Origin of the sequence: Streptomyces sp. NPDC059696, from assembly GCF_042733745.1 — a bacterium.
Lineage (GTDB): Bacteria > Actinomycetota > Actinomycetes > Streptomycetales > Streptomycetaceae > Streptomyces.
Genome location: NZ_JBHWFG010000022.1, coordinates 28,375 through 84,182, shown reverse-complemented (window position 1 = coordinate 84,182; position 55,808 = coordinate 28,375). Strand labels below are relative to the sequence as shown.

The window sequence follows — 55,808 nt, the reverse complement described above, 5'->3', positions numbered from 1 at the left end:
GCCCGGCCGTGACCCGGCTGCACCGCACCGCCGGCAACCGCATCACGGTGACCGACGCGCGCGGCGACATCCGCACCTACCAGGCGGCGATCTTCACCGCCCAGTCCTGGATGCTGCTGTCGAAGATCGCCTGCGACGACTCGCTCTTCCCGATCGACCACTGGACCGCCATCGAGCGCACCCACTACATGGAGTCCTCCAAGCTCTTCGTGCCGGTGGACCGCCCCTTCTGGCTGGACAAGGACGAGGAGACCGGCCGGGACGTCATGTCGATGACGCTCACCGACCGTATGACGCGCGGTACCTACCTGCTCGACGACGGCCCGGACAAGCCCGCCGTCATCTGCCTCTCCTACACCTGGTGCGACGACAGCCTGAAGTGGCTGCCGCTGTCCGCGAACGAGCGGATGAAGGTCATGCTGAAGTCGCTCGGCGAGATCTACCCCAAGGTCGACATCCGGAAGCACATCATCGGCAACCCGGTGACGGTGTCCTGGGAGAACGAGCCCTACTTCATGGGCGCGTTCAAGGCCAACCTGCCCGGCCACTACCGCTACCAGCGGCGCCTGTTCACGCACTTCATGCAGGACCGGCTGCCCGAGGACAAGCGCGGCATCTTCCTCGCCGGCGACGACATCTCCTGGACCGCCGGCTGGGCCGAGGGCGCCATCCAGACCGCCCTCAACGCGGTCTGGGGCGTCATGCACCACCTGGGCGGCACGACCGACCCGACCAACCCGGGCCCCGGCGACGTGTACGACGAGATCGCGCCCGTCGAGCTGCCGGAGGACTAGCGGACCAGCGGACTAGCGGACCAGCGCACTAGCGGAATGCGGGCTCGGTCAGGGGCGTGAGCAGCATGCGCCCCGCGAAGCCCACCGCCGTGTCCAGGCGCTGCGTGAACTCCGCCGCGACATCGGGGAGTTCGCGAAGGACCCACAGTGCCCGGGCCGCCGTCCACGCGGCGTCCCGGGCGCGGTCGAGGCTCCAGGAGCCGAGCAGGTGGGTCAGCGGGTCGGCGATCCGCAACAGGTCCGGCCCCGGCATCAGATCGTCGCGGATGCGCTCCTCCAGCGAGACGAGGAGATCGCCCACCATGTCGAACTCGTCCTCCAGATCGACGGGTGCGCAGCCGAGCGTACGGCAGGTGTCCACGACGGCCAGTGGCAGATCGTGCCCGATGTGCGCGTTGATGCCCGCCAGCGCGAACTGCAGGGGCCGTACGCCGGGATGGCGGCGGAACTGGAACAGCGGGCGCCAGCAGGCGGGCGGACGCCCCTCGTCCGCCGCCGCGCCGACGGCCGTGAGGTACCGCTGCGCGAACCGTACGTCCAGCGTGATCGCGGCGTGGGTGTCCGCGAACCGGCCGGCGTCGACGTGCCGGTCCACCGCCTCCGTCACGGCGAGGTAGACACGGTTGAAGACCGCCACCCCGTCGCGTGGGTGCAGGGCCGCGTCGAGGGCGCGCATCCGGGAGATGACCCCGTCCACCGGAGTGTCCACGGCCGGGGGGAGTTGTTCGCATCGCGGCATGCGGGCAGAGTCGCAGCTCTAGGCTGGCGGGAGTGACGGCAGGCCCGGCGCTTCCCCGAAACGGGGGAACTCCGCCTGCCGCAGGGGGAGGGGGAGTACCACCGTGTCAGGCTCGCGTGCCCGGCGCCTGGCCGCCCGCAGGGCCGATCGCAGGCGCGCCGCCCGGCGCGGCGCGCTGGTCGCGGCGGCCTCGCTCGTCGTGGCGGCCGGAGCGGTCGCGGGCGTCCTCGCCGCCTTCGACGACAGGAGGGCCTCGGACGAGGCCGCGCCTGCCGAGGTCTCGGCGTCGCCCCGCCTGGCGCCCCCGCCGGCCGTGCCGTCGTCGTCCGCGCCGGCCACCGCCGGGTCCGCCTCGCCCTCGCCCTCGCCGTCTCCGACCGCACGCCGGACACACAGCCCCGCGCCGTCGCGGACCGGAGCGAAGCGCACCACCGCCGCACCCGGACGGCTCTACCGCCACCCGGACTCCCAGGTGCTCGCGTGGGTCCGCTCCCACTCCGGCGACCCGCGGCACGCGGTCATCGCGTCCCGTATCGCCGAGCAGCCGGCGGCCGTCTGGTTCGCCGACCACTCCCCGCAGACCATCACCGCCCGGGTCGCCGCCGTGACCTCGGGCGGGGCCGCGCTCGGCCGGGTGCCCGTCGTCGTGCCGTACGCGATCCCCGGCCGGGACTGCGGCGGCCACTCCCAGGGCGGGGCACCCGACCTGGACGCCTACGACGCCTGGATCGACCGGTTCGCCGCGGGGCTCGGCTCGGGCGAGGTCATCGTGGTCCTGGAGCCGGACTCGATCGCCCAGACCGAGTGCCTGTCCGCGGCGGAACGCGCCGACCGCTTCGCCTCGCTGGCCCGGGCCGGCCGCGTGCTGAAGGCCGCCGGCCCGCGGACCCGGGTGTACTTCGACGCGGGCCACTCGGGCTGGAACCCGCCCGCCCGGCAGGCGTCCTGGCTGCGACAGGCCGGTGCCGCCTCGCCCGAGTCGTCCGACGGCATCTTCAGCAACGTCTCCAACTTCCACACCACCGCCGACGAGATCGTCTACGACCGGCACGTCCTCGACGCGCTCGGCGGCCCGGCGGGTCTCGGTGCCGTCATCGACACCAGCCGCAACGGCAACGGGGCCCCGGCCGACGGCGAGTGGTGCGACCCGGCGGGTCGCGGGCTCGGCCGGACCCCGACCCTGAGCACCGGCGAGTCCCGCATCGACGCCTACCTGTGGGTGAAGCTGCCGGGGGAGTCGGACGGCTGCAAGGGCAGGCCGGGGACGTTCACGGCGTCGTACGCCTACGACTTGGCGTCGTCGTAGGAGGAGGTGCCCTCGTCCAGCAGCGGCGCCTGCGTCTTCAGGTGGGCCGGGGCGAAGGCCCGCAGGGCGTGGTAGCCGGTGATGACGACCACCGTGCCCAGCGCGATACCGCTCAGCGAGAACGTGTCCGTGAACTTCAGCGACACGTTGCCGACGCCGATGATGATGCCCGCCGCCGCGGGGACCAGGTTCAGCGGATTGCGCAGATCCACCTCGGCGTTGATCCAGATCTGCGCGCCGAGCAGGCCGATCATGCCGTACAGGATGACGGTGATGCCGCCGAGCACCCCGCCCGGGATCGCCGCCACGACGGCGCCGAACTTCGGGCACAGACCGAACAGCAGGGCGAAGCCGGCGGCGGCCCAGTACGCGGCGGTCGAGTACACGCGGGTCGCGGCCATCACGCCGATGTTCTCGGAGTACGTGGTGTTGGGCGGACCGCCGACCGCGGTGGACAGCATGGAGCCGACGCCGTCGGCCGCGATCGCCGTGCCGAGCTTGTCGTCCAGCGAGTCGCCGGTCATCTCGCCGACCGCCTTCACGTGCCCGGCGTTCTCCGCGACCAGGGCGATGACGACCGGCAGGGCGACCAGGATCGCCGACCACTCGAACGACGGGGCGTGCAGGGTGGGCAGCCCGATCCAGTCGGCCTTGCCCACGCCGGACAGGTCGAGCCGCCAGTGGTCGGTCAGCCTGCCGCTCGCGTCCACCGAGTGGATCTTGCCGAAGACCAGGTCGAAGACCCAGGAGATGCCGTACCCGAAGACCAGCCCCAGGAAGATCGCGATGCGCGACCAGAAGCCCCGCAGGCACACGACCGCCAGCCCGGTGAACAGCATCACCAGCAGGGCCGTCCACTGGTCCTGCGGCCAGTACGTCGAGGCCGTCACGGGCGCCAGGTTGAAGCCGATCAGCATCACCACGGCGCCGGTCACGATCGGCGGCATCGCGGCATGGATGATCCGCGCCCCGAACCGCCGCACGGCGAGCCCCACCAGGAACAGCGCGCCCCCGACGACGAACACCGCACCCGTGACGGTCGCGCTGCTGCCGCCCTGCGCCCGGATGACCGCCGCCACGCCGACGAAGGAGAGCGAGCAGCCCAGGTAGCTGGGCACGCTGCCGCGGGTGGCCAGCAGGAACACGATCGTCGCGACACCCGACATCATGATCGCGAGATTCGGGTCCAGGCCCATCAGGACCGGAGCGACGAACGACGCCCCGAACATCGCCACCACATGCTGGGCGCCGAGCCCGGCCGTGCGGGGCCAGGAGAGCCGCTCATCGGGACGGACCACCGCGCCGGGCGCCGGGGTGCGCCCGTCGCCGTGCAGTTTCCAGCGGACGCCGAGATCCATCGAGTGTCGCTTTCGTCGTGGGGCTGTTTATGTCCGGACCATTGTCAGGGATGGCCGCAGGTGCTCCGCACATGTCGACGCACGGGGTGGCGACGGCATCGCGTTCCGACATCAGATCTGCCCCACTGGGCGCGCCGGCGGTCCCGTGTCAATCGACAGGCCTGGAAAGCCAGTTGTTGAATCCGCAGCCGTATCCATGAGGTGCGTCAGCGGTCCGGCGGTGCAATGGTGGAAAGGTGGGACGTCGCAGAGGGAACGGTTCATGACATCGCGACGTCCGGTCGTCCGGCGCGCTGATCGCCTGCGCCACCGTCGCCAACAACGACATGCTGGAAAGGGCGTGACACCGTGACTGAGGACTTCAAGCTGACTGACGATCAGGGACAGGCTCGCGACAAGCTGCTCGCGGAGCTGGACGACGCTGAGGACCGACTCCGAGAAGTCCACCGAAAGGGTCGTCAGCTGTGGGGAGACGAGGATGGGGGAACTCGTTGCCTGAGATGCTTCGACCCTCCCTGCCCTTCGTACGAGGAACCGCACTCCGGGCTCCTTTGCACCCGCTCCACCTGCGGTCATCATTTCGCTTCCCACGATTTCTTCTGAGGATTGCCAACGGCGCAGTCTCACCGGGAACACAAAGCGGCGCAGAACGGAGCCTGTCATGCCGGAGGAAGCCGAGATTCGCGGCACCGTCAGCAAAGTGGGAGAGGAAACAGTCGAGGTCTACGAGATCTCCCTCGACCTCGATGACGCATCACGGGAGAAGTTGAAGACGGACCCCAGCGGGGTCATGAAACGCTTCCTGGAGTCTCAGGGATATACGGTCAACGCCCTGCACATGCCGGATCTGCGAGCCGACGACGATGGGTGGCCCTCGGGGTGGAGCCACATTCCCAGCGGACCGATGAAGTCCCACTGGTTTCCCATACTGCTATAGGTGCCGGTCGGGAACCACCGCGTCCGTCCGGCCGATCCTCGTGCGCTCGCCGGGGCGCAGGACGCCCGCGAACGCCACCAGGCCGCACGACAGGGCCGTCACCAGGCAGAACGACACCATCAGGCTGGTGGCCTGTGCCAGCATGCCGATCGCGCTCGGCGCGACCAGCCCCGAGGTGTAGGTGATGGTCGCGACGCCCGCGATGGCCAGGCTCGGGTTGGAGCCGCTGCGGCCCGCCGCGGCGAAGCACAGCGGTACGACGACGGCGATGCCGAGACCCATCAGCGCGAACCCGCTCATGGCCACCGCGGGATGGTCCGCGACAACGATCAGCAGCCCGCCGAGGACGGCGAACACCCCGCTCGCCCGCACCGTCCGCACGGCACCGAAGCGGTCCACGACCCGGTCACCGGCGAGCCGGGCGACGGCCATGGTGAGCGTGAAGCCCGTGGTGCACGCCGCCGCCAGACCGGCCGAGGTCTCCAGCTGCTCGCGCAGGTACACCGCCGACCAGTCCAGGCTCGCGCCCTCCGCGAACACGGCGCAGAATCCGATCGCGCCGATCAGCAGCGCCGAGCGCGGCGGCAGCGCGAAGCGCGGCGGCGGCTCCTCGTCCTCGGCGGGCTGCAGGTCGAGCACCCACTGGCAGGACGCCACACCGACCACCGTCAGCACCGCGGCGGCCAGGACGTGGTGCAGCCGGGCGTCCGAGCCGAGGTGTGCGGCGAGGGTGCCGGCCGCCGAACCGACCAGGGCGCCGGCACTCCACATGCCGTGCAGGCCGGACATGATCGACCGCCCGAGGCGGTTCTCGACCTCGACACCGAGCGCGTTCATCGCCACGTCGGCCATGCCGGCCGTCGCCCCGTACGTGAACAGGGCCAGACAGAGCGTCAGCAGATCGGGGGAGAGGGAGGGCAGGACCAGCGACATCGTCCACAGGGCGATCAGACCGCGCAGTGCGTTGCGGGCGCCGAAGCGGTGGGTGATGCTGCCGGCGAGGGGCATCGCCACGGACGCCCCGAGCGCGGGAAAGGCGAGCGCGATCCCCAACTGGCCGGCGCTCACCCCCGCGTGATCCTGGAGCCACGGCACACGGGTCGCGAACGAGCCGGTGACGGCGCCATGCACCGCGAAGACCGCGGCGACGGCGTACCGGGACCGCTTCACCTCGCGCTGTTCGTCGACCACGTTCCCCATTCTGCGGTCCCCCTCCTGGTGTCCGCGGCGTTCCTGAGTGGTGCGGGCGTAAACTATCAGGAACCCTGCCTGATAATAAGAGGGCTTTCCGTCGGTCACGTCGACGGCTCCGCCGATCTGGGAGGATCCGCGCATGCCCGCATCACCGAGCACCGCCCGGGCCATCAACGACCGGCTCGCCCTGCGGCTGCTCCAGCAGGAAGGCCCGTTGACGGCGGGGCAGTTGAAGCAGCTGACCGGCCTGTCCCGGCCGACCGTCGCCGACCTCGTCGAACGCCTCACCACCGCCGGACTGATCGCGGTGGTCGGTGAGGCGGGCGAGCAGCGGCGCGGCCCCAACGCGAAGGTGTACGGCATCGTCGCCGACCGGGCCCACCTGGCCGCCCTCGACGTGCGCACCGAGGGCGTCGCCGTGGTCGTCGCGGATCTGGTCGGGCGGGTGCTGGCCGAGGCGTCGGTGCCGATCGGGGGCGACACGGGCACGGGTCCCGCCGTGGAGCAGGCGGTCACGCTGGTCGAGCGGGTGGCGAAGGAGGCCGGTGCCGACCGCCTGCACACCGTCGGGATCGGGGCGCCGGGCCTGATCGACCCGGCCAGCGGCGAACTGCGCCACTCCACGGGGCTCCCGGAGTGGCACCGCCGGCTCGTCGCCACCCTCCAGGAGCGGCTGCCCGAGGCGCGGGTCAGCGTCGAGAACGAGACCAACCTCGCGGCGCTGGCCGAGCAGCGCGACGGGGCGGCCCGGGACCGGGACACGTTCGTCCTGCTGTGGCTGGGCCACGGCACGGGAGCGGCCGTGGTCCTCGACGGCACCCTGCGCCGAGGCGCCTCCGGCGGCACCGGCGAGATCGGCTTCCTGCCGGTCCCGGGCACCACCGCACTGCCGACGTCGACCGACTGCGAGGGCGGCTTCCATTCCCTGGCGGCCGCGGCGGCGGTCGTGTCCCTCGCGGCCGAGTGCGGAGTTCCGGCGACTGCGGGGGGAGAGACGTCCGCGGTTGCGGTGGTACGAACAGCCGTCGCCGTGGTGCGGGCGACGGCGGGCGGGGGGCCGGGGCAGGAGCCGACCGCGATGGACGGGGAGGGAGCGGGGCGGGCGAGCGGAACCGGGAATTCCATGCTGACGCCAGGAGGGGACGCGCCTGAGCGCCGTGCCGAGTCCCGCATCCTCGGAGCCGAGACACCCCTACCCCCCGCCTCCCGCTTTCTGGACGCCCTCGCCGATCGTCTCGCCGTCGGGGTCGCCTCCGTCGTGGCGATCCTGGACCCCGGGTGCGTGGTGCTCGGCGGTGAGGTCGGTCAGGCCGGTGGCGAGGAGCTCGCATCACGGGTGCGGGACCGCATCGCCCGGATGACGCCCCTGCCCACGGAGGTACGGGCGACGACCCTGGGCGGCGGCGCGGTCCTGCGCGGCGCACTGCTGACGGCCCGGGACCGCGCCCAGGAGGAACTGTTCACGCCCGGAGAGCCCCCACCCCGGCCCTCCCCGGGCTGGTAGGCCGTCAGGCCGAAAACCGTCCCCTTCCGTCCTCCTCCCTCAGACCCCGGACCGCCCGCTCCCCGCCTGGACCCGGCCGCCCCCGAACCGCCTCTCCAGGTGCTCTTCGAACGACCCCTTGCCCACCGCCCGTCGCGGCGTCAGATGGCCCCCGCTCCGGAAGCCCCGGTACGCCGCCCCCCACAGCGGTACGTTCACCACCGCTCGCCGACGGCCCGACGCCTTCAGATACGCACGGGCGAACGACTCCAGCGGCCGTGCCTGCGGCCCGCCCATGTCCTCGACCCGCCCCGCCGGCCCGGCCGTCGCCAGCTCGGCCAACCGGTCCGCCACCTCGGCCGCCTCCACCGGCTGGTCCCGCACGCCCGCCGGGAGGAACATCACCGGCAGCTTCGACAGCCCCTGGAACATCATGATCAGCAGATCGTGGAACTGCGTCGCCCGCAGCACGGTCCAGCCGATCCCCGACTCCTCGACCAGCCTCTCCACCGCGAGCTTGCTCCGGTAGTAGGGGAACGGCACCTCGTCGACACCGACGATCGAGACGTAGACCAGATGACGCACGCCCGCACCGCGCGCCGCCCTGATCAGGTTCTGAGCCGCCTGCTCGTCCCCCTTCTGTGCCGTCGCGCAGTGCACGATCGTGTCCGCACCGGCGACGGCCGCGTCCAGCGCGGCTCCGCCCGCCCGCAGATCCACCGCGTACGGCTCACTGTGCCGGCTGAGCACCCGCACCTCGTGCCCGCCTGCGCGCAACCGCTCGACGACGAGCCGCCCCAGCGTTCCGGTGCCGCCGGTCACCAAGATCGTGGTCATGCTGTTCAGCCCCTTCGGACGCCGGGCGCTCCCTGGTGGAGCGCCCCTCACCCACTGAGACCGAACAGCCCCGCCGAATGTGACAGGCGCGATCTGCGGTCCTACGGCCGGGTGAGCTGACGCCGTGCGAACGCCAGCTTCTCCGGGTTGACCACGGCCCGCACACCCGTGACCAGCCCGTCGCGTATCTCGACCACCGACAGTCCGACGAGCGTGTCGCCCGCCCAGCTGGCCAGCCCCGGTGCCCCGTTGACCTCGGTCGGCACGAAGTCCAGGCCTCGCGCGAACTTCGGCCCGCCGCCCGCCAGGAAGCGGGCGATCTGAAGCCCGCCCTCGATGGGCCACCGCGCCGCGGTGACCTTGCCGCCACCGTCGCTCCACCAGGTCGCATCGGCCGCGAGCAGCTTCTCCAGCCCGGCCAGGTCCCCGTCACGGGCCGCCGTGATGAACGATGTGACCAGCTCTTCCTGCCGCTCGGAGGCGGGCTCGAACCGGGCCTGCGGCTCGCCCACCCGCCGCACGGCACGCCGGTACAGCTGACGGCAGTTGGCCTCGCTCAGGTCCAGCACCCCGGCGATCTCCCGGTGCCCGTAGCCGAACGCCTCCCGCAGCACGTAAACGGCCCTCCCCCACTGCCTTGAGGGCGTGGGAGGTGCCCCCAGGTCGGCGTCAGCCGCTCCAGCAGCACCAGCATCGCCATCGACACGGCGTCCCGCTGCTCCGCGGACTCCAGCGGGCCGAGTGTGCCGTCCGAGGTGACCACGGGCTCGGGCAGCCAGGTCCCGACGTACCGCTCGCGCCGGGCCCGCGCGGAGGTGAGCCGGTTCAGGCAGAGGTTGGTGACGACCTTGGCCAGCCAGGCCGCCGGGTGCTCGATCCCCGCCCGGTCGGCGCCGATGTAGCGCAGACAGGCGTCCTGGACCGCGTCCTCGGCCTCCTCTGCGGAGCCCAGCAGCCGGTAGGCGAGCGAGAACAGCCTGGGCCGGTGGACTTCGAACTCCTCGGCGGGGGTCGTGGTCATACGACTCACCCTGCCAGAGGGCGGACCGCCCGGTGTCGGGAGCCCCGGCAGATGGCCCGGAGTGGGAAGGCCCGACGGCGGGCAAGGGCCGTCGTCACCGCCGCCGGGCCGGTCCGTGGGGTGAAGCCGACCCTGACCATGACCCTAGAAAGGACTAGACCACATCGTCAATAGGTGTGTACCAATGCCGGGGCCGTAAGAGGGCGGGCTCCCGCGGCAGTTGGGGCGCCGGTCGCGCTCGGGAAGGGCGGTGACACGTTCTGTGAGGCAGCCCACACACTTCGCCTCTTTGAACGTCGATCAGGCGTGGCACACTGGCCCTGTACCAGTAGCAGCGCACTCCGGGGTCGGTGAAAGTCCGAACCGGCGGTTACAGTCCGCGACCCGGTCGCCTCCAGCGGCCGGTTGACCAGGTGAAATTCCTGGACCGACGGTTAAAGTCCGGATGGGAGGCAGTGCGCGGCGAGCGGGCATTCGTGCGCGCCGCCCAGAAGTCCGTCCTCAGGGCGGGCTCCGTCCGGCGTCGTCCCCGGTGTCCCCGCTCGTACCATCTGTCGTCATCGACAGCCCCGGAGTCCGTGCCCGAAGAGGCAGGAGGACCCGGGAAGTGTTCACCGGAATCGTCGAAGAGCTGGGCGAGGTCACCGCCGTCGAGACCCTCGACGACGCCTGTCGCTTCCGCCTGCGAGGCCCGGTCGTCACCCAAGGCGCCAAGCACGGCGACTCGATCGCCGTGAACGGAGTGTGCCTCACGGTCGTCGACCACGAGGGCGACGAGTTCACGGCCGACGTCATGGCCGAGACCCTGAACCGCTCCAGCCTCGGCGCCCTGAAGGCCGGCTCCCGCGTCAACCTCGAACGCCCCATGGCCGTCGGCGACCGCCTCGGCGGGCACATCGTGCAGGGCCATGTGGACGGCACCGGCGAGATCCTGGAGCGCAAGCCCTCCGAGCACTGGGAGATCGTCAAGATCTCCCTCCCCGCGGACCTCACCCGGTACGTGGTCGAGAAGGGCTCCATCACCGTCGACGGCATCAGCCTCACCGTCGTCGACGCCGGCCCCGACCACTTCACCGTCAGCCTCATCCCCACCACCCTCGACCTGACCACGCTCGGCCACAAGCAGCCCGGCGACCCGGTCAACCTCGAAGTGGACGTCATCGCCAAGTACGTCGAGCGGATGCTGGGCGACCGCGTGCAGGGGGCCGGCCGGTGAACACGTTGAACTCCGAGGCCTTCACCCTCTTCGGCCAGCACATCCTCTGGTCCGACATGGTCGGCAACCTCTTCGGCCTGGCCGCCCTCGCCCTCGGCTGGCGGCGCTCCATCTGGACCTGGCCCGTGCAGTTCCTGGCCGGCCTCATCCTCTTCGGCGCCTTCTTCGGCCACCTCACCGGCAGCGCGGGCAAGCAGGCGGTCGTCATGATCGTCGCCCTCTACGGCTGGTGGCAGTGGCAGCGCGGCAAGGGCCAGGGCGAGGACGGCCACATCGCCGTCCGGTTCGCCACCTGGCGCGAGCGCGCGGCCATGGCCGCGGCGGCCGCCGTCGGCACGATCGCGGTGGCCCTGCTGTTCACGGCGTACCCGACCCTGTCCTGGGACCCCTGGCCGGACGCGTACATCTTCGTCGGGACGATCGTCGCCATGTACGCCCAGGCCCGCGGCATGGTCGAGTTCTGGTTCGCCTGGCTCCTCGTCGACCTCGTCGGCGTCCCCCTCAACTTCGCCAACGGCTACGCCTTCTCCGGCTTCGTCTACGTCATCTACGGCGCGCTCGTCCTGTGGGGCATGCGCGACTGGTGGCTGCGCTCGCGGCAGGCCGCGCGGCCCACCCTGGAAGGAGCGCCGGCATGAGCGCCGCAACCACCCTGTACAGCAGCGACGACGTCGAGAACGTCACGCTCGACCCCGTGGCACAGGCCATCGCCGACATCGCGGCCGGCCGCCCCGTCGTGGTCGTCGACGACGAGGACCGGGAGAACGAGGGCGACCTCGTCATCGCCGCCGAGAAGGCCACCCCCGAGATCGTCGCCTTCATGATGAGCGAGTGCCGCGGCCTGATCTGCGCCCCCATGGAGGGCGACGAACTGGACCGGCTGAAACTGCCGCAGATGGTCGACGACAACACCGAGTCCATGAAGACCGCGTTCACGGTCTCCGTCGACGCCTCCGCCGCGCACGGCGTGAGCACCGGCATCTCCGCCTCCGACCGCGCCACCACCCTCCGGCTGCTCGCCGACGGAGTCTCCGAGCCCCACGACTTCGTCCGCCCCGGCCACATCTTCCCGCTGCGCGCCCGGCCCGGCGGCGTCCTCACCCGCAACGGGCACACCGAGGCCGCCGTCGACCTCGCCCGCCTCGCGGGCCTGCGCCCGGCCGGCGCCATCGTGGAGATCGCCGGCGAGGACGGCACCATGCTGCGCCTGCCCGAGCTGATCCCCTTCGCCCGCAAGCACGGCCTGACGATCATCTCCATCGAGGACCTGATCGCCTACCGCCGCAGCAGCGAACCCACCGTCCGCCGTGAGGCAAAGACCCAACTGCCCACCGCCCACGGCACCTTCACGGCCCACGGCTACCGCTCCATCGTCGACGGCGTCGAGCACGTCGCCCTGGTGCACGGCGAGATCGGCGACGGCCAGGACGTCCTCGTCCGCGTCCACTCCGAATGCCTCACCGGCGACGTCTTCGGCTCGGCCCGCTGCGACTGCGGCCCCCAGCTCGACGCCTCCCTCGCCCGCATCCAGGAGGAGGGCCGGGGCGTCGTGGTCTACCTGCGCGGACACGAGGGACGCGGCATCGGCCTCATGTCCAAACTGCGCGCCTACGAACTCCAGGAACGCGGCCGCGACACCCTCGACGCCAACCTCGAACTCGGCCTGCCCGCCGACGCCCGCGACTACGCGGCCGGCGCGCAGATCCTCGCCGACCTCGGCGTGCGCGGCGTCCGTCTGCTGACCAACAACCCCGACAAGACCGACGCGCTCGTCCGCCACGGCATCACGGTCAAGGCCCGTGTGCCGATGCCCGTGAACGCCGGCGAGCACAACCTCCGCTACCTGCGCACCAAGCGGGACCGGATGGGCCACGACCTGCCCTGGCTGGACACGACCACCGTGCCCGCCTGCGGCAACCAGTAAGAGAGCACAGAGGGAGCAACGTGAGCGGCAAGGGTGCACCGGAGCTGTCCGTACGCAATGTGGGTGACCTCCGGGTCGCCGTCATCGCGGCACAGTGGCACGAGAAGGTGATGAACGGCCTGGTCGACGGCGCCCTGCGCGCCCTGCACGACCTGGGCATCGACGAGCCGACCCTGCTCAGGGTCCCCGGCAGCTGGGAGCTCCCGGTCGTCGCCAAGGTCCTCGCCGGCCGCGGCTACGACGCGATCGTCGCCCTCGGCGTCGTCATCCGCGGCGGAACCCCCCACTTCGAGTACGTGTGCCAGGGCGTGACCCAGGGCCTCACCCAGGTCTCCGTCGACACCGGCGTCCCCGTCGGCTTCGGCGTGCTGACCTGCGACACCGAGGAGCAGGCCCTGGACCGCGCCGGAATCGAAGGCTCCAACGAGGACAAGGGACACGAGGCGGTGACGGCGGCGGTGGCGACCGCGGCCACCCTCCGCTCAGTATCCGAACCCTGGCACTGACGGAAGCCGGGTGTGGCATAGGCTGAGCGTCACCATGTCCAAGAAGACGTTCGAGGAGCTCTTCACCGAGCTCCAGCACAAGGCCGCCCAGGGCGACCCCGCCACTTCCCGCACCGCAGAACTGGTCGGGAAGGGCGTCCACGCCATCGGCAAGAAGGTCGTCGAAGAGGCCGCCGAGGTGTGGATGGCCGCCGAGTACGAGGGCAAGGAAGCCGCCGCCGAGGAGATCTCGCAGCTGCTGTACCACGTCCAGGTGATGATGGTCGCCCGCGGCATCTCCCTCGACGACGTCTACGCCCATCTGTAAGCCACGCCCTGTTCCCCCCAGCACAGACACCACGCGAAGGAAGCCGACCTCATGCTGCGCATCGCCGTCCCCAACAAGGGTTCCCTGTCCGGCCCTGCGGCGGAGATGCTGCATGAGGCCGGCTACCAGCAGCGCCGCGAGTCCAAGGAACTGCGGATCGTCGACCCGGTGAACGAGGTCGAGTTCTTCTATCTCCGCCCCCGCGACATCGCGATCTACGTCGCCTCCGGGCAGCTCGACATCGGCCTCACCGGCCGGGACCTGCTCATCGACTCCGGCGCCGAGGCCGAGGAGATCCTCGCCCTCGGCTTCGCCCGCTCCACCTTCCGCTACGCCACCAAGCCCGGCACGATCAGCGGCCTCGCGGACCTGACCGGCAAGACGATCGCCACCTCCTACGAGGGCATCGTCGCGGCCCACCTCGCCGAGCACGGCATCGACGCCTCCGTCGTCCACCTCGACGGCGCCGTCGAGACCGCCATCCAGCTCGGCGTCGCCCAGGTCATCGCCGACGTCGTCGAGACCGGCACCTCGCTGCGCAACGCGGGCCTGGAGGTCGCCGGCGAGCCGATCATGCAGTCCGAGGCCGTGGTGATCCGCCGCACCGGCGCCGACGCCGACGACCCCAAGGTGCAGCAGTTCCTGCGCCGCCTCCAGGGCGTCCTGGTCGCCCGGACGTACGTGATGATGGACTACGACTGCCGCGTCGAGCAGCTGGAGAAGGCCGTCGCCCTCACGCCCGGTCTGGAGTCGCCGACCGTCTCCCCGCTGCACAACGAGGGCTGGGTCGCCGTCCGCGCGATGGTCCCGGCGAAGGAAGCCCAGCGGATCATGGACGACCTGTACGACATCGGTGCCCGGGCGATCCTGACCACGGCCATCCACGCCTGCCGTCTCTGAGGGGCGTACCCGAGATGTCCGATCTGCCCACCCTGCCCGTCACGTTCCGGCCGGGCAGCACCCGTGTGGTGCTGCTCAGCGCGGCCGTCGCGATCTTCGTCGTGATCACCGCCGTCGCGATGCTGCTGAAGCAGCTCAGCCCCGGCGAGCGGGTCAGTTTCATCGCCACGGCGCTGCTGCTGGACGCCGTGCTGCTGCTCCTGGCGCGGCCCAAGGTCGTCGTCGACGAGGACGGCGTGACTGTCGTCAATCTCACGAACAAGCGCCGGCTGGAGTGGGCGGAGATCCTCCAGGTGACCCTCCGGCCCGGCGACCCCTGGGTGTTCCTCAACCTCAGCGACGGCACCAGCCTGCCTGCTCTGGGTATCCAGCCGGGCCTGGCCAAGCAGCGCGCGATCGCCGACGCGCGGGCCCTGCGGGCCCTCGTCGAGGCCCGTTCCCCGGCGGACCCCGAGGGGCACCGGGGCTGACTCGGGGCATCCTCCGGGTGGCCGCCACTGCCGCACCGGGCCCTGTCTTGATTAATCTGTTGGGCGGAGGCGTGACGGATGCGCCTCCGCCTCTGTCACCCCGACCGGTGGGCAGAGGCCCCTGCTCACCGAGGAGTGACCCCCTCCGGCGATGGACGGATCGTCCTGCAGTACCTGCGCCGCCCCCTGCCGACATAGCGCGTACCTCGGAGCCGAGGTACGCGACCGTGTGGAGGCGGCGGCATCATGACCACCCCCCTGCTGCTCCTCGCAGCCGCGTTCCTGCTGATCCTCGCCAACGGATTCTTCGTGGCGGCCGAATTCGGACTCGTGACGGTCGAACGGCCCGAGGCCGAGAAGGCCGCAGCCGAAGGCGACCGGCGCGCCCACCGTGTCGTGGAATCGCTCAAGGAACTGTCCTTCCAGCTCTCCGGCACCCAGCTCGGCATCACCATCACCTCCCTCGTCGTCGGCATGCTCGCCGAACCGGCGCTCGCCGAGCTGCTGCACGGCCCGTTCACCGCGATCGGCATCCCCGAGGGAGCCGTCTCCGGTGTCACGGTCGTCGTCGGCATGCTGCTGGCCTCCGCCGTGCAGATGGTGATCGGCGAGCTCCTGCCCAAGAACTGGGCGGTGTCCCGGCCGCTGCAGGTCGCCCGCTTCGTCGCGGGCCCGCAGCACGTCTTCGCCCGGCTGTTCCGCCCGGTCATCGCCGGCCTCAACGCCGTGGCGAACCGGCTCGTGCGTGCCCTGGGCATCGAGCCCGCCGAGGAGCTGGCCTCCGCCCGCACCCCCGGCGAACTGGTCTCCCTGGCCCGCCACTCCGCCCTGGCCGGCGCCCTGGAGCAGGACACGGCCGACCTGTTCGTGCGGACCCTGTCGCTGGGCGAGCTCACCGCGCAGCACGTGATGACGCCGCGTGTGAAGGTCAGCGCCCTGCAGTCCTCCGCCACCGCCGAGGACGTCGTCAACCTGACCCGCGCCACCGGCCTGTCCCGCTTCCCCGTCTACCGGGAGAAGATCGACGAGGTCGTCGGCATGGCCCACCTCAAGGACGCGCTCGCGGTGCCCGTCGGGGACCGGCTGCGCACCCCCGTCGGCCACATCGCCCGCCCCGCGCTGCTCGTCCCCGAGACGCTGCCGGTGCGGCCGCTCCTCGCCCGGCTGCGCAGCGAGCAGCCCATCGCGGTCGTCGTCGACGAGTACGGCGGCACCGCCGGTGTCGTCACACTGGAGGACATCGTCGAGGAGATCGTCGGCGAGGTCCGTGACGAGCACGACGGCCACGACCTGCCCGAACTGGCCGCCGTGCCGCCGGAGGACGGCAAGCCCGCCTGGGACGTCGACGGCAGCTGCCGCGTCGACGTCCTGCAGCGCATAGGCCTCGACGTGCCCGAGGGCCCCTACGAGACCGTCGCCGGCCTGATCGCCGACCTGCTCGGCCGCATCCCGGCCGTCGGCGACAAGGCGGAGCTGCCCGGCTGGCGGCTGTCGGTGCGCCAGATCGGCCACTACCGCGCGGAGCGGGTCCGGCTGGTCCGGACCGCCCCGGTGGTCTCCATGGCGGAGGCCGTCCGATGAGCGTGCTCCAGCTTCTCTTCGCCGCGCTGCTCGTGCTCGCCAACGGCTTCTTCGTCGGCGCCGAGTTCGCGCTCGTCTCCGTACGCCGCAGCCAGATCGAACCGCTCGGCACCGCCCGCTCCCGGCAGGTCCTCCACGGGCTGGAGCGGCTCCCGCAGATGATGGCGGCGGCCCAGTTCGGCATCACCATCTGCTCGCTGACCCTGGGCGCGGTCGCCGAACCGACGGTCGCGCACCTGCTGGAGCCGGTCTTCGAGTGGATCCACCTGCCGCACGGCATGATCCACCCGCTGACCTACGTCATCGCCCTCGCCGCCGTGGTCTTCTTCCACCTCGTCATCGGCGAGATGGTCCCGAAGAACCTGGCGATGGCGGCCCCCGAGAAGGTCGCGCTGTGGCTCAGCCCCGGCCTGGTCTGGTTCGCCCGCTTCTGCAAGCCGATCACCGCCGCCCTCGGCGCGGTCTCGCAGGGCATCCTGCGGCTCTTCCGCGTCGAACCCAAGGACGAGGTCGAGGCCGTCTTCACCAGCGAGCAGCTCAACCGGCTGGTGGAGGACGCCGGCCAGGCCGGTCTGCTTGACCCGGAGGAGGCCGAACGCCTGGAGGACGCCCTGGAACTGGGCTCCCGCCCGGTGACGGACGTCCTGCTGAAGCGGGAGTCGCTGGTGACGGTCAGCCCGTCGGTCACCCCCGGGCGGATCGTCGAGCTCACGGCCCGCACCGGCTACTCCCGGTTCCCGGTCGCCGCGGACAACGGCGCGTTCATGGGCTACCTGCACGTCAAGGACGTCCTCGACCTGGAGGACTCGGACCGGGCCGTGCCGCAGCACCTGTGGCGCCCCATGACGACCCTGCGGTCCGAGCTGCCGTTGGACGACGCGCTGACGGTGATGCGGCGCGCGGCGACGCACCTGGCGCAGGTCGCCGACGGGTCGGGGAAGGTGCTGGGTCTCGTCGCCCTGGAGGACGTGCTGGAACTGCTCGTGGGGGAGGTGCGGGATCCCGCGCACCGGCAGGTGCCGGAGGTCCGGGTCACCGAGCCTCGGGGCAGCGAGGAGGCGTTGGCTTCGTAGGGGTCCGGCTACGGGCGCGCGGGGGCGTTGGCTTCGTAGGGGTCCGGCCACGGGCGCGCGGGGGCTGCTCGCGCAGTTCCCCGCGCCCCCGGGTGGGTGTCCTGCCCGGTCGCGCGGGGGACCTGCGCGACCGGACCCCGTCGGCCCTCGGCCGACGGACTCACATCGCCGACGGGTCCTGCGGTCCCCGCCCCGACAGGACCTCTCCGTACGCCTGCATCAGGTCCGGCAACCGCAGGGTCGCCAGATCGTCCCGGCCCAGCGCCCCGGGGTACACGGACAGCCGCAGATCCCGGTACGCGCAGCTCTTCTCGTACAGCGTCCGCAGGAACCGCCCGTTGCCCAGCTCGTCGATCCACCCCTGGTCCACCACGTGCCCGGCGATGGAGCGCAGCTCGTCCAAGGCCTCCTCGTCCCACAGGTCGCCGTTCTCCGCCGCCAGCACCTTGCCGATCTCGGTGAGTTCGAGCGGACGGTAGGAGGGGAAGTCGACGCGGGTCGTGAAACGGGACGACAGCCCGGGGTTCGCCGCGAGGAGGCGGTCCATGCCCTCCGGGTAGCCGGCCAGGATCACCACCAGGTGGTCCCGGTTGTCCTCCGCGCGCTTCAGCAGCACCTGCAGGGCCTCGTCGCCGTACGCGTCCCCCTTGCCGTAGCCCGAGTTGGACAGGGAGTAGGCCTCGTCGACGAAGAGGACGCCCCCGAGAGCCGAGTCGATCAGCTCGTTCGCCTTCACGGCCGTCTGCCCGAGGTACTCCCCGACCAGGTCGGCCCTCTGCGCCTCCACGAGGTGGTCGCCACCGAGCAGTCCGAGGGCGTAGAAGACCCGGCCCAGGATGCGGGCGACGGTGGTCTTGCCGGTGCCGGAGGGCCCGGAGAAGACGAAGTGGCGTTTCGGCGGCTGGACCGGCAGGCCTTGCCCGGCGCGCAGCCGGGCCATGTTCAGCTGCGCCGACAACGCCTTGACCTGGCGCTTCACCGGTTCCAGCCCCACCATGCGCTCCAGCTCGGCGAGCGCCTCCTCCAGTAACGCCGGGTCGGTGGGCCCGGCGGGCAGGGTAGGAGCGGGGCCGCTCCTCTCGCGGAACGGGGGGCCGACGACCGGAGGCAGGGGGACGATCGGCGGCTCGGGATCGGGCAGTCGCAGATCGCGCCCTTCCGGACCGAAGAGCGGGTCGAACGCGTCCGGGCCGTCCACGACGTCCTGACCCGCGCCGGTGAGCGTGATCGCGGCCAGGTCGGTGGCGTCGTCGTACCCGTCGCCCTCGGCGATCGCGGCGAGCCGGGCGGAGGTGTCCATGAACGCGGGGTCGACGCGGTGCACCGCCCGGTACAGGGGCAGGGCGGCGGCACTGCGGCCGGTGCCCTCGTGCGCCCGGGCCAGCCAGTAGCGCAGCTCCTTGCGCTGCGGCTGCTCGCTGCGGCAGCGCATCAGCGCGGCGGACAGCAGGGGTTCGGCCTGGCCGTACATCTCCAGGCGGACCCGGGCCATGCCGCCGAACAAGCCCGCCTCGATGCCGAGCACGGGGTCGTCGAGCAGGGGATCGGTGTGGCGGACCAGTTGCTCCCAGTCCTTGACCAGATAGGCGCGGCAGGAGTGCAGGAAGCGGACCTGCTGGTCGGTGTCCACGGGCGGCAGCCCGGCGAGGGCCCGGTCCAGCTCGGGGACGTGACGGCCGTCCAGCCAGTGGGAGGCGTGCGCGAGCAGCAGATCGCGCGGGCTCTCCAGCACCGGCTGCACCCACCAGCCCAGCCAGTACCAGGAGTTGAGGGCCCGGCGGTAGCGGGTGCGCTGCTCACCGAAACGGTCCCGGTGGCGGAACATCCGCAGCAGCGCGGTCGTGGTGTCGACGCGCAGCGCGTGCAGCCCCAGCCAGCCGTCGGCCATCCCGGAGTCCATCCGCACGGCGGCCCGGAACTCCTCCTCCGCCTGCGGATACGCGCCCATGGTGTAGGCGTCCACGCCTCGCAGCCAGGCGAGGTCGGCCGGGGCCTGTGGGCCCTGCGTGCCGAAGTCCATCACGTCCCCCACGAACCGTGCCCCCGTCGGTATGCCAACGAGCCGTCCCCCGGTCGGCTGCCCTGCTCGAACCGCTGTGCCACGGACCGGAGTTGCACCGTGCCGAAGCAACCGTCCGCAGGCCGCAACGAGGGCATCGTACCCGCGGGGACGCCGCCTCCGTAGGGTGCCTCACGGGGCGTTCGGCGAGGTGGGAGCGGATGCGGCGGACGCGTGCGCGATGACACTGGGTGAGCGCTCGGCGCCCGGCGGCGGCCGGAAAACCGAAAGAGGACAGAACGAAGCCCCCGATCACGGGGGAACAACCGGGGGCTTCGCGTCTGTGGGCGGCTCCGATGCCGCTCATTGAGAACGTAAGACCTGTACGGCCCAGCGGTCAAGCCGAGTTGAAGCACTCCGGCAAGTTGCCCCGCAAGGCCTTTCACAAGTTCAGCACACAGCGGGCGGACCGTCACCGTCCGTGAGGGGCTGGTCCGGTCCAACCATCCCAGCAGGCCCCTTGAGCACCTCGTATCCCTGTTCCCGCTGCCGTACCAGGAGGTCGGCGAACGGACGCGAGGGGTCGCCGGCGAAATGCCGGCGTTCCGCCGGGACCCACCCGTCCCAGAACTCCCGCTGCTCCTCCCCGTCGCGTGAGCGGCCCCGCGCCCAGGCCTCCTCGGGTGGCAGGTCCATCCAGAGCAGCAGGGCCAGGTACGGGCGCAGCGCGCGGCGTCCCGCGCCGACGCCCTCGACGAGGACCACCGGCGCGGGCGGCAGCGCGCGCGGGGGGCCGAAGCGGCGGGCCGTCCAGTCGTAAGGGGCGTAGTGCGCGGTGCGGCCCCGGGTGAACGGCTCGACGACCTGGTCGAGCAGGCGGCCGGTCCAGTCGAACAGCGCGTCGTGACTGGCGACGTCGTCGAGGCGCAGCACCGGCACACCGCCCAGCGCCGCGGCCAGCTCTCCGGCGAACGTGCTCTTCCCGGATCCGGCGTGCCCGTCGACCCCGACGAGCCGGACCGGGCCGCAGGAGGGCGCCAGGCGGCGGATCCGGGCGGCCAGATCGCGGACGGCGGGGCCCGGCGCGGGGCGGAAGGACGGATTCATCTCGCTGCGCACTCTAACGAGGGCGTGCGCGCCGAGGATGCCGCAGGCCGGCGGGTCCGCCCCGGACGCCACTGGTCGACGCCAATATTGGTGGGCGCGGCACGCGTCGAAGTGCTGGCAGGACAGGGCGGGCTGTGCTCATATGTGGCGCACGCACGGATGCGACCGCCGTGCACGGACCTGCCCCGCACCTGCCCGACTCCGACATCCGGGGGCCCCGCCATGCGCAGAGCCGAACAGCCGTCCCGCAGAACCGTCCTGGCCGCCGCGGTGGCCGCCGCCGTCGCCGCGGGCGCGGGTCCGGCGGCAGCCGACCCCGAGGTTCCGATGACGACCGACACCGTGGACCCCGCCCGTGCCGTCCCCGCCCGCACCGTCGACAACCGGTTCTGGTTCTCCTACGGCGACTGGTCCGGCGGCACGGCGAAGGGCACCCGGGCCGTGGCGGGCGCCCGCCCGGGCGTGGTGATCGCGAAGGCCGCCGGGACGTTCCGGTACACGGACCCGCACACCGGCACCACCGCCGCCTGGGAGTACGGCACCTGGACGTCCCCCGCCCACCGGCTCGCCGTCCCCGCGACCGAGGCGATCGTCTCCTGGAACGCGCACACACCGGCCGGCACCTGGATCCAGGCCGAGATCAAGGGCACCTACACCGACGGTTCCGGCACACCGTGGTACGTCATGGGCCGCTGGGCGGCCGGCGACCGGGACATCCGGCGCACCTCGGTCGACGGCCAGAGCGACGGCAGGAGCAGCGTCTGGACCGACACGCTGGCGATCGACGAGCCGTCGACCGGCCTGCGTCTCGTCTCCTACCGGCTGCGCCTGACCCTCTACCGCAAGCCCGGCACCACGCTCACCCCCACCGTGTGGCGGCTCGGCGCGATGGGCTCCGACGTACCCGACCGGTTCACCGTCCCGGCCTCCAGGCCCGGCGTGGCGAAGGAATTGGCCGTCCCGCGGTACTCGCAGGAGATCCACAAGGGCCAGTACCCCGAGTACGACAACGGCGGCGAGGCCTGGTGCAGCCCGACGTCCTCCCAGATGATCATCGAGTACTGGGGCGGCCGCCTCACCGACGGGCAGCTGGACTGGGTCGATCCCGCGTACGCCGACCCGCAGGTGTGCCACGCGGCCCGTTTCACCTACGACTACCAGTACGCGGGCTGCGGCAACTGGCCGTTCAACGCCGCCTACGCGGCCACGTTCAAGGACCTGCAGGGCGTCGTCACCCGGCTCGGTTCCCTCACCGACCTGGAGACGCTGATCGCCGCGGGCGTCCCGGCCATCACCTCCCAGTCGTTCCTGAAGGAGGAGCTGACCGGTGCCGGGTACGGCACCGCGGGACACCTGATGACCGTCGTCGGCTTCACCGCCGAGGGCGACGTGATCGCCAACGACCCGTTCTCGGCGACCAACGAGGCCGTGCGGCGCGTCTACCGGCGGCGCGAATGGGAGAACATCTGGCTCAGGACCAAGAGGTACAACGCCTCCGGCAAGGTGGTCTCGGGCACCGGCGGGGTCTGCTATCTGTACTTCCCGGCGCGCCCGAGCGCGGCCCAGCGCAGGGCACTGGCGGCGGTGGGCGTCCGCGTGTGACCGGCCTTACGGCCGCGGGCCCGGCTCGGCTGGCAAGGTGGACGGACCCCGGGGGGAGTCCGTCCGCACCAGCGACCCAGTGAGAAGCCATGACCGCACTGTCAGCCACCGTCCTCCGCGCCCGCACCGGCGGCCCCCGTGACGACGGCCCGAAGATCGTCGAACACGTCCTGGGCTGGACCCTCGTCGTGGTCGTCGCGATGCTCGTGACCCGGCTCGGGCTGCTGTGACCTGACCCACGGCCCGGGAGTGAGGCCTGCCATACTGCGGAGGTCCCACCCCGCCCGTTGAGACCAGGGTCGAAATTGAATATCAGCCCCCAGCCTGCCGCGCGCCCCAGAGCCCGCGGCACCGAGCGCTCGATGGCGCGCCGTGCCGAACTCATCGCCATCGGGCGGAGGTTGTTCGCCGACACGTCCTACGACGCCCTGTCGATGGACGACATCGCCCGGCAGGCGCACGTCGCCAAGGGACTGATCTACTACTACTTCCAGTCCAAGCGCGGCTACTACCTGGCCATCGTCCAGGACTCGGTCGCCGAGCTGCTGACCCTCGCGGCGAGCGGTCTGCAACTGCCCCCGGTCGACCGGGTCCAGCGCACCATCGACAGCTATCTGCGCTACGCCGAGCACAACCATGCCGCCTACCGGACGATCGTGAGCGGCGGCGTCGGCTTCGACACCGAGGTGCACGCCATCCGTGACGGCGTGCGCGAGGCCGTCGTGGCCACGATCGCCGAGGGCGCGTACGGCCGTGCCGACATCACCCCGCTGGCGCGGATGGGCCTGCTGTCCTGGGTGTGCGGCGTCGAGGGCGCCACGCTCGAATGGATCGACCGTCCCGAGCTGGCCCGGGACACCATGTGCGAACTGCTGGTGAAGACCCTCGGCGGTGCCCTGCGCGCGATCGAGGAGCTCGACCCCGCCCACCCGGCGCCGCAGCCCGCGCGCCGGGGCCTGTGAGCGAGGGGCGGAGGGCCGCCGCGGCCGCTCCGCCCCGGTCGTCGTGCCCTACCTGATCGCCTTGATCAGCTCACCGTTCGCGGTGTCGCCGCTCAGCTCCCAGAAGAAGGTGCCGCCCAGGCCCTGGCGGTTCTTGTAGTCCATCTTGGTGCCGATGGTCGCCGGGGTGTCGTAACTCCACCAGTTGGCACCGCACTTGGCGTACGCCGTACCGGCGACCGTCCCCGTCGCCGGGCACGTGGTCCTGAGCACCTTGTAGTCCTCGATGCCCTGCTCGTACGTGCCCGCCGCCGGGCCGGTCGCGGTGCCGCCCGGTGCCGCCTGCGTGACACCGGTCCAGCCACGGCCGTAGAAGCCGATGCCGAGCAGCAGCTTCGAGGCGGGGATGCCGAGGCCCTTGAGCTTGGCGATGGTCGCCGAGCTGTGGTTGTCCGCCTTGGGGATGCCGGGGTACGAGGTCAGCGGAGAGTGCGGGGCCGTGGGGCCGGCGGCGTCCCAGGCGCCGAAGAAGTCGTAGGTCATCGGGTTGTACCAGTCGACGTACTGGGCGGCGCCCGCGTAGTCCGCCGCGTCGATCTTGCCGCCCGGGGTGGCGTCGGCGGTGATCGCCGCGGTGACGAGGTTTCGCGAGCCGAACTTCGCCCGCAGCGCCTGCACCAGGTTCCGGAAGGCCGCCTTGCCGCTGGTGTCGCAGGTGGCGCCGCAGGCGTTCGGGTACTCCCAGTCGATGTCGATGCCGTCGAAGACGTCGGCCCACTTGGAGTTCTCGACGAGGTCGTAGCAGGACTGGGCGAAGGCGGCCGGGTTCTTCGCGGCCTCGCCGAAGCCGCCCGACCAGGTCCAGCCGCCGAAGGACCACAGCACCTTGAGGTTCGGGTGCTTCTGCTTGAGCTTGCGCAGCTGGTTGAAATTGCCGCGCAACGGCTGGTCCCAGGTATCGGCCTTGCCGTCGACGGACTCGGCGGCGGTGTAGGTCCGGTCGGTGGCGGCGTAGCCGTCGCCCATGGCGCACTTGCCGCCCGTGACGTTGCCGAAGGCGTAGTTGATGTGGCTGAGCCTGCTGCCGGAGCCGGACGTCTCGATGTTCTTGACGTAGTACTTGCGGTCGTAGGTGCCCCATTCGGTGAAGTACCCGATGACCTTGGATCCGGCGGCCTCGGCCCGGGGAGCGGCCTGCTGTGCTGCGGCGGCCTCCTGAGCCGAGGTCGCCGCGGTGGCGGAGGTGCCCGCGCCGGCCAGCAGACCGGCGCCGAGGGCGGCGCAACAGGCCGCGGACAGGATGGTCCGGAAGCGGGAACGGTGGGGGGTGTGCATCCGGTGTCTCCTCGTGGGGAGAGGGGAACGCGCGCCGATTGGCATGAACGCGGTGAATCGGTGGAGCGAAACAGTAGGAGGACTAGACCAGTTGGGTCAATGGTGCGGACCAATTTCACCGCCCCGGACGCATGTGGCCCTTTCTTGAAGTAAGCGGTCGTTAACTGGTGACGGGATGCCTCCGATCGGGCATACTCACAGCGCACAGCCGCTGGTCAGCAGCTTCCGAGACCCGGGACTGCAAGCATCGGCCAGGCACCAGAACGACCCGGCGGCGTCGCCCCCACCCATGGGCCCGTCCGCCAGTGCCCGACAGGGAGGAGAGCGTCGCCATGCCCGACCGCGCCCCGCAGCCGGTGGACCGACAACTGCCCACGGAGGAGGCCCGGGACCTGATCTCACTCGTGCGCGACATCGCACAGCAGGAGATCACCCCGAAGGCGGCCGAGGAGGAGGACGCCGGCCGCTTCCCGCGCGAGCTGTTCACCCTCCTCTCCCGCTCCGGACTGCTCGGTCTGCCCTACGACTCCGAGTACGGGGGCGGCGACCAGCCCTACGAGGTCTACCTCCAGGTCCTGGAGGAGCTCGCCGCGGCCCGTCTCACCGTCGGGCTCGGTGTCAGCGTGCACTCCCTGGCCTCGTACGCCCTCGCCGCCCACGGCACCAAGGAGCAGCAGGTCGAGCACCTGCCCGCGATGCTCGGAGGCGGCCTGCTCGGCGCGTACTGCCTCTCCGAGCCGCACTCCGGATCCGACGCGGCGGCCCTGCGCACCAAGGCCGTGCGCGACGGCGACGACTGGGTGATCACCGGCACCAAGGCCTGGATCACCCACGGCGGGATCGCCGACTTCTACACGGTCATGGCCCGCACCGGCGAGGAGGGGCCGCGCGGGATCACGGCCTTCCTGGTGCCGGGCGACGCGGAGGGCGTGAGCGCCGCGGTGCCCGAGAAGAAGATGGGCATGAAGGGCTCACCCACCGCGCAGGTCCACTTCGACGGCGTCCGCGTCGGCGACGACCGCCGCATCGGTGAGGAGGGGCAGGGCTTCGCGATCGCCCTGTCCTCGCTGGACTCGGGGCGGCTCGGCATCTCGGCGTGCGCGATCGGCGTGGCGCAGGCCGCGCTCGACGAGGCGGTGACCTACGCGGCCGAGCGCCGCCAGTTCGGCAAGCCGATCGCCGACTTCCAGGGGCTGCGCTTCATGCTCGCCGACATGGCCACCCAGATCGAGGCGGGCCGTGCGCTCTACCTCGCGGCGGCGCGGCTGAAGGACGCCGGCCGGCCGTTCGCGAAGCAGGCCGCCATGGCCAAGCTGCACTGCACCGACACGGCGATGCGGGTCACCACCGACGCCGTGCAGGTCCTCGGCGGCTACGGCTACACCGCCGACTTCCCGGCCGAGCGCTACATGCGCGAGGCCAAGGTGCTGCAGATCGTGGAGGGCACCAACCAGATCCAGCGGATGGTCATCGCCCGCCATCTCGTGGGTCCAGAGGGACGCTGAACTGGTCGAGGCCCCGCCAGGGGGCCGCGAGCCGCATCCACTCCGGGTCGTGCCGGCCCGGGAGGGTGCGGCCGCCTTCGGCCCAGGCGCGCATCAGGTCGCGGTAGATCGGCGGGTCCTGGTAGCGGGGCGGAGCCGGCCGAACCGATTCTGCGGGCGGCGGGACGTACAGGAGGCGCTGACGCCCTGTCGCTGAGGAGATGGGGGTCATACCCGGGCAACGCGGCGAAGCCCGGACAGGTCACCGGAAGGTGGAATCGGGCGTTCGTTCACTGCCGTGCGCGGGGCCGGCCGTCCGGTTGTACGCGCGTTGCGCGCCCGCGTGTGTCGCGATGCGCGCCCGCGTGCGCCCGGCGTCGCGTGCCCGGTGTCGTCGACCGGTGTCGCGCAGCGTGCGCCCGCGTGTCCGGTGCGCGTTCCCGTGCCGCTCAACGTGCGCCCGCGTGTGTCCGGTGCGCGTTCCCGGCTTTCCGGCGGGCGTCGGGCATCCGCTCCGGGCGTGTCGGACCGCACCACGGCGTCCTGCCGGTCGTGGTGCGGTTCGGCTGCGGAAGTGGAGCGGTCGGGCGAGGAGGGCCCGCGCTCAGGCCGCCTGGCGGCGCATGACGGGGACCCTGATGGGGCGTGAGCCCGGACCGCCGACGTGCGAGAACGGCTGGGTTCGCCAGTCGAGCCCCTGAGGGAGCGTCAACAGGAGTGCGGTGTCCTGCTCCTGGGGTTCCACGGACTCGTCCGCGGGACGGGCGTCCGTGGCCCTGCGGCCGGTTCCGGCGCAGACCGTCAGTCCGAAGGGGTTCCACGGCGAGGCGCACAGCGCGTGCTCCGGCAGAACCTCCTCGTCCGCCAGCAGGGCGATGGGCTGCGCACAGTCCGGGCAGACGACCCGGAACATCTCGAACGTGTCGTAGGCGTCGAGTTCGTCGTCGTAGGCGTCGCGTTCGACGCCCTCCGGCTCGGGCTCGACGACGAGCTGCCGCTTGGGTGCGGTGCGACCAGGGCGCTTAAGACTCTGCATTGGGTTCTCCCCCTCGGGCTGGGCCGTATCAGGCACTGCGGCCTCGACCACAGCAAGCACTTCCCGTCCCCCCTGGGTGGTAATCACGAAGACATTACGGAGCCTGTTCGAGCCATGTGGCGTTCGTCACATGTCCCGTCTGGGTGTCCGCTGCGGTGTGTTTGTCCCCCGGACGGCTGACCGTCGTCCGCCGGCCCCCTCGCGAAACCGGGCCTGGGCCGGGCCGCTCAGGTATCCGAGGAGATCAACCGCACTGTAGGTTCTTGCGCCATGGAGGAGCTGGACCGACAGATCGTGCAGCTGCTCGTCAAGGACGGGCGGATGAGCTACACCGACCTGGGCAAGGCCACGGGGTTGTCCACCTCGGCCGTGCATCAGCGGGTGCGGCGACTGGAGCAGCGGGGCGTCATCCGGGGCTACGCCGCTGTCGTCGACCCGGAGGCCGTCGGGCTGCCGATGACGGCGTTCATCTCGGTGAAACCGTTCGACCCCAGCGCACCGGACGACATCGCGGACCGGCTCGCCGGCGTGCCGGAGATCGAGGCGTGCCACAGCGTCGCCGGCGACGAGAACTACATCCTGAAGGTGCGGGTGGCGACGCCGCACGAGCTGGAGGAGCTGCTGGCACGGGTGCGGTCGCTGGCGGGGGTGTCGACGCGGACGACGGTGGTGCTGTCCACGCCGTACGAGGCGCGACCGCCGCGGATCTGACCGCCGGTCGCCGCCCGGTCGCCGGTTGGGGGTGCGGGTCGTGCGGGGTTGTGCGCGCGGTTCCCCGCGCCCCTGATGCGGGGGTCGCCCCTCGCCCCTGTGAGACTGTGCTCCATGAGTGAGTCCACCGCCCCGCCCAAGACCGTTCTCCTCCGCCGTGGAGAGGTCCACAGCCCTGCCGACCCCTTCGCCACGGCGATGGTCGTGGAGCGCGGGCAGGTGGCCTGGGTGGGGTCCGAAGGCGCCGCCGACGCCTTCGCGGACGGGGTCGACGAGGTGGTCGACCTGGACGGGGCACTGGTCACCCCGGCGTTCACCGATGCGCATGTGCACACCACCGCGACGGGGCTCGCCCTGACCGGGCTCGACCTCTCCGGCGCCCCCACCCTGGAAGCCGCCCTCGCCCTCGTCCGGGATTTCGCCGCCGCCCGCCCGGACGACCGGGTGCTGCTCGGGCACGGCTGGGACGCGGCCCGCTGGCCCGGAGGCCGGCCCCCGACGCGGGCCGAGCTCGACGAGGCCGCCGGACACCGGCCCCTCTACCTCAGCCGGATCGACGTCCACTCGGCGGTCGTGAGTACCGCCCTGCTCGATCTGGTGCCCGACGCCGCCCGGACGGACGGACCGCTCACCGCCGCCGCCCACCACGCCGTGCGGGCCGCCGCCTTCGCGGCCGTGACGCCCCGGCAGCGCACCGAGGCGCAGCGCGTCGCGCTCGCGCACGCCGCGTCGCTCGGCATCGGCACGCTCCACGAGTGCGCCGGGCCGGAGATCTCCTCCGAGGACGACTTCACCGGCCTGCTGCGCCTCGCGGGGGAGGCACCCGGGCCGCGGATCGTCGGCTACTGGGCCGAGCAGGACGTCGCCAAGGCGAGGGAACTGGGAGCGGCCGGCGCCGCGGGAGACCTGTTCGTCGACGGCGCCCTCGGCTCGCACACGGCCTGTCTGCACCAGCCGTACGCCGACGCCGGTCACACCGGCATCGCCTACCTGGACGCCGAAGCGGTCGCGGCGCACGTCGTGGCCTGTACCGAGTCGGGTCTGCAAGCCGGATTCCACGCCATCGGCGACGCGGCCGTGGACGCCGTGGTGGAGGGCGTGCGCGCCGCCGCCGAGAAGGTCGGACTCGCCAGGGTCCGGGCCGCCCGGCACCGCGTCGAGCACGCCGAGATGCTCACCCCGGAAACGGTCGCCGCCTTCGCGGAGCTCGGCCTCACGGCCTCGGTGCAGCCCGCGTTCGACGCCCTGTGGGGCGGCGAGGAGGGCATGTACGCACAGCGCCTGGGAGCGGAGCGGGCTCGCGGTCTGAACCCCTTCGCGGCCCTGCTGCGCGCCGGTGTCCCGCTCGCTTTCGGCTCCGACAGCCCCGTGACCCCGCTCGACCCCTGGGGCACGGTCCGGGCCGCCGCCTTCCACCGCACACCGGAGCATCGCGTCTCCGTGCGCGCCGCGTTCACGGCGCACACGCGCGGAGGCTGGCGGGCCGTCGGCCGGGACGACGCGGGTGTTCTGGTCCCCGGCGCCCCCGCCGACTACGCCGTCTGGCGCACCGGCGAACTCGTCGTCCAGGCCCCGGACGACCGCGTCGCCCGCTGGTCGACGGATCCCCGCTCCGGCACCCCCGGCCTGCCCGACCTCACCCCGGGCCACGACCTGCCCGTCTGTCTGCGCACCGTGGTGGGCGGACGCACGGTCTTCGTAGGGCCGGGCGAGTGATCTACGGGGGTGGCGCGCATGAAGTCGTGCGCCGCGCCCCCGTCGCGCGACCTGCGCATCCTCGGCCCTGACCAGGGCTTTGGTGAGAGATGCGCAGGTCGAACGGCTGTTGACAGGCGGCCGCAGGGGGCCGGTAGGTTCGGCCGAGTCCACCACCGGACGCCCGACCGGGGAACGTCCGAGCACTCGCCGCGGCGCCGCCGGGTCAGGGACGGTGTGCCGCACCGGGGCACCGTCACTGGGAGCCAGGCTCAGGCCGGCGCAGCGCCGAGGGAACGTTCCGGCCGGTCGGGGAGGTGTGACCCGGGTGGGGCCCGCGCGCTCAGTAGACAACGGCTTTCGGTCGATCCGCAGCCAGCGGATCCCAGGTCGGCCCGAAGGGCGCCGGGCCCCCATCCGCCGCACGTCCGCACCCCGGGGCGCCCTGCTGCCCCCGTCTTTCGGATTCGACACCACGATTCGAACGTCCTGTCACGTCATCGCAGGCGGGGCCCACTATGGTGGACCCCTGCGTATGAACATGAAGGGGCAGCAGTGAACGACGGCGACGGGACCCTCGCGGGAGAAGCCCAGGTGAGGAAGTTCGGCCCGCTCGGCACGGCCTTGGTGATCATCCCGACCTACAACGAGGCGGAGAACATCAAGAGCATCGTCGGCCGGGTACGCAAGGCCGTCCCCGAGGCGCACGTGCTCGTGGCCGACGACAACAGCCCGGACGGCACGGGCAAGCTGGCCGACGAGCTGGCCGTCGAGGACGACCAGGTCCACGTGCTGCACCGCAAGGGCAAGGAAGGCCTGGGCGCCGCCTACCTCGCGGGCTTCCGCTGGGGCCTGGAGCGCGACTACGGCGTGCTGATCGAGATGGACGCCGACGGCTCCCACCAGCCCGAGGAGCTGCCCCGTCTGCTCACCGCCCTCAAGAGCGCCGACCTGGTGCTGGGCTCGCGCTGGGTGCCGGGCGGCCGAGTGGTGAACTGGCCGAAGTCCCGCGAGGTGATCTCCCGGGGCGGCAGCCTCTACAGCCGGCTGGCGCTCGATCTGCCGCTGCGTGACATCACCGGCGGCTACCGTGCCTTCCGCCGCGAGACCCTGGAGGGGCTCGGCCTCGACGAGGTCGCCTCCCAGGGGTACTGCTTCCAGGTCGACCTGGCCCGCCGCGCCGTCAAGGCCGGCTACCACGTGATCGAGGTGCCCATCACCTTCGTCGAACGCGAACTCGGCGACTCCAAGATGAGCCGCGACATCCTCGTCGAGGCGCTGTGGCGCGTCACGGCGTGGGGCGTGGGGGAGCGGGTCGGCAAGGTCACCGGACGCGGGGGCAAGTCCGCCAAGGCGTGAGCGCCCGCCGCTCACGGGGGCGGCCGTCCACGGGGGCGGCTGTTCAAGGGGGCGGTCGTCCACAGGGGCGGCCGTTCAAGGGGGCGGCCGTCACAGAAACAGCTGATGGCGGCCTTATCCCGCCCTGAGCCGGGGCCAGGCACACTGGGGGCATGACGACTGGCGCTCAGACCCCGCTGCCCCCTGCCCGGCCCAAGCGCTCCCGGCTGCGTACGTTCCTGCCGCTGGGTGTCGCCGCGTGGCTCGTGCTGGAGATCTGGCTGCTCACGCTGGTCGCGGGGGCGACCAGCGGGCTGGTGGTCTTCCTCGTGCTGCTGGCGGGCATCGTCCTCGGCGCGGTCGTCATCAAGCGGGCCGGGCGGCGAGCCTTCCGCAAGCTCTCCGAGACGCTGCAACAGCAGCAGAGCGGAGTGATGCCGGAGGCGGCTCGCACCGACAGCGAAGGCAACGGCCTGATGATGCTGGGCGGCCTGCTGCTGATGATCCCCGGTCTCGTGTCGGACGCGGTGGGCCTGCTCCTGCTGCTGCCGCCGGTCCAGAAGATCGTGAGCCGCTCGGCGGAGCGCACGTTCGAGCGCAAGCTCCGCGAGGCCGGCGCGGGCTCCTTCGGCGGCGCCTTCCAGCAGGCCCGCATCCACCGGCCCGACGGCAAGGTCGTCCAGGGCGAGGTCATCAGGGACGAGCCGGGCGACACCCCCCAGCCGCCGCGCCCGCCCCTGACGCACTGAGCCGGTCCGGGGCCCGTGCAGGAACCGGGCTCCGGACCGGACACACACAGGACCGCGGGCGCCGTACTTCTCGTACGGCGCCCCCGGTCCTGTGATGCGCTGTTGTTCGGGCCAGGCCCCTGGGGGGACTATGCCGACTTGCGGCTGTCACGGGGATGAACAGCGATGTTCATCGCACCGGAACGCAGCACCGCCAGGCGCTCCTCGAGGACCTCTTCGAGCTCCTCACGGGTGCGCCGCTCCATCAGCATGTCCCAATGCGTACGCGCGGGCTTGCCCTTCTTCTCTTCAGGGACATCGCCGTCCACGAGGAGTGCCTGGGCCCCACAGACCTTGCACTCCCACTCCGGCGGGATCTCCGCCTCGACCGAGAAGGGCATCTCGAACCGGTGCCCCTTCTCGCATGCGTACTCCACGGCCTGGCGCGGGGCCAGGTCGATGCCGCGGTCCGTCTCGTAGCTGGTCACCACGAGGCGCGTGCCGCGAAGAGCTCGCTCACTCATGAATCGTGCCTCCCGGGCTTGTCGCCCACAGGACAGGTGTCGCTGTCGTCGTCATCCGGTCAACGTCCGGTCGGCGGTAAAGATTCCCGTTCCGAGTCCCGTTCCGGGTCATGCGTCGCCGTCGTAGCCGCCCTTGTTGTACCCACCAGCGCCCGGTTTGTCACATCTGATAACAGATCTAACCCAGCGTTTCGGCATCTTTGACGCGCAGTAACGGTACGCCTGGCAGGCCAAACGCGTACACTACAGCCCTTTCGCTCCGAGTGCTAAATCCTGTCAGGAACCGGATTCCCCGCCGCGCCGATCGCACGCCGCACCGGAACCCGGGCGAGCAGGGCGAATCCCACGACGAAGAACGCCACCAGCGAGACGATCGCGTCCCGGTAGCTCCCCGTCAGCTGGTAGGTCACCCCGAACAGCAGCGGCCCCAGCCAGCTCATCCCGCGGTCGCTCATCTCGTACGCCGAGAAGTATTCGGCCTCCTTGCCCGGCGGGACCAGATGGGAGAAGAGGGACCTGGACAGTGCCTGGCTGCCGCCCAGGACCAGGCCGATCCCGGCGGCCAGGACGAAGAACCACACCGGTGCCCCGGCCGGCAGGAAGTACCCGGCCCCCAGGGTCGCCGTCCACGCGACGAGTGACCCAAGGATCGTGCGTTTGGCCCCGTACGTCCGGGCCAGCCGGCCCATGGCCAGCGCGCCCGCCACCGCCAGCACCTGCACCAGCAGGACGGCGCCGATGAGGGTGGACTGGCCGAGCCCCAGCTCCTCGGAGCCGTAGACCGAGGCCTGGGAGATCACCGTCTGGATGCCGTCGTTGTAGACGAGGTACGCGAGCAGGAAGGCCAGCGTCAGCGGATGGCGGCGCATGTCGCGGACGGTCGCCGCCAGCTGCCGGAAACCCGGCAGGGCCGCCTCCCGGCCGGCGGTCCGGCGATCGCGCAGCCGACTCAGCGGGACGAGGGCGAACGCGCCCCACCACAGGCCGGCCGACGCGAGACAGATGCGCACCGCCGCGCTCTCGGAGAGGCCGAAGCGGGCGTGCCCGGTGTAGAGGACCAGGTTCGCCACGAGGACCAGCGCGCCCGCCGCGTAGCCGAAGGCCCAGCCGCGGGAGGAGACCGCGTCCCGCTGCTCGGGCGGCGCGATCTGCGGCAGATAGGAGTTGTAGAGCATCATCGCCACGGACTGCGCCGCGTTGGCGACGACCAGCAGGGCCCCGCCCAGCAGATAGCGGTCGCCGTCCAGGAAGAACATGGCCGCCGTGGCCGCGGCGCCGGTGTAGGCGGCGGCCGCGAGGAGGGGCTTCTTGCGGCCGGTGCGGTCGGCGGCGGCACCGACCAGCGGCATCACCAGCACGGCCACGATCACCGACAGGGACACCGAGTAGGCGAAGAAGGACCCGGCGCGCACCGGGACGCCCAGCGGGTGGACGTACCCGTCCGGGTCGGCGGCCGACTTGGCGACCGAGGTCAGATAAGGACCGAGGAACACGGTGAGTACGCTCGTCGAGTAGACGGAGCAGGCCCAGTCGTAGAAGTACCAGCCGCGCTGTTCGCGTCTCAGCTCCGCGGCCCCGTCGGCCGGCGGTGTCCGCACGGTGTCGTTGCCCACCCGTGCCCTCGCTTCCCCGTGAACGCGCGGAGGCGACGTGCCCGGGGGCTAGACCCAGACGCCGCGGTCCTCCATGACCTTGCGCAGTGTGTCGATGTGATCGGTCATGATGCCATCCACGCCCAGGTCGAGGAGCCGGTGCATGGTCTCGGCTTCGTTGACGGTCCACACGTGCACCTGGAGCCCGCGCGCGTGGGCGGCGTGCAGGAAGCGCCGGTCCACCACCTGGATCCCGGACTGGACCTCCGGGACCTGTGCGGCCACCGCGGAGCGGCGCACCGCCGCCGGCAGCCCCCAGGAGCGCAGCCGCAGACGGAGCACGCCCCGCGTGCCGTACGACGTGGCCAGGCGCGGGCCCGCCAGCCGCTGGGCGCGCACCACCCGCGCCTCGGAGAACGACCCGAGGCAGATCCGGTCCCAGGAGTCCGTCCGCCCGACCAGGTCCAGGAAGGGCAGCAGCGCCGCCTCCGCCTTGACGTCCACGTTCCAGCACACGTCGGGGAAGGTCTCCAGGAGTTCCTCGAAGAGGGGGAGCGGCTCCTCGCCCGCCACGCGGGCCTGCCGTACCTCGTGCCACGGCAGGTCGGCGATCCGGCCCGCGCCGTCCGTCACCCGGTCCAGCGTCGCGTCGTGGAACGCGACGAGCCTGCCGTCCCGGGTGGTGTGGACGTCGGTCTCGATGTACCGGTAACCCGCCTCGACGGCACGCCGGAACTGCCGGGTCGTGTTCTCCAGGCCGTCCGCGGCCCCGCCCCGGTGGGCGAAGGCGATCGGGCCGGGATGGTCGAGGTAGGGATGGCGTATCCGGGGGGTCACAGACGCAGTATCGCCCCTCGGGGTTGACCGGCGGCAACGGCCCTGCTGCCGCCGGATGCCGCGGGGACGGCGAACAGGCGCAGGAAGAACTGGGCGAGCGGGCCGATCGCCAGGGCGTACAGCAGAGTGCCGATCCCGACGGTGCCGCCGAGGGCGAAGCCGGTCGCCACGACCGTGAGTTCGACGCCCGTGCGGACCAGGCGGATCGAGACGCCCGTGAGCCGGTTCAGCCCCGTCATGATGCCGTCGCGCGGGCCCGGTCCGAAGCGGGCCGCGATGTACAGACCGGTCGCTGCGCCGTTCAGGACGACCCCCGCCACCATCAGCGCGACGCGCGGCGCCGGGCCGTGCGCGTCGGGGACCAGGGCCAGTGTCGCGTCCATCGCCATGCCGATGACCAGCACGTTGGAGACCGTGCCCAGGCCCGGCCGCTGCCGCAGCGGGATCCAGAGCAGCAGCACCACGGCCCCCACCAGGGTCAGTACGACACCGATCGACAGCCCGGTCCGCTCGGCGAGACCCTGGTGGAGCACGTTCCAGGGCTCCAGCCCGAGGCCCGACCGGACGAGCAGCGCCGAACTGGCGCCGTACAGCGCGAGACCGGCGTAGAGCTGGACGAGCCGCCGGGCGAGATGCCCCCGCGTGGACATGATGTGCCCCCTGTGGTGGTAGTGGACTGATGCATGCCACCATGTGGCTTGGATGGAGAGGCCATCCATGGCCAATCCGGGGAAGGTGGACTGATTTCGATGGCGGAATGGACCTCGGCCGTGGGTGCGGCACAGCTCGCCCGGCTCCTCAGCTCCCAGCAGGACCGCCCGGCGGGCCCCGGCACCCGCCGTCCGCCGGCCTACCGCGCGCTCGCGGACGGCATCCGCCTGCTGGTGCTCGAGGGGCGCGTCCCGGTGGCAGCCCGGCTGCCCGCCGAGCGCGAACTCGCCCTCTCCCTGTCCGTCAGCCGTACGACCGTCGCCGCCGCCTACGAGGCGCTGCGCAGCGAGGGGTTCCTGGAGTCCCGGCGCGGTGCGGGGAGCTGGACCGCGGTTCCGGCCGGCAACCCACTGCCCGCGCGCGGGCTGGAACCCCTGCCGCCGGAGGCCCTCGGCTCCTTGATCGACCTCGGCTGCGCCGCCCTCCCGGCTCCCGAACCCTGGCTCACCCGAGCCGTCCAGGGCGCCCTGGAGGAGCTTCCGCCCTACGCGCACACACACGGCGACTATCCCGCCGGGCTGCCCGCGCTGCGGGCGATGATCGCCCAGCGCTACACCGCCCGCGGGATCCCGACCATGCCCGAGCAGATCATGGTGACGACCGGCGCGATGGGCGCCATCGACGCCATCTGCCACCTGTTCGCCGGGCGCGGGGAGCGCATCGCCGTCGAATCGCCCTCCTACGCCAACATCCTGCAGCTGATGCGGGAGGCCGGGGCGCGGCTGGTGCCCGTCGCCATGGCCGAGGGGCTCTCGGGGTGGGACATGGACCGCTGGCGGCAGGTCCTGCGGGACGCCGCTCCGCGCATCGCGTACGTCGTCGCCGACTTCCACAACCCGACCGGGGCGCTCGCGGACGAGGACCAGCGCCGGCGGCTGGTGGACGCGGCGCGGTCCGCGGGCACGGTGCTGATCGCCGACGAGACGATGAGCGAGCTGTGGCTCGACCCGGAGGTGCGGATGCCGCGGCCGGTGTGCGCGTTCGACCCGGCCGGGTCGACGGTGATCACGGTGGGCTCGGCGAGCAAGGCCTTCTGGGCCGGGATGCGGATCGGGTGGGTACGGGCCGCCCCGGACGTCATCCGCAGCCTGGTCGCCGCCCGCGCGTACGCCGACCTCGGTACGCCGGTGCTGGAGCAGCTGGCGGTGCACTGGCTGTTCGGGACCGGGGGCTGGGAACAGGCCGTGGAGGTGCGCCGGGAGCAGGCGCGGGCGAACCGGGACGAGCTGGTGGCCGCGGTGCGGCGGGAGCTGCCCACGTGGGAGTTCGAGGTGCCCCGGGGCGGGCTGACCCTGTGGGTGCGGACCGGGGGTCTGTCCGGGTCGCGGCTGGCCGAGGCCGGGGAACGCGTGGGCGTTCGGGTGCCGTCCGGGCCGCGGTTCGGGGTCGACGGGGCCTTCGAGGGGTACGTGCGGCTGCCCTTCACCGTGGGTGGGGCGGTGGCCGAGGAGGCGGCTGTGCGGCTGGCCGCGGCGGCGGAACTCGTGGAGAGCGGCGCGGTGGGGAGTGTGGAGGCGCCGCGTACGTTCGTGGCGTAGGGGCGTAGGGGCGTAGGGGCGTAGGGGCGTAGGGGCGTAGGGGCGTAGGGGCGTCGGGGCGAGGGGGCGTAGGGAGCGGGGCCGGGCTGCGCCGCCGGGGGCTGTGCGCCCCGGCGGCACGGCGGCCGCGGCTACGTCTCCTTGGCCAGGGCCGGCACCTGGTCCGACACGGGTTCCTCCGCCGGGGTGGCTCCCTGGTCGGGCACAGGGTCTTTGCCCCGGGCGGCTACCGGCTTCGGCAGGGGTTCCTCGGCCGGGGTGGCTCCCTGGTCGGGCACAGGGTCTTTGCCCCGGGCGGCCACCGGCTTCGGCAGGGGTTCTCCGGCCGGGGAGACCCCCTGGTCGGGCACAGGCTCCTTGGCCCGGGCGGCCCCCGGCTCCGGCAGGGGTTCCTCGGCCGGGGTGGCTACCGGGTCCGGCGCGGGCTCCTCGGCCCGGGCGGCCGCCCGGGCCGGCACGGGCTCTTTGGTCAGGACCAGCACCCGCTTCGGCAGCGGTTCCTCGGGCGTCTGCGATTCCGGCGGCTTCGTCGGGTTCGGCTCCGGCTCCGGTTCCGCTTCCGTCGGTACCGGGTCCGGCTCGCTCTCCGGCCAGTCCTGCTCCTGCTCGGGGATCGTCTCCCCGTCCGCCGGATCCGTGCGGAGCGGGAGGAGGGCGAGTACCGCCTCGCAGAGAGCGTCGGGTGTGGCGTCGTCGTAGGGGTTCGGCGTGGCCGGGACCTGGAGGCGGTGGACCGGGCCTGTGCCCAGGCGGGCGTACCCGCGGCCCGGCGGGAGCTCGTCGATCAAGGTGGTGGGCGGGGGCGCTCCCAGCACCGTGGCGAGCTGCTCGGCCGTGGCCGGACCCAGGACCACGCGGGCGCGGGTGTGCTGGCGTACCGGATCGCTGAGGGCGTCCACGCTGTCCAGCTGGTCGGCCACGACCACCGTCACGTTCGCGGGGCGGCCGTGCCGCAGCGGCACCTGGAGGAGGGACTGCGGATCCTTGCGGCCGTCCGCCGCGGCCAGGTGGGTGAAGGCCGTCGGACGGTCGAGGAGGATCCACAGCGGGCGCTTGGTGTCGGCGGGCGGCGGGTCGCCCGCCTGGTGGGCGCGGTTGGCGGCGATCAGGCGGCGCTCGGTCTCGGTCGCGGCCCACTCCAGGCAGGCCGTGACCCCGGCCAGCCCGGCCTCCACCGCCAGGACACCGTCCCGTCCGGTCAAGCAGGCGTACTCGCCGGTGCCGCCGCCGTCGACGATCACCACGTTGCCGTGCTGCAGGGCCTGCAGGGCGATGGACCGCAGCAGGGTGGAGGTGCCGCTGCCCGGCTGGCCGAGCGCGAGCAGGTGCGGCTCGGTGGAGCGCAGGCCCGTGCGCCAGACGACCGGCGGCACGTCCCGCTGCTGCTCCCCGTAGGTGACGGGGAGCGTGCGCTGGACCCGGGTGGGGTCGGTGAAGCCCAGGACCGTCTCGCCGGGGGTGGTGACGAAACGCTGGGCGGCGATGTCGACGGGGAGCGGCAGGAGCACACCGACCGTCAACTGGTTGCCCTCCTCGTCCCACGTGAAGTGGTATTCGCGGCCCCGGCCCGACTTGGCCGCGAGGAGGTGCTCGATCCGGGCGCGGGCCTCGGCCTCGCCGTCGGTGAAGTACGCCGGGTAGCGCACCACCAGCTGCGCGATCCGGCCGCCGCCGTCGAAGGCGTAGGTGGGGAAGGCCTTGTCCCACGCGCCGCCGTGCGAGTACAGCGGCTCGGGGTCATCGGCGGCGGAGAAGTACGGCACGAGCGCCTCGTACAGCGACTTCAGCCGCTGGGTCTGCGACTCGTCGGGCCCGTCCGGCGCCGCCGCGGAGCGCTCCCGGCCCTGCCAGGCCGCCGCCGCCATCAGGGTGATGGCGGCGAGCAGCGGTCCGTACGGCACCAGCGCCACGACCAGGACGACGGAGGCCACCAGGAACAGCAGCGCCCCCCGTCGCTCCTTGGGGGTCTCGGTCCATCTGCGCCGCCCGGCCGCTGCCAGCCGGCGCAGACCCCGTGTGATCGTGATCAGCGGGTGGAGGACGTCGGTGGCGCTGTCGGCGGCCGTCCGGGCCAGCTCCCGGCTCCGGGCGAGCTGTGCGCTGCCGTTGCTCAGAATGCGGGGGAGGGGGCGCCGGGCCACTACTGCCTCCAGTGGGTGCGTACGGGCGGGATGCGTACGGGGAACGGGGGCGGCGTCAGAACTTGATTCCGCCGAGCAGGCTCGCCAGGCTCTCGCCGCCTGCCTTGATGCTCGGGGCGATGGCCGTACTGGCCAGGTAGAAGCCGAACAGCATGGCGACCACGGCATGCGACGCCTTCAGTCCGTCCTTGCGGAAGAAGATGAAGACGACGATGCCGAGCAGGACCACACCTGAGATGGAGAGGATCATTTGGGTTCTCCTGGTTCGCGGGGACAGTCACCATGAGTACTTCCAGGCTCACAGGATGTATCCATACGATAAAAGGTGCAACTGGGTGAAATTCGGACTATTTACCCCGAGTGGCGGAGTGGTCCCGGGCCCGGCCGGGCGGGCCTGTCGCGCTGGTCCGGGTCTGTGCTGATCTTTACCTCGGGCACATCGGGTCATGTGCCGTGCGAGCCAGTACCCTGGCGATTCACTCGTACGGCTGCGCCCCTCGCAGGCGTACGCACCGGAGGCGATGCGTAGTGGAGAGGCGGTCCGCCCGATGACCGAAGTCCCCGACCCCGAGGTCGTGGAGCTGGCGACCAAGATCTTCGATCTGGCCCGGCGGGGACAGACCGAGCCGCTCGTGGCGTACGTAGACGCGGGCGTTCCGGCCAACCTCACCAACGACCGCGGCGACTCGCTTGTGATGCTCGCCGCCTACCACGGCCACTCCGACGCGGTGCGGGCGCTGCTGGAGCGCGGCGCCGAGGCCGACCGGGTGAACGACCGAGGCCAGACCCCGCTCGCCGGGGCCGTCTTCAAGGGCGAGACCGACGTGATCAAGGTCCTCCTGGAGGGCGGCGCCGACCCTTGCGCGGGCACGCCCTCGGCGCTCGACACCGCGCGGATGTTCGGCCGCACGGAACTGCTCGAACTGTTCGGCGAGCACTGAGCCGACCGGTCTGACCTGGAACGACAACGAAAACGGGGGAGGCGGTAAAGGGCCGCCGAAATTTCGGTCGCGGCAGACGGAAGTGCCGAGTCATCATGACGACGTGGTTCACGGACGTGATGGTTGGGCAGGTTTTGCCGCACCGCGCGGGCCGTGACGCGGTCCGCAAGGGCCACCGACGAGAGGCAGAGGAAGATGGTCTACAGCAAGCAGGAAACGGCGGGCGCCCCGACGTGTTGTCACGCGGCCAGGTAGTACACGTCCCCGGTTGCGTCGACGCTTGATGTGAGGCTGTTTCCCATGTTCGATCCGGTCATAGCGCCCAGCGGTACGCTGCTCGGCCTGCTCCAGCGGGGTCGCGGCGACGGCACGCTGCACGCGCTCACCGCCCCGCGCCCCGAGGCGCTGGCGGCGCTGAACCACTGTGTGCTGCGCGATCCCCGCCACGACTGGCAGGTGGAGAACCGCTCCCTCTACTACGCCCGCCTCTACCTCGACCTGAACGGCGAGCTGGACGAGATCGAGGCCCATCTCTTCTGCGCCGAGGACGTCCTCGACGGCGACGAGTCACGCACCGGGCTGGCCCTCGCCGTCCTCGGGCACCTCGCCTCCTACGGCAGGCGGGACGCGCTCGAGCTGCTGCGCAGGTACGCCGCCCACGGCTCCAACTGGGCCTGGGCCCTCGACGAACTCGCCCTCAGGGACGACGACGCCGGCCTGCGCGCCCTCGCCGCACCCGTCCTCGCCCGGTTCCCCGCGGACCCGGAGGGCGATGCCGAGCTGGCCGCCACCGTCCGGGACGCCTTCGAGCCCCGGCCCTGGCGGCTGTGGGCCGACGATCCGCGCGCATCCGTCGCCGCACGCGTGCGTGCCGCCCACGAGACGGGCAGTTTCGACCGCTGGCAGCGGCAGATGCGGCCCTCCGGCCCCCGCCCCGGCTGGAGCGTGCAAGCCGTCTTCGCGTGGGCACAGCAGGGCATCGAGCGCGGAGCCGCCCTCCATGTGCCGGCCGCCCGCTGCCTCAGCGCCGTGGCAGGACCGGAGGACCGGGCCGAGATCGTCCGGGCGGCGAAGGACGGCACCGACGGAGCGCGGTGCACGGCGCTGCGGTACCTCGCCGACGGCAACGACCCCGAGGCCCTCGACCTGATCGAGGGCGCCGTGACCGACGGCTCGACCCTCGTCGTGGACGCGGCCGTCGACGCCTTCGAGCGGATGCGCTCCCTGGCAGCTGTGGACCGGGCCCGTGGCTGGGTCCGCCGCCCGGATCCGCTGGGCGCAGCCGCCGGGCGCGTGCTCGCCTGCCGGGGCGGAGTCCAGGACCGCGACCCGGTCCTCGCGGCGCTCCGGGAGGCCGTCCGGGGCGAAGGCCCCGACGCGCCGACCCTGTGGACCCTCGTGGACGGCACCGGCCGGCTCGGGATCGCCTGCGCCGCACCGGTGCTGCGCCACATCTACCGCGAGACCGCCTCCTCCCATCTGCGCGGCCGGGCCGCCCGGGCCCTCGCCGCCACCGACCCCTCCTTCGCCACCGGATTCGCCGTCGAGTGTCTGTGGGACTGCGAGGAGACCACCCGGGAGATCGCCGCCCGGCACGCCGAGACCGGAGACACCCGCGTCGTCGAGCGACTGCGCCGGCTCGCCTCCGACCCGGCCGAGGAAGCCGAGGTCCAGACGGCCGTACGCAGCCGGATCGGTCCCGGGGAGACCGCTGTGTGACCCCCCTGCCCGAAAGGACGCCGGGGCGGATTCAGGCCCCAAGGGTGAACTGGGGGTGACCCGCGGGTCAGGAGGGCATGGACACCCCCTGACCTGTACGGGTGCGCATCGGACGCTCATGGGACGTTCCTCGTCCGGAAAGATCCACGTTGACGCGGCCACGTCCGGCACGGCGACAACACCGGTATGCGCGTCGTTATCGTGACCGAATCCTTTCCCCCCGACGTGAACGGCGTGGCCCACTGCGCGCTCCAGACCGCCCGGCATCTCGTCGCGCGCGGCCACGCCCCCGTCGTCGTCGCCCCGGCTCCCGCACCCGGGCACAAGCCCGACACCGGTGCGCCCTGCCCCGTCGTCCACGTCCCGTCCCTCCCGCTCCCCGGCTACCCCCAGGTCCGCGTCGCCCTCCCCAGCCGCCGCCTGGCCGCCACCCTCGTCGAGCACCGTGCCGACGTGGTCCACCTCGCCAGCCCCTTCGTCCTCGGCGTGCGCGGCATGGCCGCCGCCGCCCGCCTCGGCATCCCCGCCGTCGCCGTCTACCAGACCGACCTGGCGGGCTACGCCCGCACCTACATGGGCGCCGGGGAGGCCGCCGCCTGGCGGCGCATCCGCTCCGTCCACGGCGCCGCCGACCTCACCCTCGCACCCTCCAGTGCGGCCCTGCACGACCTGGAGACCCATGGGGTGCCCCGGGTCGAGCTGTGGCCGCGCGGCGTGGACACCGACCGTTTCCGGCCGGACCGGCGCGACGAGGCACTGCGCCGCGAACTCGCCCCGAACGGCGAGCTGATCGTCGGCTACGTCGGCCGGCTCGCCCCCGAGAAGCAGGTCGAACTCCTCGCCGGTGTCTGCGGCCTCGCGGGCGTCCGGGTCGTGATCGTCGGCGACGGCCCCAGCCGGCCCGGCCTGGAACGGGCCCTGCCCGGCGCCGTCTTCCTCGGCCGGCGCACCGGTGACGACCTCGCCCGGGTCTTCGCCTCGTTCGACGTCTTCGCCCACACGGGCCCCTTCGAGACCTTCTGCCAGACGGTCCAGGAGGCCATGGCCAGCGGCCTGCCGGTGGTGGCACCCGCCGCGGGCGGACCGCTGGACCTGGTCGCCCACGGGCACACCGGGCTGCTGGTACCGCCGCGCGACGCGAACGCCGTCCGGGACGCGGTGCGGTCCCTGGCCGCCGCTCCCGGGCTGCGGGCCGCCTTCGGCACCGCCGGACGCGCCACCGTCGAGGGCCGCACCTGGGCGGCCGTCGGCGACCGGCTCATCGGGCACTACACCAAGGTGCTCGCCGGGCGCCGGACGGCGGTGGCGGCATGAGCGGCTCCCGCCCCGGCAGCGGCCGCCAGGCGCTGCGGATCGTCCGGCTCGCCAACTTCGTCGCCCCCTCCTCCGGCGGACTGCGCACCGCGCTGCGCGAACTCGGCAAGGGCTTCAAGGCCGCCGGACACGAACCCGTCCTCGTCATCCCCGGAGAGCGCGCCGGCGACCACGAGACCGAGCAGGGCCGGGTGATCACACTCCCCGGGCCGCTGCTGCCCGGCACCGGCGGCTACCGCGTCCTCGCCGACAAACGGCGGGTGGCCCGGCTCCTGGAGGAACTCGCGCCGGACCGGCTGGAGGTGTCCGACCGCACGACCCTGAGGTGGACCGGCAGGTGGGCGCGGCGCGCCCGGGTCCCGTCCGTGATGGTCTCCCACGAGACGGCCGACGGGGTGCTGCGCACCTGGGGTGTGCCCGAGGGAGCCGCCCGGCGCGCCGCCGACGCCCTCAACGTCCGCACGGCCCACACCTACTCGCGCGTGGTGTGCACCACCGAGTTCGCCGAGCGCGAGTTCGTGCGGATCGGCGCCCGCAACGTCGTCCGGGCCCCGCTCGGCGTCGACCTGGCGCAGCGGCACCCGGCGCTGCACGACCCGGAGCTGCGCGCCCGGTACGCGCGTGCGGGCGAGACGCTGCTCGTGATGTGCTCGCGGCTGTCCGTGGAGAAGCGGCCCGGCACGGCGCTCGACGCCCTGGAGGCGTTGCGGCGGCGGGGGCGGCGGGCCGTGCTGGTGGTGGCCGGGGACGGTCCGCTGCGCGCCCGGCTCGAACACCGGGCACGCGAGAGCGGACTGCCGGTCACCTTCCTCGGGCACGTCTCCGACCGGGGGCTGCTCGGCGCACTCCAGGCCTCCGCCGACCTGGCCCTGGCGCCGGGGCCCGCCGAGACCTTCGGGCTCGCCGCGCTGGAGGCGATGGCCTGCGGCACGCCCGTGGTGGCGAGCGCCTCGTCCGCGCTGTCGGAGGTGATCGGCTCCGCCGGAGCCGTCGCCGCGGACCACGGGGCGGCCTTCGCGGACGCCGTCGACCAGGTGCTGGAGCACTTGGAGGCGGACCGGCGCGAGGTGGCACGCGCGCGTGCGGAGTGCTTCGGCTGGGACGCGGCGGTCGACGCGTTCCTCACGGCGCACGACGCGGCCGTCCCGGTGCGTCCGGTGCCTCCGGTGCGGCCGTTCGTGCCCGGGGGTGTGACATGAGACCCCGGCGGTCGGATCAGCTTCCGGGGCGTGAGGGACCTGCCTGGGATCAGGGGCCTGCGCGGGGCGGAATACCTCTGTCGTGTGAGGGGCGTTCGCTGTGCGGGGCGCCTTCGTGGGGTGAGACGCGTTCGCGGTGCGGGACGCGTTCGCGGTGCGGGACGCCTTCGCGGGGTGAGACGCCCGCGCGGTGCGGCACGCCTTCGCGGGGCGGGGCGCCGCTGCGGTTCGTGGCCCTCGGGGACTCGCTCACCGAGGGCGTGGGGGATCCCGTCGGCGACGGGGCGTGGCGCGGCTGGGCCGCGCTGCTCGCGGACGGGCTGGCCGAGGAGCCCGTCGCATTCACCAACCTCGCGGTGAGCGGCTCACAGACCCGGGACGTGCTGGAGCGGCAGCTGCCCGCCGCGCTGGAGCTGCGGCCGGACCTCGTGTCCGTCGTCGTCGGCGTCAACGACACCCTGCGCTGCACCTTCGACATACGGGCCGTGGCCGCCCGGCTCGACCGGGTGTACGCGGCCTGCACCGGGCAGGGAGCGGTCCTGCTCACCGCCTGCCTGCCCGACCCGGGCACGATGCTCGGCCTGCCGGGGGCCCTCGCCCACCCGCTGGCCCGGCGGCAACGGGCCGTGAACACGGTGGTGCACGCCCTGTCCGAGCGGTACGAGGCGCTGCACCTGCACGCGTGCGAGGGCGACTGGACCACCGACCGTGCCTTGTGGAGCGCGGACCGGCTGCACCCCGCCGAACGCGGGCACCGCCAACTCGCCCTGCGCTTCCACGCGCTGCTCGCCGCGCGCGGCCTCGCCACGGGTCCCGCCCCCTCGCCCGAGCCCGAGTCCCCCCTCCCGACGACCTCCGCGAGCCTGTGGTGGCTGGCCACGGCCGGCACCGGCTGGGTGGCGCGCCGCTGCACCGACCTGGTGCCGCAGCTCCTGACCCTGGCCGCCGACGAACTCCGGCACCGTGCCCGGGGCACAAGCGCCCGGCTCGACCTGAGGGCCTCGGCCGCGGTGTCCGCCGCGCTCGCCGCCCTGTCGGTGCCGGGGCAGGTGGACGCGGCCTGACGGGGGCTGTCCCGGTGCGTGCCTACCGGCGGCGAACCGCCACGAAGCGCACCGGCGTGCCGGGGACCGCCTGGGCGGCGGCCGCGAGGTCGGCGGCGCGGACCACGGCGATCACCGGGTAGCCCCCGGTCGTCGGATGGTCGGCGAGGAACACCACCGGCCTGCCGTCCGGCGGGACCTGTACGGCGCCCAGCACCATGCCCTCACTGGGCAGTTCGCCCGGCCGGGCCCGGTCCAGGGCGGGTCCCTCCGTGCGCAGCCCGATGCGGTTGCTCGCGGAGGACACACGGTAGGCACGGGAGAGGAAGGTGTGTACGGCCTCCGGCGTGAACCAGCCGTCGCGCGGACCGGGCGTCACCCGCAGGACCAGCTCGGCCGGTGGCGCCGGCTGCGGGGCCACGTCCACGCGCGCGTGCACGCCGGACGGCCGTCCCAGGGGCAGCACCGTGCCGACCGCGAGAGGGGCCGGACCGAGCCCCGACAGCAGGTCCGTCGACCTGCTGCCCAGCACCGGCTCGACCGTGACGCCTCCGGAGACCCCCAGATAGGCGCGGACGCCCGACACGGCGGGTCCGACGTCCAGCAGCGCCCCCGCGGGCACCCGCACCGGCGCACCCCAGGCGACGGGGCGCCCGTCCACCGTGACCCGGCAGGGCGCGCCCGCCACCGCCACCGTGACGGTCGAACGGGGGCGCACGGCACAGCCGTCGAGGGTCGTCTCCAGCACGGCCGCCCCGGGCGGATTCCCGACGAGCCGGTTGGCGAGGTCCGCGGCGGGCCGGTCCAGCGCCCCGGAGCGGGGCACGCCGAGGTGGGCATGGCCGGGGCGGCCCGCGTCCTGCACGGTCGTGAGGGCCCCGGGCCGGACGACGGCGAGCGCACGGTCCGTCATGACCCCGCCCCGGGGACGAACCGCACGCGCGTGCCGGGCGACAGCAGCGCGGCCGGTACGCGCGCGTGGTCCCACAGCACCACGTCCGTCGTGCCGATCAGCTGCCAGCCGCCCGGCGACGAGCGCGGGTACACGCCGGTGTACGGACCCGCCAGGGCGACCGACCCCGCGGGGACGGCCGTGCGGGGAGTCGCCCGGCGCGGGACGTCGTAGCGGGAGGGGAGCCCGGTGAGGTAGCCGAAGCCGGGGGCGAAGCCGCAGAAGGCGACGCGGAACTCGGTCGCGCCGTGGATGCGGGCGACCTCCCGCTCCGGCACGCCCCAGTGGCCGGCGACGTCGGCCAGGTCCGGTCCGTCGTAGCGCACCGGGATCTCCACGACCTCACCCGCGCGCGGGGGAGTGGGCGGCAGCTCGGCGGCGGCCAGTTCGGCGGCCAGCCGGGCGGGGGCGTCCAGGCCGTCGAGGAGGACCGTGCGGGCCGCCGGGACGATCTCACGGGCCGCGAGAGTTCCCTCCGCGCGGCGCCGCAGCAGCTCCGCGTGCAGGGCCTGGGCCTCGTCGTCCGAGGAGACCTCGACGAGCAGGGCGTCCTCGCCGACGGGCAGCACCCTCATGCGAAGGCCTCCACCCGGACCCCCGAGGCCTCCAGCCGCTCGCGCACCCGGCGCGCGAGCTCCACCGCGCCCGGGGTGTCGCCGTGCAGGCACAGCGAACGCGCGCGGACCTCGACCCGGGTTCCCGAGCGGGAGACGACCTCGCCGGAACGGGCCAGGCCCAGGGAGCGTTCCACGACGGCGTCCGGGTCGGTGACGACCGCGCCCTCCAGGGTGCGCGGCACCAGGGTGCCCTCGTCGGTGTACGCCCGGTCCGCGAACGCCTCGGTGACGACCGGCAGTCCGGCCTTCCCGGCCAGCTCCAGCAGGCGCGAGCCGGGCAGTCCGAGGACGGGAAGCGCGGCGTCCGCCAGGAGCACGCCGTCGACGACCGCGGCGGCCTGTTCCTCGTCGCGCACGACCCGGTTGTAGAGCGCGCCGTGCGGTTTGACGTAGGCGACGCGGGCGCCCGCGGCGCGCGCGAAGACCTCCAACGCGCCGATCTGGTAGGCCACTTCCGCCGCCAGCTCGGCGGGCGGCACGTCCATCGCGCGCCGCCCGAATCCGGCCAGGTCCCGGTAGGAGACCTGGGCGCCGATCCGGACCCCGCGCCCGGCCGCCAGCTCGCACACCCGGCGCATGGTGGCGGCGTCCCCGGCGTGGAAGCCGCACGCCACGTTGGCGCTGGTGACGACGGACAGCAGCTGTTCGTCGTCGGTGAGGCGCCAGCGGCCGAAGCCCTCGCCGAGGTCGGCGTTCAGGTCGATCGAGGTCATGTGTGGTGTCTCCGGTCAGGCCACGCGGTACTGCTCGTCGCGGGCGTCGGTGAGGAACATCTGCCCCGGGGCGTGGGTGAGGGCGAACGGCGGACGGGAGGCCGTCACGGCAGCCTGCGGGGTCACTCCGCAGGCCCAGAAGACCGGGATGTCGTCCGGCTCGGCGTCCACCGGGTCCCCGAAGTCGGGGCGGCCGAGGTCGTCGATGCCGAGGCCCGCGGGATCCCCGCAGTGCACGGGGCTGCCGTGCACCGCCGGCAGCAGACTGCTCTCCCGGATCGCCGCGGCCAGATGCCGGGGCGGCACCGGCCGCATGGACACCACCAGCGGTCCGTGCAGCCGCCCCGCCGGCCGGCACTGGCGGCTCGTCACGTACATCGGGACGTTGCGGCCCTGCTCGACGTGGCGGATCGGCACGCCCGCCTCGCCGAGGGCCCATTCGAAGGTGAAGCTGCACCCGATGAGGAACGACACCAGGTCGTCCCGCCAGTACGCGCGCACGTCCGTCGGCTCGTCCACCAGCTCGCCGTCCCGCCACACCCGGTAGCGCGGCAGGTCGGTGCGCAGGTCCGCGCCGCCCGCCAGCACGGTGCTCCAGGAGCCCGCGTCCGTGACGTCGAGGACCGGGCAGGGCTTGGGGTTGCGCTGGCAGAACAGCAGCATGTCGTAGGCCCAGTCGGCGGGGACCGAGATCAGGTTGGCCTGGGTGTGGCCCGCCGCGACCCCGGCCGTGGGGCCCGTCAGGCCGTCCCGGAAGCGGGCCCGGGCCGTGGCGGGGCTCCACGCGTGTGCCCGCTCGTCGACCAGGACGACGGGACGGTCCTCCGTCCCGGCGCTCGTGGGGTTCATGCGAGCTCCTTCCCGCGCGTCTCCGGCAGCCCGAGCAGTGCCAGCGCCGCGATGCCGTAGCCGATCGCTCCGAAGACCAGTGCGCCGCCGACGCCCCAGCTGTCGGCCAGGAACCCGACCGTCGTCGGGAACACGGCACCCACCGCGCGGCCGGTGTTGTACGTGAAGCCCTGCCCCGTCCCGCGCACCGCCGTCGGGTACAGCTCGCTCAGGTAGGACCCGAAGCCGCTGAAGATGGCCGACATGCAGAACCCGAGCGGGAACCCGAGCACCAGCAGCAGGGTGTTGGCGCCGCTCGGGATGTTCGCGTACGCCAGGATGCACAGCGCCGACAGCAGGGCGAAGAGCCAGATGTTGCGCCGCCGGCCCAGCTTGTCGGTGAGGTAGCCGCCGGTCAGGTAACCGATGAAGGCGCCCGATATGAGGAACGTCAGATAGCCGCCGGTGCCGACGACCGACAGGTCGCGCTCGGACTTCAGATACGTCGGCACCCAGGTGGCCAGCGTGTAGTAGCCGCCCTGGACGCCGGTCGAGAGCAGTCCCGCGAACAGGGTGATCCGCAGCAGTCCGGGCTTGAAGATCGCCGTGAACGAGCCCTTGTCGGCGCTCTGTTCACGCGCCGCGGCCGCCTCGGGAGCATCGTGCACACTGCGCCGCAGCCAGATGACGAGCAGCGCGGGCAGCGCCCCGGTCCAGAACATGATGCGCCAGGCGAGGTCGTCGCCGGCCACGGAGAAGACCAGGGTGTAGACGATGACCGCCAGGCCCCAGCCGACGGCCCAGGAGCTCTGGATCGCCCCGAGCGTGCGCCCCCGGTTCCTGGCACTCGCGTACTCGGCGACCAGGATCGCGCCGACCGCCCACTCGCCGCCGAAGCCGAGGCCCTGCAGCGCGCGGAAGACCAGCAGTGTCTCGTAGTTGGGCGCGAAGCCGCAGGCGACGGTGAACACCGCGTAGGTGATCACCGTGACCATCAGGGCCCGCACCCGCCCGACACGGTCCGCGAGCACGCCCGCGAGAGCGCCGCCGACCGCGGAGACCACCAGCGTGACCGTGGTGAACAGACCGGTCTGGCCGCTGTTCAGACCGAAGTAGGCGGACAGCGCGACCATGCTGAGCGGCAGCGTGAAGTAGTCGTACGAGTCCAGGGCATAGCCGCCGAAGGCACCGGCGAAGGCGCGGCGGCCGCGCGGGCCCAGGGCGCGCAGCCAGCCGAACGCCCCGTCGTCCGGGGTGTGTTCGGAGGTCGCGGGGCGTGTGTCGTCGGTCAGGGCCTCACGTGGAGGGGTCGTGCTCATGGGCACCTCGCAGAGGGAGGATGGAGGGTGCTTCGGGGTGAGCCGTGCCGTACGGAGGCGGCCGGGACCGTGGAGGAGAACGGCCCGCCGCCGCGACGCTGTGCGTAGCACCGTAGAGGATTGTTCAACGATCCCTCAATACCCATGTTGGTTCGTTCTTGTGATCTGCGATTGAATTCCGGCATGGCAGAGCAGCTGAAGGACCTCGCCGACGACCGGGCTCTCCTCGGGCGCACCAGCACCGCGGAACGGGTCTCGGACATCCTCAGGAGCCGGATCGCCGAGGGCTACTTCCCGCCCGGCACGCGCCTGTCGGAGGACAGCATCGGCGGCGCGCTCGGCGTCTCGCGCAACACGCTGCGCGAGGCGTTCCGGCTGCTCACGCACGAGCGCCTGCTCGTCCACGAACTGAACCGGGGCGTCTTCGTCCGGGTCCTGACCGTGGAGGACGTCGAGGACATCTACCGCACCCGGCGGCTCGTCGAGTGCGCCGTCGTCCGGGGTCTCGGAGAGCCGCCGTACGGCCTGGAGGGGCTCGCCGGGGCGGTCGAAGAGGGGCGCCGTGCGGCCCGGGAAGGTGACTGGAAGGCGGTGGGTACCGCGAACATCCACTTCCACCGGGAACTGGTCGCCCTCGCCGCGAGCGAGCGCACCGCCGAGCTGATGCGCAGCGTCTTCGCCGAACTGCGGCTCGCCTTCCACGTGGTGGACGAGCCGCAACGACTGCACGAACCGTACATCGCGCGAAATGTCGCGATTCTGGAGGCGCTTCAAAGTGGCGACCGCGAGGAGGCCGAGCGCCTGCTCGCCGGCTATCTCGACGACTCGCTGGAGCGCGTGGTCGAGGTCTACCGGCGGCGGGTCGGCGAGGACGGCTGAGGGCCGGGGCCCAGGGGCGCCCCGCCGCGGGGCGCGGCTCAGCGGGGCGCACCCGCGTCGTTTGGGCGGTTGTCAGACCCAGGACCTAGTCTGTGCACCGTGACTTCGCCTGCATCCACGGACAGCGTTCCGCCCCAGCTCAGCGCGGGGCCGCGCCCCGCCCCGGGGCCGGCCGCCGACGAGGGCCTGGCGCGGCGCCTGCGCGCGCTCGCCTGCACCGCGCCGCTGCACGACCTGGACGCGCGCAAGGCCAATCTGGCCGGCGAGTACTCGGTGTACGGCATGGCGGAGGTGGCCCTCTCGGCCATCGACCTGGTCACCCTGAACATGGACTTCGACACGGGCGCGGACCACGACCAGATCGTCGCCCGCCTCATCCCGCGCATCGCCGCCCAGGCACCGCAGCGCCCCGCCGCCGAGCACGAACGCGTGGCCCGCTGGGTCCTGGAGAACCTGATCAACGTCGGCAGCGTCGACCGCGGCTTCCGCGCGGTCTACGGCACATTCGGCGCGGACGGCACCTATGTGCGCCGTGACTACGACTTCAAACTGCTCGAGGAGGTCCCCGGCCCCGGCGGCACGGTCTACCTCCGCACGACGGACGAGGCGGTCAACGTCCTCGTCGGCGCCCTCGACACGGACGTCACCAGCGCGCAGATCGCCGCCGAGGTCAAGCTGGAGGTGCTGATCATCCGCGGCCGGCTCGCCGACGCCCAGCTCGCCGCCGAACAGGCCCGCTACCGCACCGTGCAGTACTCGGAAACCCTGCGCCGCGCCCTGGACGCGACCCGGCGCAACGTACGCGCGGTGGACTGGCTCTCGGCCGTGCCCGACATGATCGCCGAGGCCCTGGAGCACGTGGCCGACCGCTACCGCCACGAGAACGCGATCCTCACCAACATCCGCAAGGCGCGCGACGAGTCCGAGGACCCCGAGCACAAGCGCCGCACCGCCGAGCTGGTCGACATCGTCAAGGACTGCATCCGCCGGCACACCCAGTTGCAGTCCCGGCTGCTGGAGGCCGGACCGCTGTTCCGCGCCGAGCAGGACCGGCAGGCCTTCGCCACCCCGATGACGACCTCGGGCATAGACCTCTACGGGCACCTCGTCTCGCCCGTGCTCCCGCTGCCGCTGGAGCAGGCCGTGCGGGTCACCGACGCCTACTTCGGCCGCGGCACCGGGCTGCGCACGCCGGTCTCCGTCCGGGTCGGCGACCTGGTCGACGTACTGCTGACACCGCCCGTGGAGCGCGAGCACCTGGGTGCGGAGATGCCCGAGCCCGACCTGATCGCCACACCGGACGACAGCCGGTTCAGCGAGGAGCAGCTGGCGGCCGCGCAGGAGCTGCTCGACCTGCCGGCGGACGCGCCGCGCCGCCTGTCGGGGCTGCTGGCACAAGCCCGGCGGCAGGACCCGGAGCTGCCGTACCTGGTGGCCCTGCTGGCAGTGCACGCCGCCAGCCCGCCGGTCGGTACGGCCTACCGGCAGGGCGAGCAGAAGCTGCTGTTCGCCGTGGACGACGGGACCGAGCTCGACGACCCGGAGTTCGGCGGGGCCGACCTCATCGTCGGGACGGCACTGCTGGACGCGGCGGGGATGGCGGCGGACAGGACGGAGGCCGCGTGATGTTTCCCCCGCTGTCCGGCCGCGACGCCCTCGTGGCCGGTCGCGCAGTGCCCCGCGCCCCTGAGGGCGCCCGCAATCCCGTCTACGAGGTCAAGGAGTTCACGCCGTGAGCGAGCACGTCGAGTGGGGCGACGCGGACAGCCCGGGCCCGGCGGTCACCACCGCCGCCGTCACGCCCGCCGACGCCGCCGACGCGGCTCGGCTCGTGTCGTTCGGGCTGCAGCCCAAACTGCAGCCCGCCCGCGACCAGGAGTACGCGGACCTGCTCCGCCGGTACCGCGAGGACCCGCCGTTCGCGCGGCTCGCGGACGCCGTGGCGACCGGGCTCGGCCTGATCGTGCTGGAGGTCTCCCCGCGCGCGGGCATGGCCGTGACCGCCGCCGAGGACTCGGTGTTCGCCGTCCGCATGGGCGACTACGCGCGTCGTACGTCCGCCGACGGCGGCGACCGGTTCCTGCACGGGCTCGCCCATCTCGCCGTCGCCGCCATGGCGTTCCCCCGCCCCGAGGACCTCGCCGACGACGGCTACATCGGCCGGGTCACGGTCAACGGCGTCGACGCCTTCGTCCGCCAGGCCTGCCACCGGCTGGAGGAACGCGCCGAGGAGCAGGGCGAGAACACCGACCCCGCCACCGACGCCCCCGGTCTCGAGGCCGCCTGGCGGATCTGGGTGCGGCGCAGCGCGACCGGCGCCACCAAGGACGCCCGCCGCCTGGCCGGTTCCACCACCGGCATCGTCGCCAAGGCCGCCGCGTTCCTCACCGAGTCCGGCTTCCTGCAGCGCACCGGTGACGACCACGGCGGCACGTACCGCACGACCGCGCGCTACCAGCTCCAGGTCCGCGACATGGCCGGCAGCGCCGCCCTGGCCGAGCTGCTGGAGCTGGGCGTCGTCCCGGTCACCGACGGCACTCCGACGCTGCTGCCCCCCGAGGAGAGCGACGACCTGGAACTGGTCGCCGACGCCGGGCTGCCGTTCCACTCCTCCTGACCCCCCCACTTCCTGACCCCCCCACTTCACGAAGACTTACGAGAGTCCGCCATGTACGAGCTGTCCCGGGTCCGCCTCTACTCGATCGGTCCCGCCGGTGCGCGCTACGCCGACACCGTGCTTGACCTGCGGGGCGTGGGCGAGGTCGTGCCCGACCCCGCGCCCACGCAGGCGGAGTTCTTCGAGGACGAGCCGGTCGGCCCGCCGCGCCGGCCCGCACCCGCGGGCGTGCTCTTCCTGGAGAACGGCGGCGGCAAGTCGGTGCTGCTCAAGCTGATCTTCTCCGTGATGCTCCCGGGCCACCGCAACACCCTCGGCGGCGCCAGCTCCGGCGTGCTGCGCAAGTTCCTGCTCGCCGACGACTGCGGACACGTCGCCCTGGAGTGGCAGCACGTGCTGACCGGCGAGTGCGTCGTCGTCGGCAAGGTCAGCGAGTGGCGCGGACGGCAGGTCTCCAACGACCCGCGCAAGTTCGCCGAGGCCTGGTACTCCTTCCGCCCCGGCCCCGGGCTGAGCCTCGACAGCCTCCCCGTGGCCGAGGCCACCGCCGTACGGGCCCCGGCCGAGGGCCAGTCCAGTGCCCGTGGGCGGCGCCGCACCATGAAGGGCTTCCGCGACGCCCTCACGGAGGCGGGCAAGACCTACCCGCACCTGGAGGTGCACTGGGAGGACATCCACGACCGCTGGATCGAGCACCTCGGCGACCTCGGCCTCGACCCCGAACTCTTCCGCTACCAGCGCGAGATGAACGCCGACGAGGGCGAGGCGGCCGGCCTCTTCGCCGTCAAGAAGGACTCCGACTTCACCGACCTGCTGCTGCGTGCCGTCACCGACACCCGGGACACCGACGGGCTCGCCGACCTGGTCAGCGGCTTCGGCAACAAGCTGGGCCGGCGCGCCGAGCTGATCGCCGAACGCGACTTCACGGCCGGGTCCGTCGACCTCCTCGGTCGGATCGTCGAGGCCGCCGAGACCCGCTCACGCGCGCGGGACATCCACGCCGCGGCCGAACGCCGTACCCGGAACCTCGCGCGCAGGTTGTCCGCGCGCGGCGTGCGGGAGCGGGTCCGGGCCGCCGACCTCGCCCAGCGGGTCACCGCCGCCGCGTACGCCGTCACCCACGCCGAGGCGGCCCGCGAGCGCAGCGCCCTCATCTCGGCCGAGCTCGCCTACCGGCACGCCTCACTGGCGCTCGCCGGAGCCGAGAAGTCCGCCGCCGCGCAGAAGCGCGAGCTCGCCGACGCCCGCACCCTGCACTCGGCGTGGCAGGCCGCCGAGGCCGTACTGCGCCACCGCGCCGCCTCCGACCGCGTCACCCGCGTCTCCGCCGCCATCCAGGAGGCCGAGCGCGATGCCGCGCCCGCCCTGGCCGCCCGCTCCAGGGCCGCCGTCGACCTCGTGCGGGCCCTGCACGCGGCCGCGGAGAAGGCGGAGAGCCACGCCAACGAGGAGGAGGAGCGCTCCGCCGCCCTCCAGGAGGTCAGCGACGCCGCCTACCGGGACTCCACCGCCGCCGCCACGCAGGCCCAGCGAGCCCGCAGCGAGATCGGCCACCTCCGGCAGCGCCTCGCCGAGGTCGAGCAGGAGACCGCAGAAGCGGTCCGCGCCGGCTGGCTCGACGACTCCGCCCCCGACGCCGACCCGGCCCGCGCGGCCCTGGCCGCCAGCGACGCCGAGAAGTCCGCCGTCGCCGCCTGGGACGCGGCCCGCGAGGCGTCCCGCCGCGCCACGGAGCAGGCCAGGGAAGCCGCTTCCGCCGAGTCCCGCGCGGAACTGACCGCGGCCCGCGCCGCCGACGCGGCCACGGCCGCGGAGCGGTCGTACCAGGCCGAGCGCCGCACCGCCGAGGCGCTGGCAGGGGAGGAGCGGCTGGCGGAACTGCTCGGCCTGACCCCGCAGACCCGCCCGGGCATCCCGCAGCCCCGCCACGACACGGACCGTGAGGCCACCGCCCAGCCGGCCACCGGCGAGCAGGGGCTCACCGCCGAGGAACTCGACCGCTTCGCCGACGAACTGCGCGACCTGCTCGACGACGCCGTCTCCTCCGCCGAACGGCAGCTGTTCGATCTGCGCACGGCCGCCGCCGACGACTCCCGGATCCTCGGCGCCCTCGGCGACGGGGGACTGCTGCCGCCCGGCCCGGACGTGCTGGCCACGGTCGAGTTCCTCGGCGAGCACGGCATTCCCGCGCTGCCCGGCTGGCGCTATCTCGCCCAGGCCGTCGACCCGGCCGACCACGCGCGCGTGCTCGCCGCCCGGCCCGAGCTGGTCGACGGCGTGATCATCACCGACCCGGACTCCCACGCGCGCGCCCGGGAGGCCCTGGGCGACGCGGCGCTGCTGCCCCGCTCCGCCGTGGCGGTCGGCACCGCCGCCGCCCTGCTCGCCCCGACCCCGGCCCCGGACACCGACAGCGGCGACGTGTTCCTCGTCCCGCCGAACCCGGCCATGCACGACGAGCACGCCGCCGACGAGGAGCGGCAGGCACTGCGCGCCCGGGCCACCGAGCGGGACGAGGAGATCCGCACCCTCGCCGCCCGGCTCGGCAAGGACCGCGAACTGGCCGCCCGGCTCGCCTCCTGGCGCACCGGCTGCCCCGCCGGCCGGCTGACGGAACTGGCCCGCACGGCTCACGACGCCCGCGACTTCGCCGAGGAGTCGGAGGCCGAACTGGCCGAGGCCCGGACCGCCCGGGCCGAGGC

General features: G+C 72.8%; 51 protein-coding genes, 1 pseudogene and 1 riboswitch (1 of these 53 running past the window's edge). Of the genes and pseudogenes, 31 read left to right on the top strand and 21 right to left on the bottom strand.

All coding sequences use genetic code 11. The features are described from left to right. Positions 1-794, top strand: the end of a protein-coding gene (locus ACFV20_RS23755; RefSeq protein WP_385659466.1) for a flavin monoamine oxidase family protein. The gene continues 904 nt to the left of window position 1, outside the view; the window shows 794 of its 1,698 coding nt (coding positions 905-1,698); the start codon falls outside the window, past its left edge; the stop codon is at positions 792-794. A 28-nt stretch (positions 795-822) separates the two neighbouring features. Here the strand turns inward: ACFV20_RS23755 and ACFV20_RS23750 are convergent, their stop codons facing one another. Beyond that, positions 823-1,533 carry a DUF5995 family protein gene (locus ACFV20_RS23750; RefSeq protein WP_385659465.1) on the bottom strand — a complete coding sequence of 237 codons (711 nt, stop codon included), beginning with the start codon at positions 1,531-1,533 and terminating at the stop codon, positions 823-825. A gap of 175 nt (positions 1,534-1,708) precedes the next feature. Here ACFV20_RS23750 and ACFV20_RS23745 point away from each other — a divergent pair, with 175 nt between their 5' ends. Beyond that, the gene (locus tag ACFV20_RS23745; protein ID WP_385659552.1) at positions 1,709-2,839 is read left to right on the top strand and encodes a glycoside hydrolase family 6 protein; all 1,131 of its coding nucleotides are present in this window, start codon (positions 1,709-1,711) and stop codon (positions 2,837-2,839) included. Here ACFV20_RS23745 and ACFV20_RS23740 read toward each other — a convergent pair. Continuing rightward, positions 2,818-4,197 carry a uracil-xanthine permease family protein gene (locus ACFV20_RS23740; protein ID WP_385659463.1) on the bottom strand — a complete coding sequence of 460 codons (1,380 nt, stop codon included), beginning with the start codon at positions 4,195-4,197 and terminating at the stop codon, positions 2,818-2,820. The genes ACFV20_RS23745 and ACFV20_RS23740 overlap by 22 nt on opposite strands. A 661-nt stretch (positions 4,198-4,858) precedes the next feature. Here ACFV20_RS23740 and ACFV20_RS23735 point away from each other — a divergent pair. Beyond that, a complete protein-coding gene (locus ACFV20_RS23735; protein WP_385659462.1) occupies positions 4,859-5,134 on the top strand; it encodes a hypothetical protein in 276 nt (91 codons plus the stop codon). Here the strand turns inward: ACFV20_RS23735 and ACFV20_RS23730 are convergent. Beyond that, entirely contained in the window at positions 5,129-6,334 is a 1,206-nt protein-coding gene (locus tag ACFV20_RS23730) for an MFS transporter (protein ID WP_385659550.1), read from the bottom strand. The two genes, ACFV20_RS23735 and ACFV20_RS23730, sit on opposite strands and share 6 nt — an antisense overlap. 133 nt (positions 6,335-6,467) lie before the next feature. Between ACFV20_RS23730 and ACFV20_RS23725 the strand changes: the two genes are divergently transcribed. Next, a complete protein-coding gene (locus ACFV20_RS23725; RefSeq protein WP_385659461.1) occupies positions 6,468-7,832 on the top strand; it encodes an ROK family transcriptional regulator in 1,365 nt (454 codons plus the stop codon). 39 nt (positions 7,833-7,871) lie between these two features. On the opposite strand, the gene ACFV20_RS23720 is transcribed toward ACFV20_RS23725, so the two are convergent. The 3 genes from ACFV20_RS23720 to ACFV20_RS23710 form a co-directional block, all read right to left on the bottom strand. Next, complete coding sequence (locus ACFV20_RS23720) at positions 7,872-8,648, bottom strand: SDR family oxidoreductase (protein ID WP_385659460.1); 777 nt, start codon at positions 8,646-8,648, stop codon at positions 7,872-7,874. Positions 8,649-8,749: 101 nt separating this feature from the next. After that, positions 8,750-9,262, bottom strand: a complete 513-nt coding sequence (locus ACFV20_RS23715; RefSeq protein ID WP_385659458.1) for a sigma factor-like helix-turn-helix DNA-binding protein — start codon at positions 9,260-9,262, stop codon at positions 8,750-8,752. Beyond that, positions 9,205-9,669 carry a sigma factor gene (locus ACFV20_RS23710; RefSeq protein ID WP_385659456.1) on the bottom strand — a complete coding sequence of 155 codons (465 nt, stop codon included), beginning with the start codon at positions 9,667-9,669 and terminating at the stop codon, positions 9,205-9,207. Before ACFV20_RS23710 ends, ACFV20_RS23715 begins: the two co-directional genes overlap by 58 nt. Before the next feature lie 332 nt (positions 9,670-10,001). After that, positions 10,002-10,132: riboswitch (FMN riboswitch) on the top strand. Positions 10,133-10,276: 144 nt separating this feature from the next. Between ACFV20_RS23710 and ACFV20_RS23705 the strand changes: the two genes are divergently transcribed. From ACFV20_RS23705 to ACFV20_RS23665, 9 genes are all read left to right on the top strand, one after another. Then, positions 10,277-10,885 (top strand): riboflavin synthase, encoded by a 609-nt coding sequence (locus ACFV20_RS23705; RefSeq protein WP_385659453.1) that lies wholly within the window; start codon positions 10,277-10,279, stop codon positions 10,883-10,885. Continuing rightward, on the top strand, positions 10,882-11,523 hold the full coding sequence (locus ACFV20_RS23700; protein WP_385659452.1) for a nicotinamide riboside transporter PnuC: 642 nt from the start codon (positions 10,882-10,884) through the stop codon (positions 11,521-11,523). The genes ACFV20_RS23705 and ACFV20_RS23700 overlap by 4 nt, the downstream gene beginning before the upstream one ends. Beyond that, complete coding sequence (locus ACFV20_RS23695; RefSeq protein WP_385659450.1) at positions 11,520-12,809, top strand: bifunctional 3,4-dihydroxy-2-butanone-4-phosphate synthase/GTP cyclohydrolase II; 1,290 nt, start codon at positions 11,520-11,522, stop codon at positions 12,807-12,809. The genes ACFV20_RS23700 and ACFV20_RS23695 overlap by 4 nt, the downstream gene beginning before the upstream one ends. A 20-nt stretch (positions 12,810-12,829) precedes the next feature. Next, complete coding sequence (ribH, locus tag ACFV20_RS23690; RefSeq protein WP_030843258.1) at positions 12,830-13,315, top strand: 6,7-dimethyl-8-ribityllumazine synthase; 486 nt, start codon at positions 12,830-12,832, stop codon at positions 13,313-13,315. 34 nt (positions 13,316-13,349) lie between these two features. Further along, on the top strand, positions 13,350-13,622 hold the full coding sequence (locus ACFV20_RS23685; RefSeq protein ID WP_019983911.1) for a phosphoribosyl-ATP diphosphatase: 273 nt from the start codon (positions 13,350-13,352) through the stop codon (positions 13,620-13,622). Positions 13,623-13,673: 51 nt separating this feature from the next. Further along, positions 13,674-14,522 (top strand): ATP phosphoribosyltransferase, encoded by an 849-nt coding sequence (hisG, locus tag ACFV20_RS23680; protein ID WP_031108172.1) that lies wholly within the window; start codon positions 13,674-13,676, stop codon positions 14,520-14,522. Between the two features lie 14 nt (positions 14,523-14,536). Beyond that, on the top strand, positions 14,537-14,992 hold the full coding sequence (locus tag ACFV20_RS23675) for a PH domain-containing protein (RefSeq protein WP_385659447.1): 456 nt from the start codon (positions 14,537-14,539) through the stop codon (positions 14,990-14,992). 246 nt (positions 14,993-15,238) lie between these two features. Then, the gene (locus tag ACFV20_RS23670; RefSeq protein ID WP_385659446.1) at positions 15,239-16,573 is read left to right on the top strand and encodes a hemolysin family protein; all 1,335 of its coding nucleotides are present in this window, start codon (positions 15,239-15,241) and stop codon (positions 16,571-16,573) included. Then, positions 16,570-17,646 carry a hemolysin family protein gene (locus ACFV20_RS23665; protein ID WP_385659444.1) on the top strand — a complete coding sequence of 359 codons (1,077 nt, stop codon included), beginning with the start codon at positions 16,570-16,572 and terminating at the stop codon, positions 17,644-17,646. The genes ACFV20_RS23670 and ACFV20_RS23665 overlap by 4 nt, the downstream gene beginning before the upstream one ends. Before the next feature lie 160 nt (positions 17,647-17,806). Here the strand turns inward: ACFV20_RS23665 and ACFV20_RS23660 are convergent, their stop codons facing one another. Beyond that, positions 17,807-19,666 carry an AAA family ATPase gene (locus ACFV20_RS23660; RefSeq protein WP_385659548.1) on the bottom strand — a complete coding sequence of 620 codons (1,860 nt, stop codon included), beginning with the start codon at positions 19,664-19,666 and terminating at the stop codon, positions 17,807-17,809. Positions 19,667-20,095: 429 nt separating this feature from the next. Continuing rightward, positions 20,096-20,752 (bottom strand): uridine kinase, encoded by a 657-nt coding sequence (locus tag ACFV20_RS23655; protein WP_385659442.1) that lies wholly within the window; start codon positions 20,750-20,752, stop codon positions 20,096-20,098. A gap of 222 nt (positions 20,753-20,974) precedes the next feature. Between ACFV20_RS23655 and ACFV20_RS23650 the strand changes: the two genes are divergently transcribed. The 3 genes from ACFV20_RS23650 to ACFV20_RS23640 all read left to right on the top strand — a co-directional run bounded on the left by ACFV20_RS23650 (position 20,975) and on the right by ACFV20_RS23640 (position 23,316). Beyond that, positions 20,975-22,354: a peptidase C39 family protein gene (locus tag ACFV20_RS23650; protein WP_385659441.1), complete on the top strand. Its 1,380-nt coding sequence runs from the start codon at positions 20,975-20,977 to the stop codon at positions 22,352-22,354. Positions 22,355-22,443: 89 nt separating this feature from the next. Continuing rightward, positions 22,444-22,584, top strand: coding sequence for an SCO1431 family membrane protein (locus ACFV20_RS23645; protein WP_385659439.1), 141 nt, complete (start codon positions 22,444-22,446; stop codon positions 22,582-22,584). Positions 22,585-22,659: 75 nt separating this feature from the next. After that, the gene (locus ACFV20_RS23640; RefSeq protein WP_385659438.1) at positions 22,660-23,316 is read left to right on the top strand and encodes a TetR/AcrR family transcriptional regulator; all 657 of its coding nucleotides are present in this window, start codon (positions 22,660-22,662) and stop codon (positions 23,314-23,316) included. A 48-nt stretch (positions 23,317-23,364) separates the two neighbouring features. Here ACFV20_RS23640 and ACFV20_RS23635 read toward each other — a convergent pair whose 3' ends face one another. Continuing rightward, a complete protein-coding gene (locus ACFV20_RS23635) occupies positions 23,365-24,630 on the bottom strand; it encodes a glycoside hydrolase family 18 protein (protein WP_385659436.1) in 1,266 nt (421 codons plus the stop codon). Positions 24,631-24,962: 332 nt separating this feature from the next. Between ACFV20_RS23635 and ACFV20_RS23630 the strand changes: the two genes are divergently transcribed. After that, on the top strand, positions 24,963-26,135 hold the full coding sequence (locus tag ACFV20_RS23630; protein ID WP_385659435.1) for an acyl-CoA dehydrogenase family protein: 1,173 nt from the start codon (positions 24,963-24,965) through the stop codon (positions 26,133-26,135). Positions 26,136-26,718: 583 nt separating this feature from the next. On the opposite strand, the gene ACFV20_RS23625 is transcribed toward ACFV20_RS23630, so the two are convergent. Further along, on the bottom strand, positions 26,719-27,150 hold the full coding sequence (locus tag ACFV20_RS23625; protein WP_385659433.1) for a hypothetical protein: 432 nt from the start codon (positions 27,148-27,150) through the stop codon (positions 26,719-26,721). Between the two features lie 270 nt (positions 27,151-27,420). Here ACFV20_RS23625 and ACFV20_RS23620 point away from each other — a divergent pair, with 270 nt between their 5' ends. From ACFV20_RS23620 to fxsA, 4 genes are all read left to right on the top strand, one after another. Next, complete coding sequence (locus ACFV20_RS23620) at positions 27,421-27,861, top strand: Lrp/AsnC family transcriptional regulator (protein WP_006136660.1); 441 nt, start codon at positions 27,421-27,423, stop codon at positions 27,859-27,861. 114 nt (positions 27,862-27,975) lie between these two features. Next, positions 27,976-29,577, top strand: coding sequence for an amidohydrolase (locus ACFV20_RS23615; RefSeq protein WP_385659430.1), 1,602 nt, complete (start codon positions 27,976-27,978; stop codon positions 29,575-29,577). A gap of 534 nt (positions 29,578-30,111) precedes the next feature. After that, positions 30,112-30,915, top strand: coding sequence for a polyprenol monophosphomannose synthase (locus tag ACFV20_RS23610; RefSeq protein ID WP_385659428.1), 804 nt, complete (start codon positions 30,112-30,114; stop codon positions 30,913-30,915). Positions 30,916-31,067: 152 nt separating this feature from the next. Then, positions 31,068-31,643 (top strand): FxsA family membrane protein, encoded by a 576-nt coding sequence (gene fxsA, locus ACFV20_RS23605; RefSeq protein WP_385659426.1) that lies wholly within the window; start codon positions 31,068-31,070, stop codon positions 31,641-31,643. Positions 31,644-31,771: 128 nt separating this feature from the next. Here the strand turns inward: fxsA and ACFV20_RS23600 are convergent, their stop codons facing one another. From ACFV20_RS23600 to ACFV20_RS23585, 4 genes are all read right to left on the bottom strand, one after another. After that, positions 31,772-32,146: an RNA polymerase-binding protein RbpA gene (locus ACFV20_RS23600; RefSeq protein ID WP_030247095.1), complete on the bottom strand. Its 375-nt coding sequence runs from the start codon at positions 32,144-32,146 to the stop codon at positions 31,772-31,774. Between the two features lie 266 nt (positions 32,147-32,412). Continuing rightward, on the bottom strand, positions 32,413-33,759 hold the full coding sequence (locus tag ACFV20_RS23595; RefSeq protein ID WP_385659425.1) for an MFS transporter: 1,347 nt from the start codon (positions 33,757-33,759) through the stop codon (positions 32,413-32,415). 48 nt (positions 33,760-33,807) lie between these two features. Next, positions 33,808-34,575, bottom strand: a complete 768-nt coding sequence (locus ACFV20_RS23590; protein ID WP_385659423.1) for a glycerophosphodiester phosphodiesterase — start codon at positions 34,573-34,575, stop codon at positions 33,808-33,810. Then, positions 34,572-35,225 carry a YitT family protein gene (locus tag ACFV20_RS23585; protein ID WP_385659422.1) on the bottom strand — a complete coding sequence of 218 codons (654 nt, stop codon included), beginning with the start codon at positions 35,223-35,225 and terminating at the stop codon, positions 34,572-34,574. The genes ACFV20_RS23590 and ACFV20_RS23585 overlap by 4 nt, the downstream gene beginning before the upstream one ends. 99 nt (positions 35,226-35,324) lie before the next feature. Between ACFV20_RS23585 and ACFV20_RS23580 the strand changes: the two genes are divergently transcribed. Further along, on the top strand, positions 35,325-36,824 hold the full coding sequence (locus tag ACFV20_RS23580) for a PLP-dependent aminotransferase family protein (RefSeq protein ID WP_385659421.1): 1,500 nt from the start codon (positions 35,325-35,327) through the stop codon (positions 36,822-36,824). Positions 36,825-36,955: 131 nt separating this feature from the next. Here the strand turns inward: ACFV20_RS23580 and ACFV20_RS23575 are convergent, their stop codons facing one another. Continuing rightward, positions 36,956-38,965, bottom strand: coding sequence for a hypothetical protein (locus ACFV20_RS23575; RefSeq protein WP_385659419.1), 2,010 nt, complete (start codon positions 38,963-38,965; stop codon positions 36,956-36,958). A 55-nt stretch (positions 38,966-39,020) separates the two neighbouring features. Continuing rightward, positions 39,021-39,215, bottom strand: coding sequence for a hypothetical protein (locus ACFV20_RS23570; RefSeq protein WP_030843336.1), 195 nt, complete (start codon positions 39,213-39,215; stop codon positions 39,021-39,023). A gap of 298 nt (positions 39,216-39,513) precedes the next feature. On the opposite strand from ACFV20_RS23570, the gene ACFV20_RS23565 reads away from it, so the two are divergent. The 5 genes from ACFV20_RS23565 (at position 39,514) to ACFV20_RS23545 (ending at position 45,202) form a co-directional block, all read left to right on the top strand. Then, the gene (locus tag ACFV20_RS23565) at positions 39,514-39,906 is read left to right on the top strand and encodes an ankyrin repeat domain-containing protein (protein ID WP_385659417.1); all 393 of its coding nucleotides are present in this window, start codon (positions 39,514-39,516) and stop codon (positions 39,904-39,906) included. Positions 39,907-40,206: 300 nt separating this feature from the next. After that, positions 40,207-41,625, top strand: a complete 1,419-nt coding sequence (locus ACFV20_RS23560) for a HEAT repeat domain-containing protein (protein WP_385659416.1) — start codon at positions 40,207-40,209, stop codon at positions 41,623-41,625. Positions 41,626-41,811: 186 nt separating this feature from the next. Next, positions 41,812-42,939: a glycosyltransferase family 4 protein gene (locus ACFV20_RS23555; protein WP_385659414.1), complete on the top strand. Its 1,128-nt coding sequence runs from the start codon at positions 41,812-41,814 to the stop codon at positions 42,937-42,939. Further along, the gene (locus ACFV20_RS23550; protein WP_385659412.1) at positions 42,936-44,138 is read left to right on the top strand and encodes a glycosyltransferase; all 1,203 of its coding nucleotides are present in this window, start codon (positions 42,936-42,938) and stop codon (positions 44,136-44,138) included. Before ACFV20_RS23555 ends, ACFV20_RS23550 begins: the two co-directional genes overlap by 4 nt. 221 nt (positions 44,139-44,359) lie before the next feature. Then, positions 44,360-45,202 (top strand): SGNH/GDSL hydrolase family protein, encoded by an 843-nt coding sequence (locus tag ACFV20_RS23545; RefSeq protein WP_385659547.1) that lies wholly within the window; start codon positions 44,360-44,362, stop codon positions 45,200-45,202. A gap of 22 nt (positions 45,203-45,224) precedes the next feature. Here the strand turns inward: ACFV20_RS23545 and ACFV20_RS23540 are convergent, their stop codons facing one another. The 5 genes from ACFV20_RS23540 to ACFV20_RS23520 are packed head-to-tail and all read right to left on the bottom strand — an operon-like array spanning position 45,225 to position 49,610. Continuing rightward, on the bottom strand, positions 45,225-46,094 hold the full coding sequence (locus tag ACFV20_RS23540) for a biotin-dependent carboxyltransferase family protein (protein WP_385659410.1): 870 nt from the start codon (positions 46,092-46,094) through the stop codon (positions 45,225-45,227). Then, positions 46,091-46,708, bottom strand: coding sequence for an allophanate hydrolase subunit 1 (locus ACFV20_RS23535; RefSeq protein WP_385659409.1), 618 nt, complete (start codon positions 46,706-46,708; stop codon positions 46,091-46,093). Before ACFV20_RS23535 ends, ACFV20_RS23540 begins: the two co-directional genes overlap by 4 nt. After that, positions 46,705-47,463 (bottom strand): LamB/YcsF family protein, encoded by a 759-nt coding sequence (locus tag ACFV20_RS23530; protein WP_385659407.1) that lies wholly within the window; start codon positions 47,461-47,463, stop codon positions 46,705-46,707. Before ACFV20_RS23530 ends, ACFV20_RS23535 begins: the two co-directional genes overlap by 4 nt. Before the next feature lie 15 nt (positions 47,464-47,478). Continuing rightward, positions 47,479-48,312 carry a putative hydro-lyase gene (locus tag ACFV20_RS23525; protein ID WP_385659405.1) on the bottom strand — a complete coding sequence of 278 codons (834 nt, stop codon included), beginning with the start codon at positions 48,310-48,312 and terminating at the stop codon, positions 47,479-47,481. Next, positions 48,309-49,610: an MFS transporter gene (locus tag ACFV20_RS23520; RefSeq protein ID WP_385659403.1), complete on the bottom strand. Its 1,302-nt coding sequence runs from the start codon at positions 49,608-49,610 to the stop codon at positions 48,309-48,311. Before ACFV20_RS23520 ends, ACFV20_RS23525 begins: the two co-directional genes overlap by 4 nt. 183 nt (positions 49,611-49,793) lie before the next feature. On the opposite strand from ACFV20_RS23520, the gene ACFV20_RS23515 reads away from it, so the two are divergent. The 4 genes and pseudogenes from ACFV20_RS23515 to ACFV20_RS23500 form a co-directional block, all read left to right on the top strand. Continuing rightward, a complete protein-coding gene (locus tag ACFV20_RS23515; RefSeq protein WP_385659401.1) occupies positions 49,794-50,489 on the top strand; it encodes a GntR family transcriptional regulator in 696 nt (231 codons plus the stop codon). Between the two features lie 99 nt (positions 50,490-50,588). Further along, positions 50,589-52,115: a hypothetical protein gene (locus tag ACFV20_RS23510; protein ID WP_385659399.1), complete on the top strand. Its 1,527-nt coding sequence runs from the start codon at positions 50,589-50,591 to the stop codon at positions 52,113-52,115. Between the two features lie 106 nt (positions 52,116-52,221). Continuing rightward, positions 52,222-53,106, top strand: a complete 885-nt coding sequence (locus tag ACFV20_RS23505; protein WP_385659398.1) for a hypothetical protein — start codon at positions 52,222-52,224, stop codon at positions 53,104-53,106. 51 nt (positions 53,107-53,157) lie between these two features. Further along, a pseudogene (locus ACFV20_RS23500) lies at positions 53,158-55,808 on the top strand (hypothetical protein); the annotation flags it as partial.

What these genes read in the sequence shown, in the direction of transcription:
- ACFV20_RS23535 (WP_385659409.1), bottom strand. Translation starts at nt 46,708, where the DNA reads ATGAGGGTGCTGCCCGTCGGCGAGGACGCCCTGCTCGTCGAGGTCTCC.
- ACFV20_RS23585 (WP_385659422.1), bottom strand. Translation starts at nt 35,225, where the DNA reads ATGTCCACGCGGGGGCATCTCGCCCGGCGGCTCGTCCAGCTCTACGCC.
- ACFV20_RS23740 (WP_385659463.1), bottom strand. Translation starts at nt 4,197, where the DNA reads ATGGATCTCGGCGTCCGCTGGAAACTGCACGGCGACGGGCGCACCCCG.
- ACFV20_RS23525 (WP_385659405.1), bottom strand. Translation starts at nt 48,312, where the DNA reads ATGAACCCCACGAGCGCCGGGACGGAGGACCGTCCCGTCGTCCTGGTC.
- ACFV20_RS23620 (WP_006136660.1), top strand. Translation starts at nt 27,421, where the DNA reads ATGGAGGAGCTGGACCGACAGATCGTGCAGCTGCTCGTCAAGGACGGG.
- ACFV20_RS23665 (WP_385659444.1), top strand. Translation starts at nt 16,570, where the DNA reads ATGAGCGTGCTCCAGCTTCTCTTCGCCGCGCTGCTCGTGCTCGCCAAC.
- ACFV20_RS23555 (WP_385659414.1), top strand. Translation starts at nt 41,812, where the DNA reads ATGCGCGTCGTTATCGTGACCGAATCCTTTCCCCCCGACGTGAACGGC.
- ACFV20_RS23565 (WP_385659417.1), top strand. Translation starts at nt 39,514, where the DNA reads ATGACCGAAGTCCCCGACCCCGAGGTCGTGGAGCTGGCGACCAAGATC.
- ACFV20_RS23520 (WP_385659403.1), bottom strand. Translation starts at nt 49,610, where the DNA reads ATGAGCACGACCCCTCCACGTGAGGCCCTGACCGACGACACACGCCCC.
- ACFV20_RS23625 (WP_385659433.1), bottom strand. Translation starts at nt 27,150, where the DNA reads ATGCAGAGTCTTAAGCGCCCTGGTCGCACCGCACCCAAGCGGCAGCTC.
- ACFV20_RS23655 (WP_385659442.1), bottom strand. Translation starts at nt 20,752, where the DNA reads ATGAATCCGTCCTTCCGCCCCGCGCCGGGCCCCGCCGTCCGCGATCTG.
- ACFV20_RS23735 (WP_385659462.1), top strand. Translation starts at nt 4,859, where the DNA reads ATGCCGGAGGAAGCCGAGATTCGCGGCACCGTCAGCAAAGTGGGAGAG.
- ACFV20_RS23660 (WP_385659548.1), bottom strand. Translation starts at nt 19,666, where the DNA reads ATGGACTTCGGCACGCAGGGCCCACAGGCCCCGGCCGACCTCGCCTGG.
- ACFV20_RS23550 (WP_385659412.1), top strand. Translation starts at nt 42,936, where the DNA reads ATGAGCGGCTCCCGCCCCGGCAGCGGCCGCCAGGCGCTGCGGATCGTC.
- ACFV20_RS23725 (WP_385659461.1), top strand. Translation starts at nt 6,468, where the DNA reads ATGCCCGCATCACCGAGCACCGCCCGGGCCATCAACGACCGGCTCGCC.
- ACFV20_RS23720 (WP_385659460.1), bottom strand. Translation starts at nt 8,648, where the DNA reads ATGACCACGATCTTGGTGACCGGCGGCACCGGAACGCTGGGGCGGCTC.
- ACFV20_RS23670 (WP_385659446.1), top strand. Translation starts at nt 15,239, where the DNA reads ATGACCACCCCCCTGCTGCTCCTCGCAGCCGCGTTCCTGCTGATCCTC.
- ACFV20_RS23730 (WP_385659550.1), bottom strand. Translation starts at nt 6,334, where the DNA reads ATGGGGAACGTGGTCGACGAACAGCGCGAGGTGAAGCGGTCCCGGTAC.
- ACFV20_RS23615 (WP_385659430.1), top strand. Translation starts at nt 27,976, where the DNA reads ATGAGTGAGTCCACCGCCCCGCCCAAGACCGTTCTCCTCCGCCGTGGA.
- ACFV20_RS23750 (WP_385659465.1), bottom strand. Translation starts at nt 1,533, where the DNA reads ATGCCGCGATGCGAACAACTCCCCCCGGCCGTGGACACTCCGGTGGAC.
- ACFV20_RS23650 (WP_385659441.1), top strand. Translation starts at nt 20,975, where the DNA reads ATGCGCAGAGCCGAACAGCCGTCCCGCAGAACCGTCCTGGCCGCCGCG.
- ACFV20_RS23540 (WP_385659410.1), bottom strand. Translation starts at nt 46,094, where the DNA reads ATGACGGACCGTGCGCTCGCCGTCGTCCGGCCCGGGGCCCTCACGACC.
- ACFV20_RS23635 (WP_385659436.1), bottom strand. Translation starts at nt 24,630, where the DNA reads ATGCACACCCCCCACCGTTCCCGCTTCCGGACCATCCTGTCCGCGGCC.
- ACFV20_RS23675 (WP_385659447.1), top strand. Translation starts at nt 14,537, where the DNA reads ATGTCCGATCTGCCCACCCTGCCCGTCACGTTCCGGCCGGGCAGCACC.
- ACFV20_RS23630 (WP_385659435.1), top strand. Translation starts at nt 24,963, where the DNA reads ATGCCCGACCGCGCCCCGCAGCCGGTGGACCGACAACTGCCCACGGAG.
- ACFV20_RS23645 (WP_385659439.1), top strand. Translation starts at nt 22,444, where the DNA reads ATGACCGCACTGTCAGCCACCGTCCTCCGCGCCCGCACCGGCGGCCCC.
- ACFV20_RS23570 (WP_030843336.1), bottom strand. Translation starts at nt 39,215, where the DNA reads ATGATCCTCTCCATCTCAGGTGTGGTCCTGCTCGGCATCGTCGTCTTC.
- ACFV20_RS23560 (WP_385659416.1), top strand. Translation starts at nt 40,207, where the DNA reads ATGTTCGATCCGGTCATAGCGCCCAGCGGTACGCTGCTCGGCCTGCTC.
- ACFV20_RS23695 (WP_385659450.1), top strand. Translation starts at nt 11,520, where the DNA reads ATGAGCGCCGCAACCACCCTGTACAGCAGCGACGACGTCGAGAACGTC.
- ACFV20_RS23580 (WP_385659421.1), top strand. Translation starts at nt 35,325, where the DNA reads ATGGCGGAATGGACCTCGGCCGTGGGTGCGGCACAGCTCGCCCGGCTC.
- ACFV20_RS23530 (WP_385659407.1), bottom strand. Translation starts at nt 47,463, where the DNA reads ATGACCTCGATCGACCTGAACGCCGACCTCGGCGAGGGCTTCGGCCGC.
- hisG (WP_031108172.1), top strand. Translation starts at nt 13,674, where the DNA reads ATGCTGCGCATCGCCGTCCCCAACAAGGGTTCCCTGTCCGGCCCTGCG.
- ACFV20_RS23685 (WP_019983911.1), top strand. Translation starts at nt 13,350, where the DNA reads ATGTCCAAGAAGACGTTCGAGGAGCTCTTCACCGAGCTCCAGCACAAG.
- ACFV20_RS23515 (WP_385659401.1), top strand. Translation starts at nt 49,794, where the DNA reads ATGGCAGAGCAGCTGAAGGACCTCGCCGACGACCGGGCTCTCCTCGGG.
- ACFV20_RS23710 (WP_385659456.1), bottom strand. Translation starts at nt 9,669, where the DNA reads ATGACCACGACCCCCGCCGAGGAGTTCGAAGTCCACCGGCCCAGGCTG.
- fxsA (WP_385659426.1), top strand. Translation starts at nt 31,068, where the DNA reads ATGACGACTGGCGCTCAGACCCCGCTGCCCCCTGCCCGGCCCAAGCGC.
- ACFV20_RS23600 (WP_030247095.1), bottom strand. Translation starts at nt 32,146, where the DNA reads ATGAGTGAGCGAGCTCTTCGCGGCACGCGCCTCGTGGTGACCAGCTAC.